Origin of the sequence: Nonomuraea sp. AD125B (genome assembly GCF_041402765.1) — a bacterium.
Taxonomy (GTDB): domain Bacteria; phylum Actinomycetota; class Actinomycetes; order Streptosporangiales; family Streptosporangiaceae; genus Nonomuraea; species Nonomuraea bangladeshensis.
Window position 1 is genome coordinate 279113 of sequence record NZ_JBGLOU010000003.1, and the last position, 57671, is coordinate 336783.

Sequence of the window (57671 nt, forward strand, 5' to 3'; positions counted from 1 at the left end):
CGTAGGCGGTGACGTCGATCTGTTCGGGGGTGGCGCGCGAGGCGGCGGTCTCCAGCGCCCGCTCGGCGGTACGGGTGAGCAGGAGGGCGCAGGTGCCCAGCAGCGTGGGGCCGACCACGGCGACGGCCAGGAGCGCCGCCAGCAACGGCCATTGGGCACGGGCCCGCCGGGCGACCAGCCTCAGCACGGACGACCCTCACCGATCACGAATCGCCCCGGCTCGCGGAGTGCTCGGCGAGATGCCCGTCATTGATGCGGATCACCCGATCCGCCAGCGCGAGCATCGTCGGATCATGCGTGGAGACCAACGCCGTCACCCCCTCGGACTCCACCACCCCGCGCAGCAGCGCCATCACCGACAGCCCGGTCTCGGCGTCCAGCTGCCCGGTCGGCTCGTCCGCGATCAGCAGCCGGGGCGAGGCGGCCAGCGCCCGGGCGATCGCCACCCGCTGCTGCTGCCCGCCGGACAGCTCGGCGGGCAGCTGCTCGGCGTGGGCGGCCAGCCCGACCAGTTCCAGCAGCAGCGCGACCCGCCGCTCACGCTCCACCGGGGGTACGCGGGCCAGCCGCAGCGGGGCGCCCACGTTCTCCGCGGCCGACAGCACGGGGATCAGGCCGAAGGTCTGGAAGACGTACGAGACCTTCTCCCGCCGCAGCAGGGACAGGCCGTCCTCGTCGAGGGCGGTGACGTCCGTCCCGTCGACGAGGACCGTGCCGGAGTCCGGGCGGTCCAGACCGCCGATGATGTTGAGCAGCGTGGTCTTGCCGGAGCCGGACCGCCCGACGAGGGCGGTCATGGTGCCGGCCGCGAGCTCGAACGTCACTTCCCGCAACGCGTGCACGGCGGTCGCCCCGCTGCCGTACCGGCGATGGACGCCGCGCACGCTCACCAGGGGGCCGTCGTTCACGCGGGCCCGCCGCCGTCGGGACGGATCGCGACGTGATCGGCCTCCAGCACCAGCCGGACCCGTCGCGTCAGCGCCAGCGCCTCCCGGTAGTCGCGCGGCACCTGAACCCGCCCGGCCCTGTCCATCACCGCGTACTCCTCGGCGATCACCTGCTGGGCGCCGTCGTCCCCGGTGGCGGTACGCCGCAGCACCTCGCTGCTCGTACGCCCGTCGCGGATTGCCACCGTCCGCTCCACCTGCCCGCTGACCGAGGGATCGTGGGTCACGACGACGACGGTGACGCCCAGCCGCTGGTTGACGTCCCGCAGCAGCCCGAACACCGCGGCCGACGTGGCGCTGTCCAGCTCCCCGGTCGGCTCGTCGGCCAGCAGCACCCTGGGCTCGTTGGCGAGGGCCACCGCGATGGCCACCCGCATCTGCTGCCCGCCGGACAGCTGCGCAGGCCGCCGCTCGGCGCACTCGGCGACGCCGAGCAGGTCCAGCAGCTCGGCGGCGCGCTTGCGGCGTACCCGGCCGGGAGCGCGGGCCGCGGTCATCGGCAGGTCGACCATCTGCCGCGCGGTCAGGTACGGGATGAGGTTGGCGGCGGTCTGCTGGCGTACGAGTCCGACGGTGTGCCGCCGGTACCGGACCCGATCGGCCCGCGACATGTCCAGCAGGTTCCACCGATCGACCCGCACCCGCCCGGCGGTGGGGGCGTCGACCCCGGCCAGGATGGACAGCAGCGTCGACTTTCCCGACCCGGACGCTCCGACGACGGCCACCATCTCCCCGCCGTCCACGACCAGGTCAAGCCCTTGCAGCGCCTGCACCTCGACCGACCCGGACTGGTAGATCCGCACCAGGCTCTCGCACACGATCAGCGCGTCCCGCCCGAACTCCGGCGCCTTCGCGGGAGGCTGCGGCAGGGGTAAGGGCGTGATGGACATCCCCCTCCTCGACCCCGGCACGGCTGCGCTCCGGGGCCGACTCTATCGCCCGCGCAAATCGAGCCCAAGACTCTTTCCTGAACGTAGGCGAACACATCATGACAACTACTTTGCGTGACCGGCGGATGACGATCGAGCATGAGGGTGATCAAGAAGGAGCCAGGAAGACCCAGATTCGGCCCGCACGATCCCCTGTGCGCGGTCAGACGTTTCCGCAGTTCAGAGCCACAATCAGCCCCTCTCGTCGCGGGTTGATCACTGGGTGTGATTGAATCGCGAGGAATATGACCGATTAATGCCCTTTACTCATGCTTTAGGCTGCTTTTCGGGGCTTTCCTGATGGTTTGACTATCTAGACGTCCTCGGAATACTGGGTGATCGAACGGCGCCGATTCGCTCTTTCCCCCTAGCTCAGGACTGTCATGCCGCCAGATTTTGCCAGCGTCGCGATAGTGGCAGGCGTCGTCGCCGTCGCCCTCGCAAGCGTGCTGATCTACCGCCACCGCGTACGCCGTGAGCTCGTCCGAACCCGTGCGCAGCTGACCGAGACCCGGGACGCGTACGAACACCTGTCCCGCGAGAACGCGCAGCGGGAACAGCGGATGCGGCAGGCCGAGCATCAGGCCAGAGAGGCCGCCGAGGAGGCCCGCGAGCTGCGCGCCCAGCAGGACCTGACGCGCGTCGAGACCGAGCACCTGCTGTCCACCCGCATCCCGGCACTGGTCTCCCACCTGCGCGCCTCGCACGTGACCGTCCCGGGGCTGCAGAATCCGGCGCTGGCCGGCACCGACGTCGACCGCCAGCACCACGCCCTGCTCGACGCGATCTCCAACGCCGTACGCGAGGAGGCGGTCCGCATCGACGAGGCGGCCCAGGCGGTCGTCCGGGGCGCGATGGCCCGCGTGCAGACCCAGGCGCTGCGCGCCCAGGACCTGCTGGCCGCCGTGCAGCGGCGCTACAGCGGCGACGAGCACACCCAGCTGCTGCGCGAGGTGCTGGGGCTCGACATGTTCAACGAGCTCATCGTGCGCCGCGCCCAGGCCACCGGCATCGCCTGCGGCGCCACGACGGGCCTGTCCCGCGATGACACCTACCTCGTGGACCTCGTGGTGGGAGCCATCGCGCGGGTCGAGAACTTCGATCAGCGCATCGAGGGGCCGGCCAACCACCTGCGCCGCCGCGTCGGCGTGGCCGCCAGGGCCGCGGAGCCGATCCTGTTCGTCACCTCTGAGCTGCTGGCCAACGCCGTCCATCACTCCCACGGCACGCTCAAGGTGACCATCGCCGTGCACGAGACCAACACGGGCGCGGCCATCGTCATCGACGACGCCGGGGTGGGGCTCAACGAGGAGCAGTACGCGCGGGCCAGCCGGCTGCTGAGCGGCCGGCACGCCGTGCGGCTGGTCGATCTGGGCAGCCCGCCCCACACCGGATGGGCGGCCATCGGGCGGCAGGTCGCCCAGTACGGCATGCAGGTGACGGTGAAGAAGAGCGCCTACGGCGGCGTCCAGGCCGTGGTGAGCGTACCCGCGGCCCTGCTGGTGGAGATGCCCGAGGGCACCCGCCCCTCCGTGCTCGCGCCCGAGCCGGTCAGGGCCGTCGTGGCGGCGGCGCCGCCGTACCAGCGCCGCGCGCCGGAGCCCGAGACGGCGCCGCAACCGGCGCACGCGTCGGTTGCGGCGATGTCCGCGCGCGCGACCGCACTGGCCGATGTCCCGGCCGGCCCGGCTGCCGGCCCTGCCGGGGCCGAAGGTCTTCCCGGGTTGCCGCAGCGCCGCCGTCAGTCGCCGCGGCGCGCTCCGTCCAGCGCCGCCGCCGGCCCGCTCACCACCCCGGAGGAGGCCCAGAAGCGGTGGGGTGACTTCCAGACGGGCGCCGAAGCGGGCCGCCGCGAAGCAATGCCGTCTCACCAGGACGACGCGACCGAAGGGAACTGACCGCTCCATGGACCACACCCCCGCCGCCACTCCCCGCCCGAGCCGCCGGCCGCTGACGCTCGACGTGTCCTGGGTTCTGTCGCCGCTCCTGGCGCTGCCCGGTGTCGCCAGCGGCGTGGTGCTGAGCCGCGACGGGCTCATCCTCGGCGGTTCCGCCGACGTGAGCGTCGAGGCGGGAGAGCGAACGGCCGCGATGACGAGCTCGGTGCTGGGAGCGGCCCGCGCCCTGTGCGAGGGGCTCAGCAACGGCGCCGACGGCGAGGTGGTGGACATCGTCATCTCCGCGGGCAACGGCTACTACTACATCGCCCCGGCAGGAGACCGCGCCGCCATCGTCGTGGCCGCCACCGGTGCCGTCAACGTCGGGTCTCTCGCCTACGAGGTGCAGCTCCAGGTGCAGAAGCTCATCAAGGCGCTCAACGACGCCAGCGCGGCCAGGACACCGGAAATCCCCGCATGACCTCCGGACGACAGCGCCGGCGTGTCGTCCCCGACTTCATGGCCGCCGCCAAGCTGGCCGTGCCCGAACAGATCAACGTCGAGCGGACGACACTCGTCCACGTCGCTCCCGAGGTGGCCGCCGACGCGCTGGACCCTCCGGGCGTCCACCTGGTGAACCTCCTGAGGGAGGGTCCGCTGTCCGTCTACGAGTGCGCGGCGCACCTGGACCTGCCGTACTGCGTGGTGCGGCTGCTGGTGGCGGGGCTGGCGGCCTCCGGCACGCTGCTCACCCGGGATCCGCCCCGCGCGGACGGTCCTGACCTAGAAATCTTGGAGTTGGTTCTGAGTGGCCTCCGCGCTCTCTGAAAGCCGGATCAGCGTCGACCACATCCCGGTCAAACTGATCATCGCCGGGCCGTTCGGCGTGGGCAAGACGACCATGGTCGGCGCCCTGTCGGAGATCAAGCCCCTCAACACCGAGGAGGTCCTGACCCAGGCGGGCACGCTGGTCGACGACCTCACCGGCGTCAACGAGAAGACCACGACCACGACCGCCATCGACTTCGGCCGGCTCACGCTGCCCGGCGTGGTGCTGTACCTGTTCGGGGCTCCTGGCCAGACGCGCTTCCAGGTCCTGTGGGAGGAGCTGGCGCGCGGCGCGCTGGGCGTGCTCGTGCTGGCCGACACGCGGCGCATCGACGACAGCTTCGCCGTGCTGGATCTGGTGGAGAACGCCGGCATCCGGTACGCAGTCGCGGTCAACCACTTCCCCGACTCGCCCGAATACCCGGCCGAGGCGTTGCGGCAGGCGCTGGACCTGGACCCGCGCACCCCGCTGCTGGTGTGCGACGCCCGCGACCCCGCCTCCGCCCGCGCCTCGCTGATCGCTCTGGTGGAGCACATCAAGGAACTGATGGTGTCATGACCCTGCGTTATCTGCCCGACGCGGGCAAGCTGTACGGCCCCGAGTGGACCCGGGACCCGCAGGCGGTCTACGCGAGACTGCGCGAGCGCCACGGCCCCGTCGCGCCCGTGGAGATCGCCCCCGGCGTCCAGGCCCACCTGGTGATCGGATACCAGGCCGCGGTGGACGTGCTCACCAACGCCGGCGGCGTCTGGAGCAAGGACTCGCGCCCGTGGCAGGTCAGGCTGCCGGACACGCCCGGGGCCGCGGCCGCGCTCGGCATGCTCGCCCACCGGACCAACGTCCTGTACTCGGACGGCGCCGATCACGCCCGCTACCGTAAGGTGATGACCGACTGCTACGGCATGATCCAGCCGCACAAGCTGCGCGACATGGTGATCGAGGTCTCCGACTCGCTCATCCGCCGCTTCGCCGCGACCGGGTCGGCCGACCTGGCCACCGAGTTCGCCAGGCCGATCCCGCTGCGGGTCTTCAACCTGCTCCTGGGGCGCCCGGACGCCGACAGCGCCGCCCTGATCTCGGCCCTGTACGACATGATGGAGGCCGACGGCGAGGCCGGGGCGCGCGGCACCGAAGCCTACTACCGCTACATCACCGAGCTCATCGAGGCCAAGTACGCCGACCGGGGCGACGACCTCACCTCGTGGTTCATCGACCATCCCGTCGGGCTGAGCCGGCAGGAGGTGCTGGAGGCGCTCGTGGTCACCCTGGCCGCCGGCTTCGACCCGATGGCCAGCCTCATCTCGAACACGATCTCGCGGATGGTCAGCGACGACCGCTACTACAACTCGCTGTCCAACGGCGCGCTGAGCACGTACGACGCGCTGCTGGAGGCGCTGCGCGCCGAGCCGCCGATGGCCAACTACGGCCCGTACTTCACGACGCGGGCGGTGGACTTCCACGGCACCTGGATCCAGCCCGCCGAGCTGGTCCTGGTCTCCTACGCGGCGGCCAACACCGAGCCCACGCACGTCCCGGACGAGCTGCGCTCCGACGGCGGCGCCTACCTGGGCTTCGGCGCGGGCGCGCACCGCTGCCCGGCGGCGGACCCGGCGACGCTCATCGCGATGACCGCCATCGAGCGGCTGACCTCCCACCTGAGCGACCTCGAACTGACCGTGCCGCGTGAGGAGCTGGAATGGCGGCCGGGGCCCTTCATCCGGTCGCTGGCCGGCCTGCCCGTCCGCTTCACCCCCATCCGTCCAGACCAGCCAGGAGAATCCCCTTGGTCAGCGCACCACCCGTCGTCCTCGACCCCTTCGGAGCAGACCTCCCAGGCGAGACCCGCCGACTACGCGACCTCGGCCCCCTGGTCCTCGTAGAGCTTCCCGGAGGCATCCCGGCCTGGGCGGTCAACGGGCACGAGCTGCTCAAGGAGCTCATACTCAACCCGCTGGTCAGCAAGGACAAGCGGCACTGGCGGCTGTGGGAGGAGGTCGGCTCCCGGCCCGAATGGATGTGGATCGCCACGTGGCTCGGCGTGCGGAACATGCTGAGCACGTACGGCGCGGACCACCGGCGGCTGCGCAAACTCATCGCGCCGAGCTTCACCGCGCGCCGCAGCAAGGCCCTGCAGCCGACCATCGAGCGCGTCATCGGCGAACTGCTCGACGACATGGCGGCGGCGCCGGCCGGGGAGCCGGTCGATCTGCGCGCGGCGTACGCGCATCCGCTGCCGATGCGGGTGATCTGCGAGCTGTTCGGCGTGCCCGACCACATGCGGGCCGAGATGGCGCAAATTATGGAAGCGGTCATGGACACCACGGCCACGCCGGAGGCGGCGGCGGCCAACTTCCAGCGGATCATGACCGTGCTGCCCGCGCTGGTCGCGTACAAGCGCGAACATCCCGGCGACGACCTGACCACGGAGCTCATCCAGGCCCGCGACCAGGGCGACCGGCTCACCGACGACGAGCTGCGTGACACGCTGCTGCTGCTCATCGCCGCCGGGCACGAGACCACGGTCAACCTGATCGGCAACGCGGTGCACGCCCTGCTCACCCATCCCGAGCAGCTCCGGCGGGTGCTGGCCGGAGAGATCTCGTGGGAGGCGGTGGTGGAGGAGACCCTGCGCTGGGCGCCCTCCATCGCGAACCTGCCCCTGCGCTTCGCCATCGAGGACATCGAGATCGGCGGCGCGCGGATCGCGGCGGGCGACGCCATCCTCACCACCTATCTGTCGGCGAACCACGACCCCGCTCAGCACGGCCAGGACGCCGGCAGCTTCGACGCCACGCGGCCCCAGGACGAGCACCTCGCCTTCGGCATCGGCGTGCACCGCTGCATCGGCGCCCCGCTGGCCAGGCAGGAGGCGCTCACCGCGCTGCCCGCCCTGTTCGACCGCTTCCCCGATCTGTCCCTGGCCGTGGGCGAGGGCGAGCTGAGGCATGTCCCGTCGTTCATCGCCCACGGGTGGAGCACGCTGCCGCTCCTGCTCCGGGACGGCCCGCGCGGCTGACACGGTCGTCCGGACCCTGGAGCCGCCGCAGAAGGGCGGCTCCAGGGTCCGGACGTCACAGGGCGTTCAGACGCGAGTCCACTTCTGGTTGTTCTGGCCGTTGCACGGCCAGATCTGCACCCTGGTGCCGTTGGCGGTGGCGGCGCCGGACACGTCCAGGCACTTGTTCGCTCCCACCGCCGTGATCGTGCCGTCGGCGTTGAGCCGCCACTTCTGGTTGTTCTGCCCGTTGCAGTCCCAGATGATCACGGCGGTGCCGTCCGCCGTCCCGCCCCCGTTCACGTCGAGGCACTTGGTGCCGTACACCCGCAGCTCGCCCGCGGCGGTCGCCGTCCACTGCTGGCCGGGCTGCCCGTTGCAGTCCCAGATCTGCACCTGTGTGCCGTTCGTCTGCGAAGCGCCGTTGAGGCACCGGTTCGATGCCACACCCCGCAGCGCGCTGCCCGAGGACGAGCCGTCACCCTGCCCGACGCCCTTGCCGTTGAGGGTGAACGAGTCCACGTCGAACGCGTTCGCGGACGGCGCCTTGAACACGACGTAGACGGTGTGGGTGCCTCCGGGGTCGGTGACCCGCACCGCGGGCTGGGACACGTAGGTGTTCCACCCTCCGGTCGCCGCGACGGGACTGGAGGCGATCAGGGTCCCCGTCGGCGAGTCGGCGCGCAGTTCGATGGACGCCCCGGTGCTGGACGGCGCCGAGACGCGGAAGGACACCGTGTCGATCCCGGAGAGGTTGACCGGGCTGAAGGAGATCCAGTCGTTGTTGGAGATGTCGCCGATGCGCCTGCCGCCCTCGGCTCCCGTCTCGTCGACGATCCGGATCCCGGACGAGCCGGTGAAGTGCTCGGCCTGCTTGTGCTTGGGCTGCAGGGTGACGCCGGCGCTGCCCTTCAGGCCGCCCTTGTCGGTGTAGTCGGCGGACAGGGCGTAGTAGACGTTGGCGGCCTCGTCGTGGCCGGACGCGGTGGTCGTGACCGTGCCGGTGCAACCGGTGTACTGGCCGGTGTCGTGGGCGTGCTGGTCATGGCCGAGCGCCGTGATCACGTTGACCTTGGTGCAGTCGACGGCGCCGTCCTCGGGGTCGGTGACGCTCACCGTGTACGCCACCTGGTCCCCGAAGTCGATGAACCCGCCGTCGGGCGGAGCCGAGAAGACGACCTTGGGACGGGTGTTGCCGACGGCGATGGACAACGTGACGCTGCCCGTCTTCCCGCCGGAGTCCCGTACGGTCAGCTTGGCGGTGTAGGTCCCGTTGGCGCTGTAGGTGTGGGACGGGTTGGCGCTGGTGGAGGTCCCGCCGTCGCCGAAGTCCCACGCGTAGGTGATCGCGTCGCCGTCGGGGTCGGACGAGCCGGCCGAGGAGAACGCCACCGTCAGCGGCGCCGCGCCCGAGTCGGGGTTGGCGCTCGCCTTGGCCAGGGGCGCGCGGTTTCCCGCCACGTAGTCGATCCGGTAGATGCTGTCATCGGTGTTCGCGTGGCCGAAGCCGTTGCCCCAGTCGGCCATGTACAGCGCGCCGTCCGGACCGAACTTCATGTCGATCGGCGCGTGCGGGGCGAGCTGCGCCGCGAAGGGGTTGATCTTCAGGAGGTTGCCCGAGGAGTCCAGCCGGAGCTCCTTGACGAAGTTGCGGCTCCACTCGTAGAGGAACGGCGTGCCGTCGAAATACTCGGGGAACCTGCGGTCGGAGCCGCCGGCGGCGTCGTAGCGGTAGAAGGGGCCGCCCATCGGGGCGGCGCCGCCGCAGCAGTTGATCTCGGGGAACTCGGCCGAGGCGTGGTAGTTGTACCAGATGGTCGCGGGCTTGGCCGCGGGCAGATTGGTCAGGCCGGTGTTGTTGGGCGAGTCGTTGACGGGCGCCGAGCAGTTGAACTTCGCGCCGGAGGTGTTGGTGGCGAAGTTGTAGTCGTTGAACGGGATGTTGTTGCCGACGCAGTACGGCCAGCCGTAGAAGCCCGGCTGCTTGATCAGGTTCCACTCGACGGTGCCCTCGGGACCGCGGTTGGGGTTCGCGGCGCCGGCGTCGGGGCCGTAGTCGCCCACGGAGATCCAGCCCGTCACCTTGTCGACCGAGAAGCGGAACGCGTTGCGGAAGCCCATCGCGTAGATCTCCGGCCGCGTCTTGGCGGTGCCGGGCGCGAACAGGTTGCCGGACGGGATGGTGTAGGTGCCGTCGGCCTCGGGGTGGATGCGCAGGATCTTGCCGCGCAGGTCGTTGGTGTTGGCCGCGGACCGCTGGGCGTCGTAGTGCTCCCGGCCCGGCCGCTCGTCGATGGGGGCGTAGCCGCTGGACCCGTTGGGGTTGGTGTCGTCACCCGGGCCGATGTACAGGTTCCCGCCCGGCCCGAACGCGAGGTAGCCGCCGGTGTGGCCGGGCTCGTCGACGTTGCGGTAGGCCGGGACCTCGATGATCTTCTTCTCGCTCGCCAGGTCGAGGCTGGTGCCGTTGAAGGTGAACCTCGACACCCGGTTCACCTCACCGCCGTTGGACGGCGAATAGTTGACGTAGATCCAGCCGTTGGTGGCGAAGTTCGGGTCCAGCGCCAGCCCGACGCCGCCGTCCTCGCCGCCGTCGTACACCGACAGGGTGGCGATGACGCGCGTGCCCCCGCCGCCCGCGGGGATCAGGTTCACCTTGCCCGAGCGCGAGATGTAGAAGACCCTGCCGTCACCGGCCACGTCCAGCTCCATCGGCTGGTCCGGCGCGGCGTCGAGGGTGACCTTCTGGAACCGGCCCGCGACGGTGCCGCCGCAGTCGCCCGGGGCCGCGCCCGCCGCCCACTGCACCCCGCCCAGCAGGTGCTGCTTGAACGACGACTCCGAGTAGGAGGACGCCTGGTGGCCCATCGCGGTGGCCCACAACCGGCCGCCCTCCGGGTTGTGGCACCAGGAGATCGGGTGGTCGGCTCCCATCTTGTTCGGCCCCGCGTCATAGGTGGTCTCGTCCGCGGTCACTAGCACGTGCACCGAGCCGCGCATGTTCTTGTCGAAGTTGTACCACTCCTCGGTGCGCACCCAGCGATCCGGCAGCCCCTTCGTGGAGGGGTGAACCTTGTCGGCCACCTTGGCGGTGCCCTGGAGGATCGACGAGTGCGCGGTCATGTGCGCGCCGGCCAGGGCTACCTGGTCCCACCAGGGGAACTGCGTCTCGATGTTCATGTCGGTGGCGTTGTGGATCGCGACGACGCCGTGGCCGCTGCGCACGTACGCCTGGAAGGCCTGACGCTGGGCGTCGTTGTCCCAGACCATGCCGCTGGTCTGCAACATGATCACCGCGTCGTAGGTGTTCAGGGTCGCGGTCGTGAAGACGGCGGAGTCCTCGCTCTGGTCGAGCTGGAAGTTGTTGTCGGCCGCCAGCTGCTGGAACATCGCGATGCCGGCGGGGATGGAGTCGTGCCGGTAGGCGCCGCTCGCGGTCTTGGTGAACAGCAGCACCTTGAACTGCGGAGCGGCCGCGTGCGCCACCAGCGGCACCGCGGACAGCCACAGCCCTAACAGGACCGCGGCGAGGGCGGGGAGCAGGCGTGATGTTCGCATGAAGGATCTCCTGGGAGTGGCCCACCCAAATCGAGTCGCCACGAAAATAGGTCGGACTAAACACGGGCGTCAAGCATGCTTATCGAGCGAATTGACGACCGTCTTTCCGCTTCCACTGAGACGAGAACTCGCTTCGTTTACCAGAAATCTCCAGGTGAAGGCGACATTGCCGAATCCACGCCGCCCCCACCGGTAGCCAGCGAGACAAGAAGAAGCATGGAGATAAGTATGAAACTTTCAAGCCTCGATCAGAGGGTGCGCAGGTAGGCGAGGCCGTCCACGGCGAGCCCGTCCTGGCTTCGCGCGAGGGGCCGCCAGACGGAGGCCGCCGTGGCGATGGTCTGGTTGTGGGCGGTGAACGACTCGATGACGAGCGGCCCTTGGTAGCCGACGTCGCGCAGCGCCCCGGTGAAGCCGGGCCAGTCGAAGCGGTCGGCCCCCGGCGTGCCGCGATCGGTGCCGCACACCTGCACGTGCGCGATCCGGTCCGCCGCGACCCGCACCGCCTCGGCGGGGTCCTTCTCCTCGATGTTCATGTGGTAGGTGTCGAGCGCCAGGTGGCAGTCCTCGGGCAGCGCGTCGAGGGCCTGCTCGACCGTGTTGACGAGGCTGGTCTCATACCGGTTGAGCGGCTCGACCGCGAGCTTCACCCCGCGCTCGCCCGCGTGGTCCAGGACGGGCCGCAGGTTCTCCCGCAGCTCCGCGTAGACGCTGCGGCGCTCGTCCGGCGACAGCCGCCAGGTGCGGCCGACCGAGGCGTACGCCGGCCCCCCGATCACCGGCGAGCCGACGGTCACCGCCACGTCGACGCAGTGCCGCAGATAGTCCTGGGTGTCGCGGACGGTCCGCGGGGAGGCTGTCACGAGCTCGCGCCCCGGCGGCATGACCAGCACCACGGACGCGGCCAGCCCGTGCTCGGCCAGCACCGCCGCGGCCCTGCCGGGATCCCAGTCGCCGGGCCGCTCGACGGGCAGCTCGACGACGTCGAAGCCCCACCCGGCGATGCGGGGGGCGAGCCGCGTCAGCTCGGCGTCGGTCAGCGGGGAGACCCAGACCCAGGTGTTCACTCCGATGGAGAACATGGCGTCCCTCTTCGTCGCCGGTGCAGGATCTGGTCAGCTCTTCTTCCCGCCCCAGGTCTCCGGGAATCCGGGCAGGTCCTCACAACCGCACAGCGCGTAGTGCAGCGGCGGCATGTTGGGCTTGATGTAGGTCGACAGGTTCTCGCCGGTGACCTTGGGCTGCGGCAGGTTCCAGAGCTTGGGCACCTCCTCGCCCTTGAGGATCTTCAGCGCGGCGATGATCGGGGTGCGCCACTGGTAGGTCGGGTACGTGGGGGCCACGGCGGTGAGGCCCGCGTCCTTCCACTTCTGCAGGAAGTCCTGCTGGTCCTCGCCGTTGATCGGCGGCACCGGCACGCCCGCGTCCTCGAACGCCTCGATCGCCGCCACCGCCGTGGCGCCCGAGTCCATCCAGACGCCGTCGATCTTGCCGTACCGCTGGAGGTAGTCACTGACGATGCTCTTGGTCTTGGCGGCGTCGCCGTCGGTGAACTCCACCCCCACCACCTGGAGCCGGCTCCTGTCGAAGACCACCTTTGCCGCCGACCAGCGGGTCTCCAGCACGTCCACGCCGGGCAGGATGCGCAGCGCCAGCACCTTCCCGCCCGCCGGCACCTTCTCGACCAGGAACTCGGCGGCGTCGGCGCCGAAGGCGTAGCCGCCGATCGGCTTGATGAACGTCACCGGGCAGTCCGTCTCCACCCCCCGGTCGAACACGATGACGGGCACCTTCCCGCAGGCGGCCGTCACGGCGGGAGTGAGCGTGGCCGTGGTGTTCGGCGAGACGATCAGCGCGTCGCACCCCTTGGCCTGCAGCTCGGCGATGTCGGAGATCTGCTTGTCGTCCTTGCCCTCGGCGTCGAGCGCCGTGAACTTCCCGATCTCCTTGTGCAGGCCGACCTCTGCCTGCATCGTCTTCCACCCGACCTGCCGCCAGGGGTTGTTGACCGCGGCGTTGGAGAAGCACAGGTGGTACGGCCCGTCCTTCTTGTACTTGGCGGTGTCGGTCATCTGCGGGGCGATGGCCTGCTCCCACGGCTTGCCGGAGGGGCCCTGCGGGGTCTCGGAGCGCATGGCCAGCTGGGCGTCGAAGTCCGCCTGCACGAAGAACTTGGACTGCTCGCCCGTGCCCGAGCCCTGAGCGCTCGTGGCGGGCGCCGCGGACTGGGTCGTGGACGCCGGTTTGTCGGTGGTGCAGCCGGCGAGAACGAGCGCGGACAACACCGCGATCGCGGCCTTATGACGCGGCATGTGCGTCTCCTCTTCGGGGGGTGAACTTCCAGGGAAGCCGGACGGCTCCCGCCGCGACCGCGGCGATGATGATGACGCCCTGCACGGTGAACTCCAGCGCCCCCGAAATTCCGTACAGGTTGAGCAGGGTGAACAGCGCCTCCAGCGTGAAGGCGCCGGCCAGGGCGGCCGGCACCGAGCCGCGCCCGCCGCCGAGCGCCACGCCGCCGAGGACGACCGCGGTGATGGCCGAGAACTCGAGTCCCTGGCCCGCCTGTGCCGACACCCCGGCGAAACCGCCGAGCAGGACGGCCGCGACGGCGGCGGCCAGGCCGGAGAGCATGAAGGCGAAGATCTTGGCCCGGTCGACCCGGACCCCGGACAGCGCCGCGGCCCGCTCGTTGTCGCCGACGGCGATGAGGGTCCTGCCGAAATCCGTACGCATGAGCCAGATCGCCGCCGCGCCCACGGCCAGCAGGATCAGCACCGACCACGGCAGCGGCCCGAGGCCGCCGCGGCCGAACACCCGGAAGCCCTCCGACAGCGCGCCACGCGGCGCGCCGCCGGTCCAGAGGAAGACCGCCCCGCTGAGAACGAGCAGCATGCCGAGCGTCACGATGAACGACGGCACCCGCAGCTTGGTGGTGACCACGCCGTTGACCAGCCCGGCGAGCAGCCCGACGACGATCAGCAGGGCGAGGACCGGCCACGTGGCGGACTCGTCGCCGTCGATGAGCCGCGCGGCGATCACCACTTCGGCCGTCACCAGCGAGCCGACCGACAGGTCGAACTCGCCGGAGACGATGACGAAATACTGTCCCGCGGCGAGGATCACCAGCGGCGCGGCCCGTTTGAGAAACCCCAGGAACCCGGCGGGCTCCAGGAAGAAGGGGTTGGCGACCGCGATCGCGGCCAGCAGCGCCACGAGGACCACGACGATGGGGAGTGCCCGTTTCATGCCGGCCGCCTTGTTCCACGCCGCGCGTAGACGGCCACCGCGATGACGATGACCACGCCGCGGACCACGTCCTTGACGAAGGAGTTGACCTCGAGCTGGTTGAAGATGGTGTCCAGGACGGCCAGCAGCAGGACCCCGCCCACGGTTCCCGCGACGCCGCCCTTGCCTCCGGCCAGCGCGGTCCCGCCGAGCACGACCGCGGCGATGGACTCCAGGTCGTAGCCGCCGTCGGTGCCCACCGTGGGCGCCCCCGCCCCGAGCCTGGCGGCCAGCAGCAGGCCCGCGATGCCGGCGCAGACGGAGCAGAGCACGTGGGTGATCACGACGACCCGGCCCGTGCGGATCCCGGACAGCCGGGCGACCTCCTCGCTCCCGCCCACCGCGTAGATCCGGTAGCCCAGCCGGGTCCTGCTCAGCAGGAACCAGGCCGCGACGGCCACGCCCGCCCAGAGCATGGCGGAGACGGGGATCGGCCCGATCCGGGAGTAGCCGAGGAGCTGGAACGACTCGGGCACCTTGCCCGCAGGGCCGTCGTACAGGTGGTCCACGACGCCTTTGACGATGAGGGCGACGCCGAGCGTGGCGATGAAGGCGTGGACCCGGAGCCTGGTGATGATCAGCCCGTTGGCCAGCCCCACCAGCGTGCTGACGGCCAGCACCGCGGCGACCGCCGGCAGGATGTTCCCGTCCCGGCCCGCCATGGTCTCCGCCGCGACCAGTGAGGCCAGGCTGATCAGGTACGCCACCGACAGGTCGAGCGACCCGGCCAGGATCACCAGGGTCTGCCCGATCGCCACGATGCCGAGGGCCGCCGAACGCTGCTGGATGCCGACGACGCTCTCCAAGGTGAGGAACTGACCGCCGTCGAGCGCGACGAGGACGCAGCCGACCGCGACCAGGCCGAGCAGCGCGAGGAACACCACCTGCGTGGGTTCGCGCAGCCGCGCCGCCAGGCCGCCGCGCGCCGCGCCCGAGCGGGCGGGACGGCGGGCGCGCACGGGCACGTTCATCTCAGGCCACCTCTCCGGCGGCCAGGCGCATGACGGCCTCCTCGGAGGCCCCGGCCGGCAGCGTGCCCGCGACGCGGCCGTCGCGCAGGACGACGACGCGATCGCTCATGCCGATGAGCTCGGGCAGCTCGGAGGAGATCATCATGATGGCCATGCCGTCGTTCGCGAGTTCGCGCATCAGGTCGTGGATGGCGGCCTTGGCCCCGACGTCGACGCCCCGGGTCGGTTCGTCGAACAGCAGAACGCGCGGCGCCATGGTCATCCATTTGGCGAGCACGACCTTCTGCTGGTTGCCTCCGGACAGGTAGCGGACCTCCTGTTCCTGACGCGGAGGCGAGAGGCGTACCCGTTCGAGCAGGGCGCGGAGGCCGTCGCGGCCCTCGCGGACGCCCGCCGCGCGGGCGGCGAGCAGGGCGTTGTCGCGTACGGACTGGCGCAGGGCGAGCCCTTCGGCCTTGCGGTCCTCGGTCACCAGTCCGATGCCCATGGCCACGCCTTCGCGGACCGAGCGGGGGCGCGAGGGGGTCATCTCTCCCGTGGTGAAGGGTTCCGCGCCGAAGATGGCTTTGGCGAGCTCTGTTCTGCCGGACCCCTGCAGGCCCGCGATGCCGACGATCTCCCCTGCCCGCAGCTCCAGATCGATGTCGCGGAGCTTGTGGTTGCCCGCTCCGCGCAGGCTGAGCCGTACCTCGCCGGCGCCGTTCGAGCGGGGCGGGAAGTAGGTGCCGAGGTCGCGGCCCACCATCAGGCGGATCAGCTCGTCGGGGGTCACCTCGCCGATCGGGAGTGTGGCGACGCGCGAGCCGTCCTTGAGCACCGTGACCCGGTCGGCGAGGTCGAACACCTCGCGTAATCGGTGGGAGATGTACACGACGGCGACGCCGCGTTCCCTCAGCCGCCCGATCAGCCGGTGGAGCAGCTCGACCTCGTGCTCGGCGAGCGCCGCGCTGGGCTCGTCCATGACCACGAGCCGGGCGCTCACCGACAACGCCTTGACGATCTCGACGATCTGCTGCTGGGCCACCGACAGGCGCTTGACGGCGTCACGGGGGCCGAAGGGGTCCTCGCCGAGCTCGTCGAGGAGCCGCGCGGTCGCCTGCTCCATCGCCGCCCGGTCGACCAGGCCGCGTCTGACGGGCTCGCGCCCGAGGAAGACGTTCTCGGCGACGGAGCGCTCGGGCAGCAGGTTGAACTCCTGGTAGATGATCGCGATGCCGGAGCGCTGCGCGTCGAGCGGATGGCCGAAGGAGACGCGCCGGCCGTCGATCTCGATCGTGCCCTCGTCCGGCGCGTGCACCCCGCAGATGATCTTCATGAGGGTGGACTTGCCGGCGCCGTTCTCGCCGACGACGGCGTGGACCTCGCCGGCCGCCACGTCCAGGTCCACTCCGGACAGCACCCGCACGCCCAGGAAGCCCTTGCCGATGCCGCGCATGCTCAGCACCCGCCCACCTCCCCGCCTGTCGCGCCGTGAGGGCGGCCTGAGGGCCGCACACTGCGGGATGCTAAGCGGGCTTATATCGATGGTCAAGCAAAAGCCGTGACCAATACGACATAAGTGGACCAGGGATCGATGCCTCATAAGCGGCGGAACGACGGAAAATGGGCCTACTTATAGTTGACCATCGGCGAAAATAGCTCTTACCATCACGGAGACTTACCTGCCGGATGCCTACCGCATGCGGAGGTGGTCCCGACACGATGGAGCTTTCATGAACAAGCTCGGTGTGTGGCTGATCGGGGCACGAGGATCCGTGGCGACCACTGCCATCGTGGGCGCCTCGGCCGTCAGGGCGGGGGCCGCGACCTCGCAAGGATGCGTGAGCGAAGCCCCCGGCTTTCCCGGTGACCTGGCTCCGCCGGCCGGCCTGGTCTTCGGCGGCCATGACATCACCGAGACCTCCTTACGCAAGCGCGCCGAGCAACTGGGCAGAGCGGGGGTCGCCCCGGCGGAACTCGCCGCCCGGCCGCGTGTGCCGTACGCCCGTCTGCGCGCCTTCGCCGAGGAGCTGTCATGAGGGCGCTGCTCGAACTGGTCCGCGCACCGGCCGCGCTGTCGGTGCCGGGGGACACCATGGCGGGGGCCGCCGCCGCGGGGCGGCGTCCGGCGCCCGGCCTGGCCCTGGCGTCGGTGCTCATGTACTGGTCGGGGATGGCGCTCAACGACTGGGCCGACCGTGAGACGGACGCCGCCGAACGTCCCGAGCGCCCGATCCCGTCGGGCCGGGTCCGCCCCGGCGCCGCGCTCGGGCTCGCGGCCGCCCTGACCGGCGCGGGCCTCGCCAGCGCCGCCCTCGCCGGCGGCCGGCGCGGTCTCACCGTCGCCGGACTGCTGGCCGGCGCGGTGTGGGCCTACGACCTGGGTCTCAAACGCACGGCGGCGGGACCGGCGTCGATGGCGGCCTGCCGCGTGCTCGACGTGCTTCTCGGCGCGGGCGAGCAGGCCGGGGCCGCCGTGCCCGCGGCCCTGGCGATAGGCGCGCACACCTACGGGATCAGCGTCCTGGGCCGGGCCGAGGTCACGGGGGCGGCACGCGGCACCGCCGAGCGCGCGCTCGTGGCGAGCGCCGCGGCGGCCGGGCTCGCGGCCGCCGCCTGCGCGCGCGACCGGGCCGCTTCCTGCGCGCATGACCGGACGGCCGCCTGCGTGCGCGACCGGGCCGCCGCCTGCGCGCATGACCGGAACGCCGCCCGGACCGGAGCGGGCGTCCTCATCGCCGGCTATCTCGCCTTCACCCTCCCGGTCCAGGCCGGGTTGCGGACCCGTCCCGAGCCCGAGCACGTACGGCAGGCCGTCCGCCTCGGCATCCTCGGCCTGATCCCGCTCCAGGCGGCGGCGGTCGCCGGCGGCGGGCGGTTCGCGACGGCGGGCGCGCTGCTGTGCTCGCTGCCCTTGGGAAAGTGGCTCTCAAACCGGATGGCGACCTCATGAAGTGGGCCTACTGCACCAACGGCTTCGCCGACCACCGGCTTCCCGAGGCGCTCACGGTTCTGGCCGACCTGGGGTACGCCGGTGCGGCGATCACGCTCGACCACGGCCATCTCGACCCCCACTCCCCCGGCCTGGCCGCGGAGGTGTCACGGATCGCCGGGCTCCTCGCACGCCTCGGCCTCGACGTCGTCGTGGAGACGGGCGGGCGTTACACCCTCGATCCCCTGCGCGAACACCATCCGACCCTGATCAGCGACGACGCCGGACGCAGAGTGGAGTTCCTGACCACCGCGATGCGGGTCGCCGCCGATCTGGGCGCTCCCGTGGTGCACCTGTGGAGCGGGGTCCGGCCCGACGGCATCACGGAGGCGGAGGCGTACACGCGGCTGGCCCGCCAGTGCGCACGGCTGCTCGACGAGGCCGACCGGGTCGGCGTCACGCTGGGATTCGAACCCGAACCCGAGATGCTCGTCGCCGGCCTGGACGGCTTCGAGCGGCTGCGGGCGATGCTCGGCGCCCATGCCCGGTTCGGTCTCACCCTCGACATCGGCCACTCCCACTGCGTGGAGCCGGACGACCTCGTCACCTGCGTGCGCCGGGCGCTGCCGTACACCGTGCACGTGCAGATCGAGGACATGCGCCGGGGAGTCCACGAGCACCTGGAGTTCGGCGAGGGCGAGATCGACTTCCCGCCGGTGCTCGCCGCGCTGCGCGGCTACTCGGGCCTGGTGGCCGTGGAGCTGGCCCGGCACAGCCACGCGGCCCCGCAGGTCGCCCGCCGCTCGATCGAGTTCCTGAGGAGGGCACATGAAGGAGCCGGCACAGGAGTGGCTGGCACAGGCCGTCCGGCAGGTCGAGGCTGACCCCCACGCGATCCACCGGCTCTTCCCGCAGGCCGGACGGCGGGGCGGCCCAGGCGCGCGGCGCGCGCTGCTCGGCGCGCTGCACGGCGACCACGCGACGATCCGCAGCCTGTACGAGGCCGGCGACAGCGGCGAGCGGCTGGCGATCCTGACCGTCCTGCACGAGCTCGACGCGGAAGGGACGGCGGTCGGGCTGGTGGAGGACGCGCTGCGCACCAATGACGCGCGGCTGGTCGCCGCGGCCCTCGGGCCATACGGCGCGGCGTGGCTCGACGACCACTCCTTCCGTCATGGGGTGCTCAAGTGCGTCTTCATGTCGATCCCCCTGGCGGCGGTCGCCGAGCTGGATCGCCGCTTCGACGCCGAGCTGGCCCGGATGCTGTCGGACTACGCGGCGGAGCTGCGGGCGGCCGGCCGGCCCGTCCCGGACGACGTCCTGGAGAGGATCTGAATGCGCATCTTCGACCCCCACATCCACATGACCTCCCGGACCACCGACGACTATCAGCGCATGCACGCCGCGGGGGTCCGGGCCGTCGTCGAACCCGCCTTCTGGCTGGGGCAGCCCCGTACCAACGTGGGCAGCTTCCTCGACTACTTCGACGCGCTGCTCGGCTGGGAGCCGTACCGCGCCGCGCAGTACGGCATCCACCACCACTGCGCGCTCGCGCTCAACCCGAAGGAGGCGAACGATCCGCGGTGCGCGGGGGTGCTGGCCGAGTTGCCGCGATACCTGCTGAAGGACTCCGTCGTCGCGGTCGGCGAGGTCGGCTACGACTCGATGACGGCGGAGGAGGAACGGGCCTTCGAGGCGCAGCTCGCCCTCGCGCGGGAGGCCGATCTCCCGGTGCTCGTGCACACTCCGCACCGGGACAAGGCGGCGGGCGTCCGCCGCACCCTCCACGTGGTCCGGGACTCCGGGACACCCCCCGAACGGGTGCTCATCGACCACCTCAACGAGGTGACCGTCGGCATGGTGGCGGACTCGGGCTGCTGGATGGGGTTCTCGATCTACCCCGACACCAAGATGGACCCGGACCGGATGGTGGCCCTGCTCAAGGAGTACGGCACGGACAGGGTGCTGGTGAACTCGGCCGCCGACTGGGGCCGGAGCGACCCGCTCAAGACGCGCGAGGTGGCCGACGTCATGCTCGCGACCGGCTTCGGCGAGGACGAGGTGGATCGGGTGCTGTGGCGCAATCCGGTCGCCTTCTACGGGCAGAGCGGGCGCCTCGACCTCGATCCGGACCCGCACGTCGGGCCCGACCACGCCGGCAACACGATCAAGCGAGGCTGACCGTGCGGTTACGCCATCCGGACGGCTCGACGGTGCACCTGTCCTACTGCACCAACGTCCACGCCGCCGAGGACGTCCCCGGCATCCACCGTCAGCTGTCCGGCGTCGCCGCGCGGGTCAGGCGGCTGCTCGGCGTCGAGCGGCTCGGGCTCGGGCTGTGGCTGTCCCGGCACGCCGCCGCGGACCTCCTCGCCCGGCCCGGGGAGATCGCCGGGCTGCGCGAGCGGCTGACCGCGCTCGGGCTGGAGGTCGTGACCCTCAACGGGTTCCCCTACCGCGGCTTCCAGGACGAGATCGTGAAGTACCGGGTCTACACCCCTGACTGGGCCGACGCGGAGCGGCTGCGCCACACGCTCGGGCTCGCCGAGATCCTCGCCGTGCTGCTGCCTGACGACGTCACCGAGGGCACGATCTCGACCCTGCCTCTCGCCTGGCGCACCGGGTGGACGGGAGACAAGGCGGCCGCGGTCATGGCCAATGTCGACGCGGTCGCCCAGGGGCTGCGCGCGCTGGCCGGCCGTACCGGCAAGGTGATCCGGCTGGGCTTCGAGCCGGAGCCCGGCTGCGTCCTCGAGACGACGCCCCAGGCCGCCGCCCTGCTGGGCGACGTGGATCACGACCACCTCGGCCTCTGCCTGGACGCCTGCCACATGGCCGTGGGTTTCGAGGAGCCCGGCGCCGGCGCCCGCACCGGGCTGCCCGTCGTGAAGCTCCAGGCGTCGTGCGCCCTGGTGGCCCCGCCGGGGGCGCAGCGGGCGCTGGCCGCGTTCGACGAGGCCCGTTTCCTCCACCAGACGCGCTCCGCCACCGGATACGCCGACGACCTGGGCGAGGCCCTGGCGGGCGGCCTGCCCGCGGACGAGAGCTGGCGCGTGCACTTCCACGTCCCGCTGCACGACGCGCCGCCCCCTCCTCTCGCCACCAGCGCCCCCTACCTGCGGGACCTGCTGAACGTGATCCTCGGCGGGGAACGGCCGCTGACCCGCCACGTCGAGGTGGAGACCTACACCTGGAACGTGCTTCCCGGCGCCCCTGCCGACCTCGCCGAAGGCATCGCGGCCGAGCTCGACTGGATGCGGGGGCAGCTCGCCGCCCTCGGGCTGAAGGAGACGTGATGGCGCCGCTGATCGTGATCAATGTCGTCGGGCTCACCCCGCGCCTGCTCGCGCACATGCCGAACGTGGCGAACGCGGGCGCGGCGGCCACGCTGCGGCCCGTGCTCCCGGCCGTCACCTGTTCGATGCAGGCCACCCTGCTGACCGGCAGGATGCCCCGCGACCACGGCATCGTCGGCAACGGGTGGTACTTCCGCGACCTCGGCGAGGTGCTGCTGTGGCGTCAGCACAACGCGCTCATCCAGGGCGACCAGCTGTGGAGCGCCGTGCCCGGCCTGCGCACCGCCAACGTCTGCTGGTGGTACGCGATGGGCGCCGCGACCGACCTGCTCGTCACCCCGCGTCCGATCTACCACGCCGACGGCCGCAAGTCGCCCGACTGCTACACCCGCCCGCCCTCGCTCCACGACGACCTCGAGGCCGCGCTGGGGCCGTTCCCCCTGTTCAGTTACTGGGGGCCCAACGCGGGGATCGCCTCCTCCGAATGGATCGTCGCCGCCGCCCGCCGCATCCTGGCCCGCGAGCGGCCGGATCTGCTGCTGGTCTACGTGCCTCACCTCGACTACGACCTCCAGCGGTACGGCCCCGCCGGTCCCGAGGCGGTCGCGGCGGCCCGCGCCGTCGACGCCGCTCTGGCCCCGCTCCTGGCCGAGGAGGCCGAGGTGGTCGTGCTCTCGGAGTACGGCATCACTCCGGCGTCCCGCCCGGTGGACATCAACCGGGCGCTGCGCGCCGCGGGTCTCCTGGAGGTCTACACCCAGGCCGGGATGGAGTACCTCGATCCGTGGACGTCCCGGGCCTTCGCGGTGGCCGACCACCAGGTGGCCCACGTGTACGTGCGCGACCCCGCCGACCTCGACCGCGCCCGCGCCGTCGTCGCCGAGCTCGCCGGCGTGGACGAGGTGCTGGACCAGGCGGGGAAGGCGAAGTACGGGCTCGACCACGAACGCGCGGGCGAGCTCGTCGCGGTGGCGGAGCCCGACGCCTGGTTCACCTATTACTACTGGCTCTCCGACGACCGCGCCCCGGACTTCGCCAGGCTCGTGGACATCCACCGCAAACCCGGCTACGACCCGGCCGAGCTGTTCATGGACCCGGGCGATCCGTTCGTCAAGCTCCGTGCGGCGGCGGCGCTGGCGAGGAAGAAGCTGGGCTTCCGCTACGCGATGCGGGTGGTGCCGCTCGACCCGGCACCGGTGCGGGGCAGTCACGGCCGGCTGCCCGACCTCCCCGACGACGGGCCGCTGATCATCGGCCCCTTCGACCGTGACTCCTACGAGGCGAGCGAGGTCAGGGATCTCCTGGCCGGCCTGGCCCGGCGGAGCCGCTGACCGTGGCTCGCGCGGCCCCCGGCCGGGGACCGCGCGAAGGCCGCGGGCTCAGACCCGGGTCCAGCGCTGGTTGCTCCCTCCGGTGCAGGTCCAGATGCGGGCCCTGGTGCCGTTGGCGGTGCCGTTGACGTCCAGGCACTTGTTGGCCCCCACCGCCGTGATGGTGCCGTCGGCGTTGAGCCGCCACTTCTGGTTGTTCTGCCCGTTGCAGTCCCAGATGATCACCGCGGTGCCGTCCGCAGTCCCGGCCCCGTTCACGTCGAGGCACTTGTTGCCGTAGACCCGCAGCTCAGTCGCGGCGGTCGACGTCCACCGCTGGTTGTTCTGCCCGTTGCAGTCCCAGATCTGCGCCTGCGCGCCGTTGGCCTGGGAAGCTCCGCTGACGTCCAGGCATCGGCCCGACCCCACGCCCTTGAGCGCGCTTGTACCGTTCGGCGTGCCGGTCAGCTCCTTGACGCGGATGTTGCGGAACGACACCACGTCGCCGGACCCGTGGTTCTGGATGCCGAGGTAGCCCTGCTGGAGCGAGCGGACCGGATCGGTGTTGGTGAAGTCGTTGATCCTGGTGCCGTTCAGGAACACCTGCAGCCGCTCACCCTCCACCAGCAGCTCATAGGTGTTCCACTGCCCCGGCGGGTTGAGCGCGGCGTCGCGGGCGGCGGTGTCGGCCGCCTTGAACCCGTAGATCGCCCCGGTCGTCTTGTCCGGGGTGTCGGTCGCGTCGATCTGCACCTCATATCCGGTGTCGAGCGCCGCCTGGGGGTCACTGGTGGCCGGGAACCCGACGATGACGCCGGAGTTGGAGTCGCCGGTCAGCTTCCAGTCGAGCTTGACGGAGTAGGAGCGGAACTCCTTGGCGTTGTACCACAGCATGCCCATGCCGCCCTGGGAGGTCAGCGTGGCGTCGCTGTTGGCGAACGATCCCGGCCCGGCCTGCGACCAGCCCGTCGTCGAGCCGTTGTACAAGGTCGTGTACCCGGTCTCCGGGCGGCAGTCGGCGTTGGTGGCCTTGGCCGTGTACCTGATCCCGCCGAGCAGCAGCGCGCGGAAGTTCGGATCGGCGTACGACTCCTGGGTGTGCCCCAGGCCGGTGTAGAACGCCCGGCCGGAGGACTGCGGGTGGCACCAGGTGATCGGGTGGTCGCCCATGCCGCCGCCGCTGTAGCTGCCCTCGTCCAGGCTCTGCAGCACCCGGACGTTGGGGCGGGGGTTGGTGCGGTAGTTGTACCACTCGTCGGTGCGTGACCAGGTCGCCCCCAGGTGAGCGGTCGCGGCGTGCGCCCGGTCCTCGGTGCGTACGGTGGCCTGCTGGATCGCCGGGTGGCTGTTGAACCAGGCCCCCATCAGCTGCCCGTAGTAGGGCCAGTTGTACTCGGTGTCGGCGGCCGCGTGCACCCCGACGTAGCCGCCCCCGCCGTCCACGTACGACTGGAAGGCGGCCTGCTGGTTGTCGTTCAGCACGTCACCGGTGGTGCTGAGGAACACCACCGCCTTGTACTGGGCCAGGTTGGCCGTGGTGAAGGCGCCCGAGTCCTCGGTGGCGTCGACGGCGAAGTCGTTGGCGGTCCCCAGCTCGCGGATGGCCTGGATCCCGCTGGGGATCGAGTCGTGCCGGAACCCGGCCGTCTTCGAGAACACCAGCACCTTGAAGGCGGCGGCCTGGGCGGGCACGGCCGGGATCACCGTCGCGGCGACGGTGATCGCCGCCACCGTCACTGCGAGACGTCGCAGCACGGATGTCTTTCTGTCGCTCGGCATGGAAGTCCTTTCAGACGCGGGTCCAGCGCTGGTTGGTTCCTCCGGTGCAGGTCCAGATGCGCATCTTGGTGCCGTTGGCGGTGCCGTTGACGTCCAGGCACTTGTTCGCACCCACCGCCGTGATCGTGCCGTCGGCGTTGAGGCGCCACTTCTGGTTGTTCTGCCCGTTGCAGTCCCAGATGATCACGGCGGTGCCGTCGGCCGTGCCGGCGCCGTTCACGTCGAGGCACTTGTTGCCGTAGACCCGCAGCTCGGTCGCGGCGGTCGACGTCCACTGCTGGTTGGACTGCCCGTTGCAGTCCCAGATCTGCGCCTGCGCGCCGTTGGCCTGCGAGGCTCCGTTGACGTCCAGGCACCGCCCCGACGCCACCCCCTTGAACGCGGTCGTGCTCCCCGACGGGGTGCCGGTGTCGAGAGTGAAGGCGTCCACGTCGAACAGGTAGCCCTGTCCGGTCGGGCCGCGGAAGACCAGATAGAGCGTCGTCGTGCCGGCCGGGGCGCCGCTGAGGTTCGCCGAGACGTCGGCGAAGGTGTCCCAGCTGCCGGTGCTCGCCACGTTCACCGTTCCCAGCAGCGTGCCCGTCGCCGAGCCGGCCCGCACCTCGATCCGGCCGCCCGCGCCGGCCGAGGACACCCGGGCGGTGATCCTCGTCGCGTTGCCCAGGTGGTACGGCTGGAAGGAGATCCAGTCGCCGTCGTCGGTGAAGCCCACCGTCTTGCCGCCTTCCGCGGTGGCGTGGTCGGCCGTCTGGACGCCCTGCTGGGCGCCGAAGTGCTCGGCCTGCCGGTGCCGCGGCTGGAGCGTACGGTCGCTGGTGGAGGTCAGGCCGCCCCTGTCGGTGTAGGAGGCCTCGAAGACGCCGTAGATGTTGGCCGCGGCGTCATGCTCGCCGTCCAAGGGCACCGCGATGGAGCCCGAGCAGCCGGTCGCCGAGGTGATCTTGTGGCGGTGGCTGTCGTGGCCGAGGAGGTAGGAGACGGTGACCCCGGCGCAGTCGATCGTGCCGTCCTCCGGGTCGCTGACGGTGACCTGGAAGGGCACGGTGTCGCCGAAGGAGAACAGCTGACCGTCGGCAGGGGCGGTGAGGGTGACCGTCGGAGCGGTGTTGCCGACGTTCACGATCACGCTCGCCGTGCCGGTGAGACCCTGCGGGTCCCGGACCGTGAGCGTCGCCGTGTAGGCGCCGTTGGTGGTGTAGGTCTTGCTCGGGTTCGCCGCCGTGGAGGTGGTGCCGTCCCCGAAGTTCCACGAGTACGTCAGCGCGCCGCCCTCCGGGTCGGAGCTGCCCGCCGAGGAGAAGGCCACCGTCAGCGGGGCGGGCCCCGACGTCCTGTCGGCGGACGCCCTGGCGATCGGATTGCGGTTGGCGCTGCCGATGTACTCGATCCGGTACAGCGCCTGGTTGTTGCTCCCGGTGCCGTAGTCGAGGACGTACAGGGCCCCGTCAGGGCCGAAGGCCATGTCCATCACCTGCGTCCCCGACCAGGGGAACGCCGAGATCTCCCCGTAGCCGCCGTCCGACTTGACCTCGATCGCCTTGATCCAGCGGCGGCCGTACTCGCCGGCGAAGAAGCGCCCGTCGAGCACCTGGGGGAACTTGACGGCCGAGTTCAGGCCGGCGTCGTAACGGTAGACCGGGCCGCCCATCGGCGACTCCGACCCGGAGCCGAACTCCGGCGGGCTGCCGGCGTCGCCCGCGTACCGGATCCACGCCGGCTTCGCCGCGGGCAGCGTGGTCAGGCCGGTGTTACGGAAGGAGTTGTTGGTCGGGCCGCCCGCGCAGTTGTACTTCGGACCGGTGCTGTTGGTGGCGAAGTTCCATTCGTTGTAGGTCTCGCTGGTGGTGTTCGTGCCCGTGCAGTACGGCCATCCGTAGTTGCCGGGACCGGTGATGCGGTTGAACTCCACCTGCCCGCTCGGCCCTCTGCTCGAGTTGGTCACCCCGGCGTCCGGCCCGTAGTCGCCGAGGTAGACGATGCCGGTCGCCTTGTCCACGCTCATCCGGAACGGGTTGCGGAAGCCCATCGCGTAGATCTCCGGCCGGGTCTTCGCCGTCCCCGGCGGGAACAGGTTGCCGCTGGGGATCGTGTAGGTGCCGTCGGGCTGCGGCTTGATGCGCAGGAGCTTGCCGCGCAGGTCGTTGGTGTTGCCGGCCGAGCGCTGGGCGTCGAACTGCGGGTTGCGGTCGGTCCGCTCGTCCAGCGGGGAGTAGCCGCTCGACTCGAAGGGATTGGTGTCGTCGCCGGTGGTCAGGTAGAGGTTGCCGGCGGCGTCGAAGTCGATGTCCCCGCCCACGTGGCAGCACTGGCCGCGGTCGTTCTGGACCCGCAGGACCACCTTCTCGCTGGCCAGGTCGAGGGTGTCGTCCGACTTGAGGGTGAACCGCGACAGGTGCAGCTCGCCCTTCCACTGGTCGAACTGCGCCTGCGTGCCGGTGCTCGGCGCGTCACCGTTCGGGGTGCTCAGGCGCGGCGAGTAGTAGAGCCATAAGTACCGGTTGGACGCGAAGCCGGGGTCCACCGCCACACCCTGCAGGCCCTCCTCGTCGTGACTGTAGACGTCGAGCTTGCCGGCCACCTTCGTGGTGCCGTTGACATCGGTGACGCGCACCGTGCCGTCGCGCGCGGTGTGCACCACCGAACGGTTCGGCATCACGGCCAGCGACATGGCCTCGCCCAGCTCGGCGCCCCCCGACGCGAGAGACACCTGCTGATAGTCGGAGGCCGGGATGACGAGGGCGTTGGCAGGAGGGGCGTCGAGCGCGAGTGTTCCGGAAGTGACCAGCGCCACCGTGGTCAACAAAGTGAGCCATGGACGTCGGGACATGACTGTTCCTCCACTGTCGGATCTAGGCACGGGCCCACTTCTGGTTGGTGCCGCCGGTGCAGGTCCAGATCTGCACCCTGGTGCCGTTGGCGGTGCCGTTCCCTGACACGTCCAGGCACTTGTTCGCGCCGACCGCGGTGATGGTGCCGTCGGTGTTGAGGCGCCATTTCTGGTTGTTCTGGCCGTTGCAGTCCCAGATGATCACGCTGGTGCCGTCGGCCGTGCCGGCCCCGTTCACGTCGAGGCACTTGTTGCCGTAGACCCGCAGCTCAGTCGCGGCGGTCGACGTCCACCGCTGGTTGGACTGCCCGTTGCAGTCCCAGATCAGCACCTGCGCGCCGTTGGCCTGCGAGGCTCCGTTGACGTCCAGGCACCGGCCCGACCCCGCGCCCTTGAGCGCCCCCGTGTTCCCCGACGGCTGGCCCCCGGGGCCGGCGGACGCCATCACGGCCTGGGCTCCCGCGGGCCAGGCGCCGTTGGCGACGGTGACGTTGTTGTTCACCACGTTGCCGCGGTCGCCGTTGGTCACGTTGGTGCTGCCGTTGGTGGACCAGTTGCCGGTGACGGTGAAGTTCCCCATGTTCTCGCCGCCCCAGTAGTTGGCGGTGGCCCAGGTCCCGGTGTTCGAGAGCACGTTGCCGGTGACGGTGTAGTACTTGGAGCCCTCGTCGAAGTAGATCCCGAACCAGCCGTTGGTGCGCAGGCAGTGGTTGCCGCTGATCACCGCGTTCGGGTTCCACGACAGCGTGTAGATGCAGCCGCCGTCGGTCATCTGCTGCATGACGTCGTGCACGTAGTTGCCGACGAGCTTGTTGCCGGACGCGGTGGTGGGGGTGGTGTAGCGCGGCTGGTAGTTGTACAGGCCGCGGTTGGCGTACTGGTTGCTGCCGCCCGGCTCGTTGGCGCCCCAGCCGTACCCGATCGACATGCCGGTGTAGGGCAGGTTGTAGACCTCGTTGTGCGACACGTCGGTGTTGGTGACGTAGGTGGTCAGGACCGAGACGATGCCCCGGTAGTCCAGGCCGAGGTCATGGATGCGGTTGTTGCTGATGGTGATGTTCCGGTTGACCATCCGCTGGTCGCCGGGGTGGTGCGCGTCGGCGCGCACGCCGCCGACCACGACGCCGCCGGCCGAGCTCTGGGCGATCTCGGATCGGGTGACCGTGATGTCGACGGCGCCCAGGCCGACGCCGCTGGCGTGCGCGTTGGCGTCGTTGCCGATGCCCACGGCGGTCTGGCCGAGGTTGACGAACCGGGAGTCGGTGAAGGTGACGTTGTTGGCCGCGGACACCTGCACGGCCGCCGGCATCTGCTGCCAGTGCGGCCGGGCGGCCTCGAACTGCTGGCAGCCCTCCTGGCAGGAGGTCAGCCTGTCGGCGGGCCAGTTCCAGGTGCCCGCGATGTAGGCGCCGGTCTGCTGGTCCGCGTAGCCCTGGTTGCCGCTGGGTCCGAGCCAGGTCGTGCCGGTGAACGTGATCCCGCTGAAGGTGATGTGGTGTGCGGGCGCGTCGTAGGTGCCTCCGACGTTCACCAGGGACTGGAGAAGCGGCAGCTCGACGTTGACGTTGCTCATGTTCTGCCCGGCGGCCGGGATGTAGTAAAGGACGCCGGTGCGGGGGTTGATGTACCACTCCCCCGGCGCGTCCAGGAACTCGTAGGCGTTCTCGAGGTACAACGGGCCCGCCCGGTGCGGCTGGGTGAAGGTGTCGTACCCGAAGGTGTTGTTGTTCCAGCCGGGCTGCTGCATCGTGATGAAGTTCCCGCTGATGCTCTGCACCGTCACGTAGCGGTCCGTGAACGAGCCGACGCTCTCCATCTCGACCCGGTTCTGGTCGGCGAGGTTGTTCAGGTAGCTGAGGGCGCTGTTGCCGAACCTCAGCCCGGTGGTGGTGGCGGTGAAGTCGGACCGGTTCACGGTCGTGCGCGCCCGCGTGGCGAGGGCGCCGTTGACGTACAGCTGCCGGGTGTCGATCCCGGTGCCGACATCGGCACGCCAGATGTTCTTCCCCGAGTCGGCCACGGTCCATCCGGTGACCGCCCTGGCTCCGCTGATGACGGGGTGGGCACCCGCCGCGGCCTGCCATTTGACGGTGTAGCCGTTGTTCCCCGAATCGGCGGCGGTCAGCCGGAGCGGCGCGGAGAGCCGGTACACCCCGTCGGCCAGTTCGACGACGATGTCCCCGGACATGGCGCCGTTCAGCGAACGCACCGCCGTCTGCGCCGCGGAGACCGAGCACGGCTGGGCGGACGTGCAGGCGGTGCCGGCGCCGGTGGGTGACGCGTAGAGGGTCGTGGTGGCCGCGAGGGCCGGGGTGGCGGGGGCGACGAGGGTGAACGCCGCGGCCAGCGCCGCGACGATGCCGATCAGGAACGGTCTCAGCGCCGTGACGGGCGAAGATGACTGCACAGTGTGGTTCCTTCGGGGGGTGCGGGTGTGGCCGGGTCACGCCCTGCTCAGGCAGGTGACGCCCTTCCGAGGGCCTTCGCCTCCCATTACGTTGTGAGTCTTGAGACCCGTCAAGACCTTAAGCCCGCTTATTTCACCCTTTGCACATTGAGCAGTCGGCCGTGGTTAGCCGATTTGGGCTATCCACCAGCGAGAACTCTCGCACTGCGCACGTCGGCGCCGATCGCCCTCGCATGAACCGTTCAGATGAGTCCTACTCATCGGTCCCGCCTCCGAGCCTGGGAGGGCGACCTCATCAGCCATACTTTGTAGGTACGGCGAGGAGGAAGCACAGTGACCGACACCCCCCACGAGAGCGCATACCGGCCGGGTTACGAGGTGGCGGCCGAGCAGGTACTCGAACTGATCGTCCGGCTCGGCCTGCGTCCGGGCGACCGCATGCCGACCGAGAACGAGCTGGCCAGGCAACTGGGCACCAGCCGCACGGTGGTGCGCGAGGCGGTGAAGATCCTCTCCGCGCTCGGCCGGGTACGCGCCCAGAAGGGCCGCGGCCTGTACGTCGCCGACGGCGAGGGGATGTTCGGCACCGGGCGCTGGGCCTCCTTCTTCCTCCCGACCGACCTCGACCACGTCTACATGCTCTTCGAGTTCCGCCGGGCGCAGGAGATGGAGACCAGCAGGCTGGCCGCCCGCCGCGCCACGCCCGCGGAGCTGAGGGCCATCGAGGAGGCGGCCGGTGTGTGCCGCCACGGCTTCGAGACCGGGCAGGAAGACCTGTTCAACAAGGGCGACAACAGCTTCCACAACGCCATCGCCACGGCCTCGCACAACATGTTCCTCCAGGTGGCGGTGCGGGAGGCCCGCAGGCTGCAGGCGCAGTCCAACCTCATCGGGCTGAGCGGCTCGGTGGGCGGGCACGCCGCCAAGGCCGTCGAGGAGCACGACGCCATCTACCAGGCCATCCACGCCGGCGACCCGGAAGCGGCCGCCCAGGCCGCGGCCACGCACATCGACAACACCCTCGACGACTACCGCAGAGAGATCCAGCAGCGCCTCTTCTCCTCCCACGAATGAACGTTTCATGGAGCCCGGCCACCGGCGTCACCGATGAGCGTGCTTCCGGCAGGCCGCCGGACAGGAGGGAGTCTTGACAGCCGGTCCGCCCGTCATATGTGCTTCGCCGGACACCGCGGCTGTCTCCGTCTCGCCCTGTCTCCAAGGAGTACGACATGCGGCCTTCAACCGTTCCCTTATCGGGCTCCCGGGCGGCCGTCCTCGCGGCTGTGGTGGCGGCGCTGGCGACCCTCCTGGCCACGACCCTGACCTGGTCGGCGCCGGCCTCGGCGGCGACCACGCCGCTGGTGGGCGCGGGGTCGGGCCGGTGCCTGGACGTCAACGGAGCCTCGCAGACGAACGGCGCGCAGGTGCTGATCTGGGACTGCAACGGGCAGTCCAACCAGCAGTGGACGTCGACCGCCGCGACTGAGCTGCGGGTCTACGGCAACAAGTGCCTCGACGTGAACGGCGCCGGCACGGCCGACGGCACCGCCGTGATCATCTGGGACTGCAACGGCCAGAACAACCAGAAATGGCGCCTCAACACCGACGGCACCATCACCGCGATCGGCGCGAACAAGTGCCTGGACGTGTCAGGGAACGGCACCGCCAACGGCACCAAGGTGCAGATCTGGGCCTGCCACGGCGGCGCCAACCAGAAGTGGACCACCGGAGCCGGGCCCACCCCGCCGCCGCCCGGCGGGCGCCCGTGCGACATCTACGCCTCCGGCGGCACGCCGTGCGTGGCCGCGCACAGCACGACCCGGGCGCTCTACGGCTCGTACAACGGCAACCTCTACCAGGTCAGGCGCTCCTCCGACAGCACGACCAGGAACATCGGCGTGCTGACCGCGGGCGGCGTCGCCGACGCCGCGGCCCAGGACTCGTTCTGCGCCGGCACCACGTGCGTCGTGACCGTCGTGTACGACCAGTCCGGGCGGGGCAACGACCTGTGGTACCAGGGCTCCAGCGTGGTCCCCGGCTCCCCGCAGAGCAGGCCCGCGATCGCGACCACCGAGTCACTCACCGTCGGCGGCGGCAAGGCGTACTCGCTCTACATCAATCCCGGCAACAGCTACTGGCGGGACGGCCACCTGACCGGCGTGCCCACCGGCAGCGCGCCCGAGGGCATGTACATGGTCACCAGCGGCACCCACGTCAACGGCGGCTGCTGCTTCGACTACGGCAACAGCGAGACGACCAGGAAGGCCGACGCCGCCGGCGCCATGGACGCCATCAACTTCAGCGTCCAGTGCTGGTTCGGCGGCTGCCAGGGAGGCGGCCCCTGGGTCCAGGCCGACCTCGAATGGGGGCTCTACCCCGGCGGCAGCCAGTCCTGGAACCCCAACCAGCGGACCTTCCCGCACAAGTTCGTCACCGCCACGCTGAAGAACAACGGCACCAGCCGGTTCGCCATCAAGGGCAGCAACGCGCAGTCCGGCAGCCTCTACACCCTGTACGACGGGCCGCTCCCCAACGGATACAGCCCGATGAAGAAGCAAGGGGCCATCATCCTGGGCAGCGGCGGCGACTGCTGCAAGCCCGACGGCGGCGCCAACCTCAGCGCCGGAACCTTCTACGAAGGAGCCATGGTGGCCGGCTATCCCACCGACGCCACCGAGAACGCCGTCCAGGCCGACATCGTCGCCGCCGGCTACCGCTGAGTCGCCTGACGCCAGGTCTGATCGACGCCGTCCGCGACCGCCAGCAGCCGTCGCCCGGCGTGCTCCGGCCGGATGTGGGGGCCCTGCTCGGCCCTCGCGTCCGGCCGGCGGGCGGAGGCGTTGATCGCGTACTCGTCGATCGTGATGCCGAGGCCCGGCGCGTCCCCGAGGATGAACGCGCCGTCCTCGACGTGCAGGTCGAGCGACAGCCCGAGCGGGGGGCTCAGGTCCTGCAACTCGCTGGCCAGGTGGTTCGGCACCGACGTCGCGGCGTGCAGCAGCGCGACCGGCATGTTCCCGATCGGGCTGACCGGCAGGTCATGGGCGTGCGCCAGCGCGGACACCCGGAGGAAGTGGGTCACCCCCCAGACCACGGCCGTCTGGACGACGTCGACGGCCCCCGCGGCCAGCAGCGGGCGGAACTGCTCCAGTCCGGTGAGGTTCTCCCCCGTGGCGACGGAGGCGCGGATCCCGCGACCGACCACGGCCAGGCCCTCGGCGTCCCACCGCCGGACCGGCTCTTCGATCCACGTGAGATCGAGGCTGCGTTCGAGCTCGCAGACGTGCCGGACCGCCTGCTTGCGGGTCCATGCCTCGTTCACGTCGAGCATCAGGCCCGGCCGCGATCCGTGCCCGGCCTCGGTCAGGACGTCCCGTACCAGGGTCAGGCGGTGCCGGTCGCGTTCGATGTCGAGGCCGCCCTTGAGCTTGGCCGCGCGCAGACCGTGCTGGGCGTAGACCTGGTAGACCGAGACGAGCTCGTCGTCGGTCAGGCCGATGTCGATGCCCGAGGCGTAGGCGGGCACCCGCCGGTCGCGTCCGCCCAGCAGCCGCCAGAGCGGCTCGCCGGCCGCCTGGGCCTTGATGTCCCACAGGGCGGTGTCGAGCGCGCCGATCGTGCCGAACACCGCGCCGGCGTGGCCGGCCTTGAAGGTCTGCCGCAGCATGCGGTCGTAGAGCGCCGTCACACCGCGCGGGTCCTCGCCCTCGATCGCGGCGAACACGGCGTCGATCTCCACGTGCGGCCCGAGGCCGATGCCGGTGATCCCCTCGTCGGTCTCCACCATGACGAGCGGCACCGGGACGACGCCGTCGGCGAAGACACCGTTGGCGTCGCCGACGGGACGGCCCCATTCCTGGACCGTCGTCGTGGTCCGATACCCCGTGATCCGCATGTCAGCCCTTCGTGGAACCGGCCGTGACGCCGTCGGCGATCTGGCGCTGGAGGAACAGATAGATCATCAGTACGGGTACGGCGGCGATCAGGACTCCCGAGGCGAAGGCGGGGACGTCGTCGGAATACTGTCCGCGCAGCGCGTTGACCCCGATCATGAGAGTGCGATGCTCGGGCGACGGCATCATGAGCAGGGAGATCAGCACGTCGTTCCAGCAGAACAAGGCGTCGAGAATGCCGACCGACAGCAGGGCGGGAACGCCCAGCGGAAGCATGATCCGCCGGTACACCCCGTACACCGTGTTCCCGTCGATCCTGGCCGCGTCGACGATCTCCGCGGGAATGGTCCTGTAGTGGCTGGTCATCAGGAAGACGGTGAAGGGCAGGAACTGCGCGACGTAGGCCAGGATCAGTCCCGGATAGGTGTCGATGAGCCCGCCGTCGGCCATGATCCTGGTGAGCGGCACCATGATCACCTGGAACGGGACGAACAGTCCCGCGAGACAGCCCAGGAAGATCACCGAAGAGCCGCGGAACCGGAGCCGGCTCAGCGCGAAACCCGCCATCGACCCGAACAGCAGCAGCAGGGCCACGGCGAACGCCACGACGATGAACGAGTTGACGAAGTAGCGCGCCATTCCGGCGCCGGCCCACGCCGCGGCGAGATTGTCCCAGCTCAGGGAGCTCGCCGGGGAGAACCGGTCGAGGATGTAGTCGCGGCGGGTCTTCATCGCGACGTTGGCGGTGAACACGAGTGGATAGATCGTCGCCAGCGCGAGGAGGGCCATGGGGACGACGGCCACCCACCTGGCCAGACGCCTGCCGGCCATCAGTCCTGCCTCCCCGCGCGGCGGAGCAGCGTGATCTGCAGGAGCCCCACCACGAGCATGACGACGAAGAGAACCGTCGAGGCGGCCGAGGCGAGCGCCGGCTGGTTCATCTGTCCCTGCTGGTGCCAGATGTAGAACTCCGGCAGGTAGGTCGATCCCTCCGGACCTCCGCTGGTCATGACGAAGAGCAGGCCGAACATGGACGTCAGCATCCCGATCATCGTGGTCACGAAGACGAACTGAATGGTGCGGGTCAGGCTCGGGATGATCACGTGCCAGATCGTCTGGCGGAGCGACGCGCCGTCCACGCGGGCGGCGTCCAGCAGCGAGGCGTCCAGGGTGCTGAATCCGGCGAGGAACACCACCAGGGCCATCCCGAACGTCGCCCATATGTGCACGCCGACGACCGTGAACATGGCGAGGCCCGGATCGCCGAGCCAGTCGACGGGGCCGACGCCGACCGTCCCGAGCAAGGCGTTCAGCGGGCCGTCGTACCCGAGCATGAGGTTGAAGATCGCCCCGACGATCACCGGCGAGAGCACGGCCGGGAAGAAATAGACGCTGCGGTAGACCCGGTGACCCGGCACGCGCAGATAGATGAAGGTCGCGAGCAGACCCGGGATCGCCACCGCCACGGGAAGCAGCAGCACCAGCAGCCCGACGTTGCGCAGCGAGGTGCGGAACAACGGGTCGGCGGCCAGCTCCAGGTAGTTGCTCAGGCCGACAGGCGTTCCGTTGAGCTCGCCGTCGCCGGTGAAGGAGAAGTTGACCCCGAGGACCAGCGGCCACAGCCGCAGCACCACGATGATCAGTACGGCCGGGGCCACCAGGACGTAGGGGGCGAGGCGCTCCGCGCGCCACCGACGGGCGTCCCGGCGGCGTCCCTGGTGCGTGACGGCCGCCGCGCCGGCCCGCCCGGAGCCGGCCGGGCGGACCAACGGCGACGGGCTTCCGATCGGCACGCTCAGCCCGCCCGGTCGGAGGCGGCCAGCTGCTCCACGACCTTGTCCACGGTGGTCGAACCGCTCAGGAGCTGCTGGGAGAGTCGTCCCATCAGATCCAGGGTCTTGGAGGACAGCGCCACGTGCAGTGCGGGCCTGCCGGTCTTGATCTCGGAGGCGATCGCGGCGACGGCCGGGCCGGCCTGCGCGAAGTCGATCGTCGTGTCGGACGCGATCGCGCCGGCCTTCGAATAGAACGCCGTCAGGGCGTCGGTCGAGGTCAGGGAGCGCACCAGATCGGCGGCCAGCGCGGGGTCCTTCGTCCACTTGGCGACCGCGTAGCCGATGCCGCCGTCGTACGGAAGGCTCGGGGTGGCTCCGCTGGTGACGACGGGGGCCGGCATGACGCCGATCTTGTCGGGGGGCAGGAACTCGCCGAAATCCTTCCAGTGCCCGACGTCCGACATCAGCCCGATGATGTGCGCGGCCTTGCCGGTCTCGAAGACCCTGAAGATGTCGGTGAACATCGCGGTGGAGTTGGCGCCTTCGTTGTTCAGCCCCTTGTCGCCGGCCTCCTTCCACAGCTCGAAGATCCGCCGCACGTTCGGAGAGGTCCAGTCGCGCTTCCCGGCGATCCAGTCGTCGTACTCCTGAGGCGTCAGGACGCCGGACCCGAGGCCCGACAGGAAGAACTGGATCCCGGCGCCTTCCTTGTTGCCGAGCGCGAAGCAGGTGGCCCCGGTCGCCTTCTTGACGGCGGCGCAGCCGTTGACGAACGCGTCCCAGGTCTTGGGCGGGTTAGCCGGGTCGAGGCCGGCCTTCTCGTAGAGGGTCTTGTTGTAGTAGATCGGGTGCCCCTGCAGGGTCACCGGCGCGGCGTAGATCTTGCCGTCCTTGCTGAAGGCGTCCCAGCCCGCCAGCCGGCTCTTGTCCTCGGTCACGTACAAGTCCAGCGGAAGGAGCGCGTCGACCCGGTCGCGGATCTGTCCTCCCCCGTTGAACAGCATGACGTCGGGCCCCTTGCCGGCCTGGATCGCCGTGCCGAGCAGGGTGTAGTACTGGTCGAACGGCTGGGCGACGAACTCGACGGTGACCCCTGGATGCCGCTTGGCGAAGTCGGCCTTGGCCTTCTCGATGTAGCCGGCCGCGGCCGGTTCACCGGACTTCCAGTCCCAGACCAAGAGCTTCTGCTGCTTCTGCGTCGAGTCCCCGGAGGGTGACGGGGTCCGGGCCGCGCTCCCGCAACCGGCTGAGACCACCGCCATGACCAATAAGGCCGACCACAATGCTCGCTGCTTCATCGCTGCCCGCTTCCCGAGAGGACCGCTGGACCAGGCGCAAACATAATTCGTATGACGTATAACGTCAATAGGGACTGACGTATACTGGCGCGGTGGCGTCGCCACATGCCAGGCCACCGGAGGGATCAATGACGGCATCGCAGGAAGCGCCTGGCGGCGTCCCGGCGTCACCGGCCTGGGTACGACGTCCTGCCAGCCTCGCCAGAGCGGTGACCGCCGAGCTGGTGGAGCGCATCGTCCGCGGGGTGCACCCGCCGGGGACCTCACTGCCCCCCGAACCCGCGCTCTGCGAAGCCTTCTCCGTGAGCCGCACGGTCGTGCGGGAAGCCGTGAAGATCCTCCAGGAGAAGGGGCTGGTGCAGGTCCGCCAGGGCGCCGGCACCATGGTGACCCCGCCGGCGATGTGGGACATGCTCGACGAGCTCGTGCTCGCCGCGACCATCGCCGCGGAAGACAGCCTGGCGATTCTCGACGACCTCGTCGTCACCCGGCGCGTGCTGGAGTCCGACATGGCCAACGTCGCCGCCCGCGTGGCCGGGCCGGACACCGTGGAGCAGCTGCGGGCGCTGGTGGATCGGATGGACGAGCTCGTGGACGACCCGATGACCTACGCCGACAGCGACCGCGCCTTCCACGACACGATCATGCAGGCGTCGGGGAACCGCATCGCCCGTGGCGTCGTACGCGCGCTGGAAAGCCAGGTCGTCAGCACCGCCCGCTACCTGGGCCGGACCGAGCGGGCGCTCTGCGTGGCGTCGAACCTCGGCCACCGCCGCATCTACGAACGCATCGCCGCCCACGATCCCGCGGGCGCCGCCGAGGCGATGTTCAACCACATCACCGAGGCCTGGATCGTGCGCCGCAGCGGCCCGGCCGATCCCGTACGGCTGCGGCGTTAGCGCCCGTCCGCGCCCTCGGAACCGATTCGATCGCCGGCTGTGAAAGTTTCACCGCGACGCCTCAGCGTTGGCCGCGGCCGCTTCTCCTGGTCAGGCGCCGGAGGGACGGGGTCGCCTCACGCGCGGGCTCTCGACGTCGAGAAGGCCGAGTCTTGACAGGTCTTGTCACGGTCATATTTGCTCCGCTGCACCATCGCCTCCAGCCACAGGAAAGGAAGGAGAGCCCTTTACGGCGGCGTTGAGTTAGCGCTAACAAAGGCGGTGGGAACGGCTTCCCCTTTTGCGTTTTTCACCCCCCGAGAACGGCAAAGGAATTCGCGCCATGTCGAGGCTCAGGCACCTCTTCACCGCTGTTGCATCCGCCGTCCTGCTCGTCGCCCTGGCCACGGTGCACGCGGCCCTGGGCGACAGCGCGTCCCAGCGCCCCGCACAAGAGAGCGCCCTCGCGGGCACCGCGGGATGCGGCAGGACCCCGACGCTGAGAAGCGGTTCGCAGTCGATAACGACCAGCGGGAAAAACCGTAACTTCATCCTGAGAATTCCGGACAACTACAATAACAACACGCCCTACAGGCTTATTTTCGGATTCCACTGGAATGGCGGCACCGCCAACGACGTCGACGGCGGCGGAACCAGCGGATACCCCTGGTCCTATTACGGGCTCAGGGCGTTGTCGAACAACACCGCCATCTTCGTCGCGCCTCAGGGCTTCAACAACGGCTGGGCCAACTCGGGCGGCGAGGATGTCACCTTCGTCGACGACATGATCCGGCGCATCGAGGCGGACCTCTGTGTGGACACCTCCCAGCGCTTCGCCATGGGCTTCAGCTACGGCGGCGGCATGAGCTACGCGCTCGCGTGCGCCAGGGCGACGGTCTTCCGCGCCGTGGCGGTCTACTCCGGCGGCCAGCTCAGCGGGTGCAGCGGCGGCAACGAGCCCATCGCGTACATCGGGCTGCACGGTCTCAGGGATCCGGTGCTCAACATCTCCGCGGGCCGGTCGCTGCGTGACAGGTTCGTCAGGAACAACGGCTGCACCGCACAGAACCCGCCGGAGCCGGCGCAGGGCAGCCTGACGCATGTCGTCACCTCCTACTCGGGATGCCGGGCGGGATATCCGGTCGCCTGGGCGGCGTTCGACGCCGGCCACACCCCCGGTCCCGTGGACGGGAAGCCCGGCGACTTCGAGCCCGGCGAGAACTCCTGGACCCGGCCGGTGGTGTGGAACTTCTTCACGCAGTTCGGAGGCAGCGACCCGAACCCGACACCGACCGTCACGGTCACTCCGCCGACGTCGGGCGCGCTCAAGGGCGCGGGGTCGGGCCGGTGCCTGGACGTCAACGGAGCCTCGCAGGCCAACGGCGCGCAGACGCAGATCTGGGACTGCAACGGCCAGTCCAACCAGCAGTGGGCCTCCACCGGCTCGGGTGAGCTGCGGGTCTACGGCGGCAAGTGCCTCGACGTGAACGGCGCCGGCACCGCCGACGGCACCAGCGTGATCATCTGGGACTGCAACGGCCAGAACAACCAGAAATGGCGCCTCAACGCCGACGGCACCATCACCGCGGTCGGCGCGAACAAGTGCCTGGACGTGTCCGCGTCCGGCACCGCCAACGGCACCAAGGTGCAGATCTGGACCTGCCACGGCGGCACCAACCAGAAGTGGGCCCGCACCTGAGAGGCCGGGACCGCTGACCACGAGCACGCAGGCACGTCCACCCCCACGGGCTTGGAGAACCGAAATGGCCGATGTATCGCGAAGACAAGTGCTGAGATTCGGCGCGGCGGGAGCCGGTGCCGCGCTGTTGCCCCTGCAGTGGACGGCCGTGGCCCGGGCCGCGTCGGTGGCGCCCGCGGAGGTGCGGGCCGCGAACGATCTGGCCCTGTGGTACGACGAGAGCGCCGGAACGGAGTGGCTGCGCGCGCTTCCGATCGGGAACGGCCGCCTCGGCGCCATGGTGTTCGGCAACGTCGACACCGAGCGGCTGCAGCTCAACGAGGACACCATCTGGGCCGGCGGGCCGTACGACCAGAGCAACACGAGGGGCGCGGCGGCGCTGGGGCAGATCCGGCAGCTGGTCTTCCAGAACCAGTGGAGCCAGGCCCAGACCCTCGTCGACCAGAACATGCTGGGCAACCCTTCGGCTCAGCTGGCCTACCAGCCCGTGGGCGATCTGCGACTGACCTTCGGCAGCGCCTCCGGGGTCTCGGAGTACAACCGTGTGCTGGACCTGAGCACGGCCACCACGACGGTGACGTACCTGCAGAACGGCGTACGGTACCGGCGCGAGGTGCTGGCGAGCGCGCCGGATCAGGTGATCGCACTCCGCCTGACCGCCGACAAGCCCGGCTCGATCACGTTCTCCGCGACGTTCGGCAGCCCGCAGCGGACGACGCGGTCCAGCCCGGACGGCACGACGGTGGCGCTCGACGGCGTCTCCGGCGACCAGAGGGGCCTGGCCGGCAAGGTCAGGTTCCTGGCGCTGGCCCGGGCCGTCGCCGAAGGCGGCAGTGTCAGCAGCTCGGGCGGCACCCTGCAGGTGAGGTCCGCCAACAGCGTGACGGTGCTGATCTCCATCGGCTCCGGCTACGTGAATTACAAGGATGTCGGCGGCGACTATCAGGGCATCGCCCGGCGCCATCTCGACGCCGCCGTCACCCGGACCTACGACGACCTGCGCGGCCGGCACGTCGCCGACTACCAGCGGCTGTTCGGGCGCACGACGCTCGACCTCGGCCGTACCGCGGCGGCCGACCAGCCGACCGACGTGCGGATCGCGCAGCACGCCGGCGGCAACGACCCGCAGTTCTCGGCGTTGCTGTTCCAGTACGGCCGCTACCTGCTGATCTCTTCCTCGCGGCCGGGCACCCAGCCCGCCAACCTGCAGGGCATCTGGAACGACTCGCTGACCCCGTCCTGGGACTCGAAGTACACCCTCAACGCCAACCTGCCCATGAACTACTGGCCGGCCGACACGACCAACCTGTCGGAGTGCTACGAGCCGGTGTTCAGGATGGTCAACGATCTCACGGTCAGCGGCGCCCGCACGGCGCGGGTGCAGTACAACGCCGGTGGCTGGGTGACCCACCACAACACCGACGGCTGGCGGGGCAGCTCGGTCGTCGACGGCGCGACCTGGGGCATGTGGCAGACCGGCGGCGCGTGGCTGGCCACCATGATCTGGGACCACTATCTCTTCACCGGCGACCTCGACTTCCTCCGGCAGTACTACCCGGCCATGAAGGGGGCCGCGCAGTTCTTCCTGGAGACCCTCGTGGAGGAACCGACCCTCAAATACCTGGTCACGAACCCGTCGAACTCCCCCGAGCTGCCCCACCATGCGGGCGTCAGCATCTGCGCCGGACCCACGATGGACAACCAGATCCTGCGGGACCTGTTCAACGGCTGCGCCAGGGCGAGCGAACTCCTGGGCACCGACGCCGGCTTCCGTACGCAGGTCCTGGCCGCCCGCGACCGCCTCCCGCCGATGCGGGTGGGCTCACGCGGCAACATCCAGGAGTGGCTGTACGACTGGGTCGAGACCGAGCAGAACCACCGGCACATCTCCCACCTCTACGGCCTGCACCCCAGCAACCAGATCACCAAGCGCGGCACACCCGCGCTGTACACGGCCGCGCGGCGGACCCTCGAACTGCGCGGCGACGACGGCACGGGCTGGTCGCTGGCGTGGAAGATCAACTACTGGGCGCGGATGGAGGAGGGCACGCGGGCGCACGACCTGATCCGCGCCCTCGTGACGACGGCCCGGCTCGCGCCCAACATGTTCGACCTGCACCCGCCGTTCCAGATCGACGGCAACTTCGGCGCGACGTCCGGCATCGCCGAGATGCTGCTGCAGAGCCACAACGGCGAGCTGCACGTGCTGCCGGCGCTCCCGGCGGCCTGGCCGAGCGGGAAGGTGCAGGGTCTTCGCGGACGCGGCGGCTACACCGTGGACGCGACGTGGAGCTCGGGCGGGCCCACCGAGATCCTCGTCAGGTTCGACCGCGACGGCACGGTCAACGTGCGCGGCCGGATCTTCACCGGGACCTACCAGGTGGTCGACGCCACGACCGGCGAAGCCGTCAGCGTCACCAAACCCGAGAACGACGTCGTCAGACTGAGCGGCCAGGCCGGTCGTACGTACCGCATGACCGGATCCGCCGGCCCCCCGCCGGCGACGTACGTGCGGATCACGAACGCGACCACCGGCCTGGCGCTGGACAGCGGCGGCAACGTCGCCTCGGGGGCGAACCTCAAGCAGTGGAACTGGGACGGCAGCACCAACCTGCAGTGGCAGCTCGTGGCCCTGGGCGGCGGGTGGTACCGCATCGTCAACCGTACCAACGGCATGGTCGCCGACAGCTGGGGCAACACCGCCAACGGAGCCAACGCCAGGCAGGCCGCGTGGGACGGCGGCAACAACCAGCAGTGGCGCCTCAACAGCACGGGCAACGACCGCTACCAGATCATCAACCGCGGCACCGGCACGGCCCTCGACGGCATGGGCAACGCCACGTCCGGCTCCACCGTGGCCATGTGGACGCCGAACAACAGCACCAACAACCAATGGACCATCACGGGCGTGTGAACCCGGCGACGCTCGCGGGACCAGAACGAAGAGAGGACGGCGTGGGCGCGGTGCGCGATCCGCCGATGCCCTGCCTGCGGCCGGGCGTCGGGCGGATCGTCACCTCCCATGTCGGACAATCTACGGGCATGGATTCCGCAAGACGCGCTGTCACCCCGGAAGTCCTGACCATGCCGATCTACGCTGCCCGCATGGCTTTCGTTATCCCAGAGATCAAGGTCGGCCTCGCCGAACTCGGCGGCGGGCCTGACGCCTGGTGCGCAAAATGCGGCAAGCGTGCGAGCCTGTACTTCGTCGAGCCGGCGACCGGACGATTCACGTACGTCTGCGCGGCCGACGCCGGCCCTGAGCTGGAGGCGATGCTCCTGCGCTCCGCCGACTAGGCGAATCACCACCGCCGCCCCGACACCGTAGAACCGCGTACTGATGTCGTGCTGGACCGGCTGGAACGCCGCGGTCACATCACCCGGGTCTCCCAGAACGGCGCCTACGGCCTGGTCAACGCCAACAGCGGCAAGTGCGTGGATGTACCGAACCACTCCTCCGACAGCGGCGTCCAACTGCCGAGGGCAAGACCGGCGGCTCGGCCTTCAACCCGACGAGCTTCTACTCCTACCACCTCGACCCGGCCGCCGACGTGCCGAGCCTGCCGCGCACCTACGCCGGTCCCCAGGCGTCGATCGGGCTCTGAACTCCCGCTGACGGGCGGCGGCACAGGCACCGGATCATGTGTGCCCGACATGCCAAGACTGCAGGAAGACAGGTCGGCACTCAACCGTCGCGGGCGCCTCTGTCACCGTTGCCCGCCCGGGCCGAACCGCATCGTGGGACGCGGGTCCCGAGGGCGGGCAGGTGGGACGTGGTGGCGACGTGCCGGGCCTGCTCCCGTACCGGTCTGGGGACGCCGTCCGGTGACGGCTCGATCGCGCGACGTTAGGCGACGCAGGGCGCCGCCATCGTCCGAGACATCCGACATGAAGTGGCCTTTTGGCCGGGATGACCAGGCGATACCGCGTCAGCACCCCAAGACATCGGATGTTAACCCTTGCTAGTCGGGCATTTCACTGATATTTCCTTGGATCAATTCCTGTGATCGGAGGAATCCGTGCCTCACCCCCCACGACGACGGTTCGGCCCGGCCTTGATGGCCGTGCTGACGCTCGTCGGCGCTCTGTCCGCCCCCACAGTGGCCGGTGCCGCAGCCGCCCAGACACCCGATGACTTGACCCTCTGGTACGACAAGCCCGCGACCGACTGGGAGACTCAGGCGCTCCCCATCGGCAACGGGCCCCTGGGCGCCAAGGTGTTCGGCGGCGTCGCGACCGAGCAACTCCAGTTCAACGAGAAAAGCCTGTGGACCGGCGGCCCCGGCGTCTCCGGCTACGACTTCGGCAACTGGAGAACGCCGCGGCCGGGCGCCATCGCCGAGGTCCAGCAGCAGATCGACCGTGACGGCAAGATGGCGCCCAACGCCGTGGCTGCCAAGCTGGGCCAGTCCAAAACCGGCTTCGGCGCGTACCAGACGTTCGGCGACCTGTTCCTCGACTTCGCCGGCGCCCCTGCGGACCCCGCCGAGTACCGCCGCGAGCTGAGTCTGCGCGAGGCCGTGGCCCGCGTCGGCTACACCGCCGGCGGCGTGCGCCACGAGCGCGAGTACTTCGCCAGCAACCCCGGCAACGTCATCGTCGGCCGGATCTCGGCCGACCAGGGCGGCAAGGTGTCCTTCACGTTGCGGCACACCTCGCCGCGCCAGGACAAGACCGTCGCGGCCTCCGGCGGCAGGCTCACCATCCGGGGCCGGCTCGCCGACAACAAGATGACGTTCGAGGCCCAGATCCAGGTGATCGCGCAGGGCGGCACCCGTACCGACGCCGGGGACAAGATCACCGTCACCGGTGCCGACAGCGCCGTCTTCGTGCTGTCGGCCGGAACCGACTACGCCGACACCTACCCGGCTTACCGGGGCGATGACCCGCACACCAAGGTCACCGCCGCGGTGGACGCCGCCGCCGCCAAGAGCTACGACCAGCTCAAGGCCGCGCACGTCGCCGACTACCGCAAACTGTTCGACCGGGTGAAACTGGACCTCGGCGGCTCGACCCCCGCGATCCCCACCGACCGGCTGCGCAGGAACTACACCGGCGGCGCCTCGGCCGACGACCGGGCGTTGGAGACGCTGTTCTTCGCCTACGGCCGCTACCTGCTGATCTCCTCCTCCCGGGAGAACGACGTGCTCCCGGCCAACCTGCAGGGCGTGTGGAACAACTCCACCAGCCCGCCCTGGTCGGCCGACTACCACGTCAACATCAACCTCCAGATGAACTACTGGCTCGCTGAGCAGACCAATCTCCACGAGACGACCAAGCCGTACGACCGCTACATCTCGGCCATGGTGGCGCCCGGCAGGGTGACGGCGCGGGACATGTACGGCGCGCGCGGCTGGGTGGTCAACAACGAGACCAACCCGTTCGGTTTCACCGGCGTGCACGACTACGCCAGTTCCTTCTGGTTCCCCGAGGCCGCGGCCTGGACCACCCAGCACCTGTACGACAGCTACCGATTCACCGGCGACACGGCGTACCTGCGCGACACCGCCTACCCCGTGATCAAGGGGGCCGCCGAGTTCTGGCTCGACTTCCTGCACACCGACCCCCGTGACGGCAAGCTCGTGGTCTCCCCTAGCTACTCGCCCGAGCACGGTGACTTCTCGGCCGGCGCGTCGATGTCGCAGCAGATCGTCCGGGAAGTGTTCACCAACGCCCTCGCCGCGGCCAGGAAGCTTGGCGTGGACGAGGACTTCCAGGCGGAGGTGAGCGGCGCACTGGCCAAGCTGGACCCCGGACTGCGCGTCGGCTCCTGGGGACAGCTCCAGGAGTGGAAGACCGACTGGGACTCCGCGACCGACACCCACCGGCACGTCTCTCACCTGTACGCCCTGCACCCCGGCAACCAGATCACCACCGGCAGCCCCGAGGCCGAGGCGGCGAAGGTCTCGCTGACCGCGCGCGGCGACGGCGGGACCGGCTGGTCCAAGGCATGGAAGATCAACTTCTGGGCTCGGCTGCTGGACGGCGACCACGCCCACAAGATGCTCAGCGAGCAGTTGAAGGCGTCCACGCTGGACAACCTGTGGGACACCCACCCGCCGTTCCAGATCGACGGCAACTTCGGCGCCACCTCCGGCATGGCTGAGATGCTGGTGCAGAGCCAGCACGACGTGGTGCACGTGCTGCCCGCCCTGCCCTCGGCCTGGAAGAACGGTTCGGTGAGCGGCCTGCGCGCCCGCGGCGGCGTCACCGTGGACGCCGCCTGGAAGGACGGCGCGCCCGACACCGTCACCCTGCACCCGGGCAACTCCGGCCCGATCAAGGTCAAGTCGCCGTTCATCGCCGGGCGCTACCGCGTCTACGACGAGCGGGGCCACGAGATCGGCGCCCACCGCGACGGCGACACCCTGAGCTGGAACGCCGGCGCGGGCAGGACGTACACGATCCAGAACGAAGCCGCCGTCGCCCTACGCGTACCCGGCACCGCCACGCCGGGCACGCCGTTCGAGGCGAAGGTCACGATCACCGCGACCCGCCGCCGTGCGGTGCCGGCCGCCGACGTGACGCTCACCGTCCCGCGGGGCTGGACCGTCGTACCGGCCACCCGCCACCTGCCCGGCACGGCGCCGGGAAAGACCCGCACCGCGACCTTCACCATCACTCCGGGACCGGCCGAAGGCGCCCGGCAGGCCGTGCTGGCCGCCACTGTCACCGGCGACTCCTGGTCGGGCGCGGCCAGTGCCGTGCTAGCCCTGGAACCCTGTGCCCCGCCCCCGGCCGGCTCGGTCCTGGTCGCCTGGGATCCGAAGGAGGGCGGCACGGTCAACGATTCCTCCGGCAACCGCCGCGACGCCGTCGTCACCGGCGGCACCCCGGCCTATGACACGACCGCGCCCAGCGGCAGCGGGCTGGTGCTGGACGGCAACACGTACCTGACGACCGGCGCGACCTCGCTCGGGCTGGTCCGGGAGGCGACGTTCGCGGCGGAGGTCAAGATCGGCGGCAGCGGCTACCGCCGGCTGTTCGACTCCCAGCCATCCGGCGACCCCGGCACCGACGGCGTCCTCATCGATGTCACCCCAGGCAACACGATGCGCTTCATCGGCGCGGGCGCGAACGTCGGCCTGAACACGACCCTGCCTACCGGCCGCTGGATCGACCTGGTGGTCACCCTGGAGTCCACCGGCGCGATCACCGTGTACGTGGACGGCGAGCGCAAGGCGACCGGCCAGGCCACCTCCGACGGCATCACCGGCTGCACCGCCCGTCCGCTCCGCTTCGGCGCCGACCAGGGCGGCGGGCAGCGGCTGACCGGCGGCGTCGACCGGGCCGCCGTACTCGCCCGCGCGCTGGCTCCCGAGGAGGTGAAGGCCTGGCGGGACCTGACCGCCGCGTAGGTTCGCGCCATCGGAGGCGCTGCCAAGGGGCAGCGCCTCCGATGCCGTGAAGTGCGAGCCCACCAGCCCCGGCAGCAGCAGCTCCACCTGTGGCTCGGCGGCGGCGTTGCCGAGCACCACCAGCATGCGGCGCCCGGCCAGCACGCTGCGGTACATCGCCGCCCCCTCGCGGCACCCGGCCTGTGACGCTCGAAATCAGGTCGGGGGTCCTTGACCTGGGAGTTCGCCAGTCAGCTCGCGGATCGTGTTCGCCCTGGGCCACGCAGCGTGGGTCAGGATGACCCGCACGTCCTCGGCGGGGAAAAACGGCATCGAACGCCGGCGGCACCGGCGGCGACAGCGAGCCTGCGTCCGGTGCCGGTGGGTGATGATTTAAGACGTCGTTTCCGGGGCGGCGGCGGGTGCTCCGTACCAGCCAGATCGCCGTGGCGGTGGCGACGCCGAGCACGGCCGTGGACAGGGCCAGAAGCAGCGGCAGCGCTCTCGGACCGGCGCCGGTCCGGCGAGCCCAGGCCGGTCGTGTCGGCGTACGTCGGCGCACCCGCGGGCTCCCCTTGCACGTCCACGGTGCCTGCGCCAACGCCGGCATCTCGATCCGATACGTCAGCCGCTGCCCGGAGGTGAGCGGCACCCGGAAGTACGCCTCCTTACCGGGGATCACGGTGTCGGTGTAGCGGCCGTCGGTGAGCACGGGGCCGTCGCCGTAGGAGCCGCTGCCCACCACGGCAGGTGGTTCGATGATGAGAGTGAGTTCGAGCGGTGCGGTGGAGGTGCGGATCTGGTCGCCGCGGTTGTCCGCCTCGACCGTGTACCGGCCGGGTTTCTCGCAGGTGCCGGCGCCGCTGGGTTCGGCCGCCGCGGCCGTGGCGACGGGGGCAGGAGCGAAGACGCCGGCCAGGGAGAGCGCCAGCAGGATGGCTGTCAGAAGCCGCGACATGGACGACGTTAATGACAGGGACGCAAGGAGGCGCGGGAGCAGGTGTCACAGCCGGCGTTGATCGAGCGTGAGGTTCCGGATGGCCGGCTGCCCGCTCAGACCACGGTCAGGGCGATGCCGCCCCGCCGGATCGAAGCCAGCCGGTACTCCGCCAGGAGCGACACCCATGCCATGACGAGCGCGATGGCGAGGGCGAAGGCGACATTGGCCACCCTGGAGCCCTGCACGACGAAGATCGAGACCCAGGCCGTCACGAAGAGCGCACCGGTCACCATGCTGAGAGCGGCCCAGCCGCGACGGCCGGCCGCCGCGAACCGCCGGCCGAACGCGAGACACGCGGCGATCAGCGCGAGAAAGGCGACCCCGGAGACGAGGAGGTGCAGCATCCCCTGCGTGCTCATGCTCGTGGGCGGGCCGACGGGCGTCCCCGGCGGGAAGCCGTCGGCAGGGTCGGCGGAGAAGCAGGCAGCGGCGATCATCCCGGCGCCGAAGACGCCGACCAGTCGCGGCCCCCAAGTGCTGTCCCAGCCCACCGGACCACGAGCCCGGTGCAGGCCGGCCGCTCCGGCCACGAACAGCAGGCCGCTGACCGCGAAGTTGGCGATCTGAATCCACCCTTGGTCGCCGTTGCTCAGCATGCTGGCCGGGTAGCGGCTGATGTCGAACCCGTCCCTGGTGAGTATCTGCAGCAGGACCGCGATGATGTAGAGGGGGCCGGCGACGACGCCGCATGTCAGCAGCCTCCGTGTCGTGCCGCCGGCCGCTGTGGCGGTGAGGTTCTTCCTCATCGGTCTACTCCTTACGTGCCCGTTGGGGGGCGGTGATTCGGTCGACGATGTCGATCACTCTTCTTCTTCCTCTTCGTTCGAGCCGGGGCGTCCCTCCGGGGACGGCGTCTCGTCAAGCGGGTGGCGGCGCTCGCGCCGCGCGCGTGCGAGTTCGGTGCCCAGCGCGTCCAGGCGCTGGCTCCAGAACTGGCGGAAACGATCCAGCCAGATGCCGACCTCCCTGAGGTGCCTAGAGCGCCGTCGAACACGTCGAACGCGTGCGCGGCCCAATAATTTCAGTCTCGGCTTATATAAGTCAATCCTGAAAGAGTGGCGGATGGTCGGGGATGACCTCGTGGAGTGGTTCAAGCAGGCGGTCGACTGCCGCGGTCGTGCTGGGCGCTGCGCCTGCCGATGACTACATCCGCCCAGGTCATTGCTCTGCGAGGCGTCGCCTCGACGTACGCGAACTCCAGTCACCCGGGAGACGGAAACGGGTACGGCAAGAAGATTCCGCGGCGCCTGTCACCGAGCATGCTCGGTCACCCGGTCGATGTTCGGGCCGGCGTCGGACAAGGATCCCGACCTGAGAAAACGCGCCGGAGGGCTGTCCACTTGGAAAGCAGGAACGCCGCCCCCTGCCACTTCCAAGCTATAGCGCCCCCCGGGGCTTGCGGCAAGGCCCGGGTCATGCCCCAGACTTCCGGACCGGAAGTCGTACAACGCAGGGGGGCGGCATATGTTCGACGTGATCATCGCCGGTGGCGGGCCCACCGGCCTGATGCTGGCGGCCGAGTTGCGGCTGCACGGCGCGCAGGTGCTCGTGCTGGAGAAGGACGCCGAGCCGGCCCCGTACGCCAAGGCTCAGGGCCTGCACGTGCGCAGCATCGAGGTGATGGACCAGCGCGGCCTGCTGGAGCGCTTCCTCGCGCACGGCCGGAGGCACCCGCTGCGCGCTTCCCTCGCCGGGGCCGACCGGCCCGCGCCCGCCGGGCTGGACACCGCGCACGGCTACCTCCTCGCCATCCCGCAGACCGTCACCGAGCGCCTGCTGGCCGAGCACGCCGCCGGGCTGGGCGCGGAGATCAGGCGCGGCGCCGAGCTGACCGGCCTCAGCCAGGACGAGCACGGCGTGACCGCCGAACTGGGCGACGGCACGCGGCTGCGCTCGCGCTACCTCGCGGGCTGCGACGGCGGGCGCAGCACGGTGCGCAAGCTGCTCGGCGTCGGCTTTCCCGGCGAGCCGAGCAGACTGGACACCCTGCTCGGCGAGATGGAGGCGGACGAGGATCCCGGGACGATCGCCGCCACTGTCGCGCGGATCCGCGAGACCCAGCCGCGCTTCGGCCTGCTGCCGCTGAGCGACGGGATGTACCGGGTGATCGTGCCCGCCCTGAGCGTCGCCGAGGACCGTGCCGTGCCGCCGACGCTGGAGGAGTTCCGGCAGGGGCTCAGGGCGGTCGCGGGCACGGACTTCGGCGTGCGGGCGCCGCGCTGGCTGTCCCGTTTCGGCGACGCCACCCGGCTGGCCGAACGCTACCGCGACGGCCGGGTGCTCCTGGCGGGCGACGCGGCCCACATCCATCCGCCGGCCGGCGGGCAAGGGCTCAACCTCGGCATCCAGGACGCGTTCAACCTCGGGTGGAAACTCGCCGCCGAGGTCGCGGGCTGGGCGCCTGGCGGGCTGCTGGACACCTACGAAGCCGAACGCCGCCCGGTGGCCGCCGCCGTGCTGGACGACACGCGGGTGCGCATGCACCTGATGTCCGCCGAGCCGGGACCCCGGTCGGTGGGGCGGCTGCTGGCACGGCTGATGGAGTTCGACGAGGTGACCGCGTACCTCATCGAGCAGGTCACCGCCATCGGTGTCCGCTACGACCTCGGCGGTGGCTCCGAGCTGGTGGGGCGGCGGTTGCGGGACGTCCGGCTGAAGCGCGGCCGCCTCTACGAGCTGACGCGCTCCGGCCGCGGCCTTCTGCTCGACCGGACCGGCCGGCTCTCGGCCGAGGGCTGGGCGGAGCGCGTGGACCACGTCGTCGACCCCGGCGCCGAGCTGGACGTCCCCGCCGTACTGCTCCGCCCCGACGGCCACGTGGCGTGGGCCGGCGAGGACCAGGCGGAGCTGGCCGGCGTGCTGCCGCGCTGGTTCGGCGCTCCCTCCAGATAACCGGGATTATCCGCTGAAAGCCCATATGATCGGATTGGACGCAGCGAAGGTCGTGCACCTCTGGGCGATCGAGTGGATGCGCCCCTCTACTACTGAGGATCTTCATGCTGCACGGCCGTCAGACGGAACTGGCCCGGATCGATCAGCTGCTCGACGGGCCAGGCGGTGCTCTGGTGGTGCGCGGCGAGGCAGGCATCGGCAAGACGGCCCATCTGGAGTACGCCGCCCGGCGGACGTCCGGGCGCGTCCTACGCGTCACCGGGGTCGAGTCGGAGGCCGAGTTACCCTTCGCCGCCCTGCACCTGCTGTTGCGCCCCGTGCTCGACGGCGTCACCGCGCTGCCCCCGCAGCAGGCGGACGCCTTGCTGGGCGCGCTCGGCCTCGGCGAGGCGACCCAGGGCGACCGCTTCCTCGTCGGGCTGGCGACGCTCAGCCTCCTCGTGGAGCTGTCGAAGGAGGAGCCGCTGGTATGCCTGGTCGACGACGCGCAGTGGCTGGACAGCGAGTCGGCCGACGCGCTGGTGTTCGCCGCGCGCCGCCTGCACGCCGAGCCCGTCGTCGTTCTGTTCGCGGCGCGGGAGGACGGCGGCACGTTCCCCGGCGGCGGCCTGCCCGAGCTGTGGCTGGGCAAGCTCGACGCGGACGCGGCGGCCCAACTGCTGGCCGAGCAGGCGGCCGACCTGCCGCTGGCCGCCCGCGACCAGCTCGTCACCGAGGCGCAAGGCAACCCGCTCGCCCTGATCGAGCTGCCCCGCATGCTCGGCCCCGAACAACGGGCGGGCGCCTTCACCCCGCTGGCCTTCTCCCTCGCTCCGGTGACGGTGACGGACAAGGTGCTCGCGGGCTTCCGCAACCGGATCGCCGAGCTCCCCGCCGCCACCCGCTTCTGCCTGCTCGCCGCGGCCCTGGACGATCGCGGCGAGCTCAAGGCCCTCACCGGCGCGCTCGACCGGCTCGGCGCCTCGGTGACCGACTTCGCCGAGGCCGAGCGCGCGGGGCTGGTCCAGGTGAGCACGTCCTGTGTCGTCTTCCGTCATCCGCTGGTACGTACGGCGGTGCTGCTGGCCTGCGACATCGCCGCCCGGATGGCCGCGCACCGGGCGCTGGCCGAAGCCGTCGACGACGACCGGCGCGCCTGGCACCTGGCCGCGGTGACCCTGCAACCGGACGAGGGGGTGGCCGGAGAGCTGGAGAGCCTGGCGCTGCGCGCCCTGCAGCGCGGCGGCCAGGCCACGGTGTCGGCGGCGTACGCGCGGGCAGCCGAGCTGTCCGCCGACCCGGCCGACGCCGTACGCCGGTGGACGGCCGCCGCCGGGGCGGCCGCCGAGGCGGGGTTGAGCCGGCGCGCCGCCGAGCTGGTCGCCGCGGCGCAGCGGCAGGCGGGCTCGTCCGCTCTGGACAAGTCGGTCCTGGCAGAGCTCACCCGGGTGCGAGCACAGCTCGCGTTCGAGGCCGACCGGCCGCTTGAGGCCGTCCGGCTGCTGCAGGAAGGCGCCGAGAGGGCGGATCCCGCCACGATGCTCTCGCTGCTCGGCCTGGCCGGCTTCTACGCCTGGACCAGCGCGCCCCACCCCGATCAGCTCGCCCTGGCCCGCCGCACCGAGGAGCTGACACCGGACGGCGACGGGCTCGCGGGCGCGGTGCACGCGATCAACCGCGGCTTCCGCACGATGCTGGAAGGGGACACCACACCCGTCCCAGCCTTCCCCATCGGCTTGGGCGAGCTGGTGGCCGTTCCGTTCGAGGTCCGCATGGTCATCACCTTCCACGCGTTCGTCCGCGCGGAACGCGAAGAGATGCTCGCCGGCGCGGCCGCTCTGGTCGAGGAGTGCCGGGCGCAAGGTCGTCTGGGCCGCCTTCCTCAAGCCATGACGCTCCTCACCATCGCCCAGCTGACCGACGGGCGTCACCGGTCCGCGCGCGCCACGGTGGCCGAGGGCCTGAGCCTGGCCGCCGACGCCGGCCAGCCGTTCTGGCGGGGCTATCTGGAAGGCGTCCAAGCCTGGCTGTACGGGGTCGCGGGCATGGAAGAGGAGTGGGCGGCGTGCACCGCCGAAGCCCTGCGCCACGCCGACAACAGGTCCTGGCTGCCGGCCGGCACGTGGGCCGAGTACGGGCGCGTGATCCTCGACCTCGGCCTCGGCCGCCACAACGCGGTGCTCGACCGGCTGGACAGGGCGACGGAAGGCACCTCGCGGCATGCGTTCATCTGGGGGTATGCCTGGCCGGACTACGTCGAGGCGGCCGTCAGGGCGGGCACGCCGCGACGCGCCGACGAGGTCCTGCGCCGCTACGCGGCATGGGCCGAGGGTGTCGGGCAACCCGGTCCGCTCGCCGTACTGCATCGGGCCCGCGCGCTGCTGGCGTCCGACGAGCGGGCCGAGGGCCTCTACGAGCGCGCGCTCGCCGTGCACGGGCAGCACGAGCAGCCTTTCGACCAGGCCAGGACCCGCCTGGTGTACGGCGAGTGGTTGCGCCGCCACCGGCGGCGCACCGAGGCCCGCATCCAGCTTGAGGCCGCGATGGAGGCGTTCGACCGGTTGGACGCCGCCCCGTGGTCCGCCCGCGCGGCCGCCGAACTGCGCGCCACCGGCGCCTCGCCGGCCCGCCGCGCGAAGGCCGGCGACCTGCTGGCCGCGCTCACCCCGCAGGAGCTCCAAGTGGTACGGCTGGCCGTCACCGGGGCGTCGAACCGGGAGATCGGCGCGCAGTTGTTCCTGAGCCCGCGCACGGTCGCCTACCACCTGTACAAGGCCTTTCCCAAGCTGGGCGTCTCCTCGCGCGGTGAACTGGCCGCACTGGGCCTGATGACCTAAGCGAGCCCCGGCGGCTCCAGCAGGATGACGGAAGCGGCGGCAGGGCGGCCGTCCCTAGCGTTTCCCGCATGAACGTTCCCACCTACTCCCTTGCCGAGCGCGACCGCCGCTGGGCACTCGCACGGGAGATCATGGAAGCCGAGGGCGTACAGGCACTCATCGCCTACGGCGAGCACGAGTGCGCGGACCTCGCCCCCTTCGCGCCGGATGTCTACTTCACCAACGACCGCCCCGGCGCGATCGTCATCTTCTGCCGCGACGCCGACCCGATCGAGCTGACCTGGTCGACCCTGCCCATCGCCGACCACATCCAGGCGCTGCGTCGCGGTGAGGAGTTGTGGATGCCGCCCGAGCGCATCCGCGTGGCCAAGCACGCCGCCGGGGTGGTGGAGGTCCTGCGCGAGCACCGCCTGGAGAGCGCGGCCGTCGGTGTGCTCGGCCTGGATCCCTACCCGCCCTTCCACATCAACCCGATCATGCCGCACGGGCTGTGGAACCAGGTGCTCGCCGAGCTGCCGGACGTGGAGTTCAAGCCGGTCGGGCTCAGCTACCTGTTCGCCACCATCTGCCAGTCGGAGGAGGAGCTGGCCGTCGTCCGCCACTCCGCCGCCACCGGCGACGCCATGGCCGAGGCGATGGTCGAGGCGGCCCGGCCCGGCGCCAGTGAGGCCGACGTGTACGCGGCGGGCATGGCGGCCGCGTTCCGCCGCGGGCTGGCGGCTCCTGACATGCTGCTCTCCTCCGGGCCCGGCTTCGTCTCCTGGGGGCCGCCGGCGTGGTCCTACCGGCCGCAGGCCCCGCGCGTCATCGAGGACGGCGACGTGGTCATGGCGGAGGTGTTCTGCCGGTTCGGCATGAAGGAGACCCAGCACCAGGTGGCCATCGCCGTCGGCGAGGTCCACCCCGACATCGAGCTGGGCGCCAAGGTCGCCCGCGCCGCGTACGAGGCCGGGCTGGCCGCCGCCCGCCCTGGCAACACCTTCGGCGACCTGGTCGAGGCGATGCGCGCGCCGCTGGAGGAAGCCGGCGCCTGGAACGTGCACCCGCTGGTGCACACGCTCAACCCCATGGGCCCGGTGTGCGGGTTCGGCGCCGGGCTGCGCCGCCTCCCCGAGGCCGCCCGCTACGGGCGGCTGTTCGAGGTGCCCACGATGGGCGGTGAGCTGCCCCTCGCCCCGGGCATGACCTTCGCCTTCGAACCCAACGCCGTCATCGGCGACCGCCTGACCAACCTGGGCGGCACCGTCGTCATCGGCGAGGACGAACCCGTCGAGCTGAACCCGCTGACCGCCCAGCTGCTGAGGAGCCGAGTGTGATCACCGTCGACCACACCGCGTCGTACGCGCGTCCCGCCGACGCCGTCTTCGCCGTCCTGTCCGACCCCGCGCGCTTCCCCGAATGGCAGGCCGACGTCCTGGAGTCGCGGATGAACGGTCCGCTGCGTGAGGGCGCCCACGTCGAGCAGGTCCGCAAGGTGATGGGCCGCCGGACCGAGATCGGTCTGACAGTCGCCGACTACGTGCCGGGCGAATCGCTCACGCTGCGCACCCCGCCGCAGGCCAAGCCGGGGGTGAGCCAGACGTACCGCGTCCGCGAGACCGAGGGCGGCTGCCGGGTGGAGTTCCGGCTGGAGCTGAACGGGGTGCCGAAAATGGCCGAGCATCTGGTGCGCACCCAGCTCGGCAAGCAGGTGCCGCAACTCTTCGAACGACTGGGGACGCTGCTGTGACGACGCACCACATCCCGGAGCGAGAGATCGCCGAGCGGCCCGCCGCCTACAACGGGCCCAACCTGTCGCCGGTCGGCCTGAAGCTCGTCCCGCGGCAGCTCGCCGACGGCGTCCACGCGCTGATGGCCGTCCCGGCCCCGAAGGACAACAACGGGCTCATCGCCGGACGGGACGCCGCGCTGGTGGTCGACGCCGGCATCACCCCTGACGTCTCGCGCACCATTCAGTCGCTGGCCGCCGAGCTGACCGACCGGCCGCTGCGCTACCTGGTCAACACGACCTACCACGGCGACCACACCTTCGGGAACCTGGCCTTCCCCGCCGAGACCGTCATCATCTCCTCGCGCGCCAACCGGGACAACATGACCGACCTCGGCTACGAGAAGCAGGTCAGGTCGGGAAACATGTACGGCGACGAGGCCCTCTTCGACGCGGTGACCACCTGGCGGCTCCCCGACCTGGTCTTCGACTCCTTCGCCGAGGTCGACCTGGGCGGCCGGACGGTTCAGCTGTGGCACTTCGGGCCCGGCAACGGCCCGGGCGACACCGTGGTCCACGTGCCCGACATCGGGACGGCGTGGACCGGCAACCTCCTGTGTCACGCCGGCATCGCCCACATGCTGCTGCAGGGCGGCCCCGCGCCGTACGCCGCCACCCTGCGTGCCATGAAGGCGGCGCTGCCCGACCTCCGGACCATCGTGCCCGGCCACGGCCCCTGCGGGGACGGCCACGCGGCGATCGACACGCTGATCTCCTACCTTGAGCGGCTCCACGAGGAGGTCCACGCCGCGACGCAGCAGGGCCGCACCTTGGAGGAGACCACCGCGGCCTGCACGGATCCGTGGGCCGACCGCCTTGACCCGGCGCTCGCCTCCGTCCTCGGACCACCCCAGGCCCAGGACGCGATGCTCCACCTGTGCCGCAACCTGCACAGACTCAACATCCTCACCACCTACCGCCTCTACACGACGGAGGCATCCGCCGGCTGAGCGGCGAGGGCGTGGCGGTGGTCGCGGATGACCTCCGCGTAGCGGCGGCCACTGCTCTTGACCGTACGGCGCTGGGTGGCGTAGTCGACGTGGACGAGGCCGAAGCGCTTGTCGTAGCCGTAGGCCCATTCGAAGTTGTCCAGCAGCGACCAGACGTAGTAACCGGCGAGCGGGGCGCCCCGGCGGGCGGCGCGGGCGCAGGCGGCCAGGTGCTCCTCCAGGTAGCGGACGCGTTCCGGGTCGGCGACGCCGGTGGGGCCGACGGTGTCGGGGTAGGCGGAGCCGTTCTCGGTGACGAGGATCCGGCGCGCCCCGTACTCGGTGGTCAGGCGCATGATCAGACTCTCCAGGCCACCGGCGTCGATCTCCCAGTCCATGCCGGTGCGGGGCGCGTCCGGCCTCGGGACCTGGCGGGCGAAGGGGGGCGGGCCGTCGGGGTCGTCGGCGATCGTCATGGGGAAGTAGTAGTTCAGGCCCAGCCAGTCCAGCGGCTGCGCGATCGTGGCCAGGTCGCCCGGACGTTCGGGGAGGTCGACGCCGTACGTCTCGCGCAGGTCGGCGGGAAAGCCGCGGCCGTGTACGGGGTCGAGCCACCAGCGGTTGGTGTGGCCGTCCATGCGGCGGGCGGCGGCGAGGTCGGCGTCGGAGCCGGTGGCGGCTTCGACGGTGGAGAGGTTGTTGACGATGCCGATCTCCGCGCCGGGCGCGGCGGCGCGCACCGCCTGGGTGGCGAGGCCGTGGCCCAGCAGCAGGTGGTAGGAGGCGCGGACGGCGGCGGTGATGTCGGTGACGCCGGGAGCCATCCTGCCTTCGAGGTGGCCGATCCAGGCCGAGCAGAGCGGCTCGTTGAGCGTGGCCCACTGCCGCACCCGGTCGCCGAGCGCGTCCGCGACGACCGCCGCGTAGGCGGCGAAGTGCTCGGCGGTCTCGCGGGCGGGCCAGCCGCCGCGGTCCTGGAGGGTCTGCGGCAGGTCCCAGTGGTAGAGGGTGGCGTTCGGGGTGATGCCGGCGTCCAGCAGGGCGTCGACGAGGCGGGAGTAGAAGTCGAGGCCCCGCCGGTTGACGGCGCCGTCGCCGCCGGGGACGATCCGCGGCCAGGCGAGCGAGAACCGGTAGGAGGTGACGCCGAGCTCCTTCATCAGGGCGAGGTCCTCGGGCCAGCGGTGATAGTGGTCGCAGGCGACGTCGCCGGTGTCGCCGTTGTCGATCGTGCCGGGGGTGTGGGAGAAGGTGTCCCAGATCGACGGAGATCGGCCGTCCTCCGCCACGGCTCCCTCGATCTGGTAGGCCGAGGTGGCCACGCCCCAGGCGAAGTCCCGGGGCAGGGCGGCGAGGTCGATGGGGTGGGTCACAGAGGTCCTTTCGAGAGGCGGCGCGGGCGTCACTTGACGGCTCCGGCGGTGAGGCCGGCGACGAGGTAGCGCTGCAGGAGCAGGAACCC

General features: G+C 70.7%; 45 protein-coding genes (2 of these 45 running past the window's edge). 26 read left to right on the plus strand and 19 right to left on the minus strand.

What is annotated here, in order from left to right; genetic code table 11:
* The 3 genes in view from ACBR40_RS10385 to ACBR40_RS10395 are tightly spaced (at most 16 nt apart) and all read right to left on the minus strand, a layout consistent with a single transcriptional unit that may run on beyond the window.
* Positions 1 to 187, minus strand: the start of a protein-coding gene (locus ACBR40_RS10385; protein WP_371248510.1) for an FtsX-like permease family protein. Its footprint begins 2984 nt before the window's first position; 187 of the gene's 3171 nt are visible here — the first part of the coding sequence; it begins with the start codon at positions 185 to 187; its stop codon lies off the left edge, out of view.
* Positions 188 to 203: 16 nt separating this feature from the next.
* Positions 204 to 908: an ABC transporter ATP-binding protein gene (locus ACBR40_RS10390; RefSeq protein WP_371248511.1), complete on the minus strand. Its 705-nt coding sequence runs from the start codon at positions 906 to 908 to the stop codon at positions 204 to 206.
* Complete coding sequence (locus ACBR40_RS10395) at positions 905 to 1837, minus strand: ABC transporter ATP-binding protein (protein ID WP_344206816.1); 933 nt, start codon at positions 1835 to 1837, stop codon at positions 905 to 907. Before ACBR40_RS10395 ends, ACBR40_RS10390 begins: the two co-directional genes overlap by 4 nt.
* A 452-nt stretch (positions 1838 to 2289) precedes the next feature.
* Between ACBR40_RS10395 and ACBR40_RS10400 the strand changes: the two genes are divergently transcribed.
* Genes ACBR40_RS10400 through ACBR40_RS10425 form a run of 6 tightly spaced genes read left to right on the plus strand, consistent with a single transcriptional unit; the run spans position 2290 to position 7598 of the window.
* The gene (locus ACBR40_RS10400; RefSeq protein WP_371248512.1) at positions 2290 to 3774 is read left to right on the plus strand and encodes an ATP-binding protein; all 1485 of its coding nucleotides are present in this window, start codon (positions 2290 to 2292) and stop codon (positions 3772 to 3774) included.
* A gap of 7 nt (positions 3775 to 3781) precedes the next feature.
* A complete protein-coding gene (locus ACBR40_RS10405; protein ID WP_329591430.1) occupies positions 3782 to 4234 on the plus strand; it encodes a roadblock/LC7 domain-containing protein in 453 nt (150 codons plus the stop codon).
* On the plus strand, positions 4231 to 4581 hold the full coding sequence (locus ACBR40_RS10410; RefSeq protein ID WP_344206814.1) for a DUF742 domain-containing protein: 351 nt from the start codon (positions 4231 to 4233) through the stop codon (positions 4579 to 4581). Before ACBR40_RS10405 ends, ACBR40_RS10410 begins: the two co-directional genes overlap by 4 nt.
* Positions 4562 to 5140, plus strand: a complete 579-nt coding sequence (locus ACBR40_RS10415; protein WP_344206813.1) for an ATP/GTP-binding protein — start codon at positions 4562 to 4564, stop codon at positions 5138 to 5140. Before ACBR40_RS10410 ends, ACBR40_RS10415 begins: the two co-directional genes overlap by 20 nt.
* Positions 5137 to 6462 carry a cytochrome P450 gene (locus ACBR40_RS10420; RefSeq protein ID WP_344206812.1) on the plus strand — a complete coding sequence of 442 codons (1326 nt, stop codon included), beginning with the start codon at positions 5137 to 5139 and terminating at the stop codon, positions 6460 to 6462. The genes ACBR40_RS10415 and ACBR40_RS10420 overlap by 4 nt, the downstream gene beginning before the upstream one ends.
* On the plus strand, positions 6366 to 7598 hold the full coding sequence (locus ACBR40_RS10425; RefSeq protein WP_371248513.1) for a cytochrome P450: 1233 nt from the start codon (positions 6366 to 6368) through the stop codon (positions 7596 to 7598). Before ACBR40_RS10420 ends, ACBR40_RS10425 begins: the two co-directional genes overlap by 97 nt.
* A gap of 66 nt (positions 7599 to 7664) precedes the next feature.
* On the opposite strand, the gene ACBR40_RS10430 is transcribed toward ACBR40_RS10425, so the two are convergent.
* The 6 genes from ACBR40_RS10430 to ACBR40_RS10455 all read right to left on the minus strand — a co-directional run bounded on the left by ACBR40_RS10430 (position 7665) and on the right by ACBR40_RS10455 (position 16829).
* Positions 7665 to 11135, minus strand: a complete 3471-nt coding sequence (locus ACBR40_RS10430; RefSeq protein ID WP_371248514.1) for a ThuA domain-containing protein — start codon at positions 11133 to 11135, stop codon at positions 7665 to 7667.
* Positions 11136 to 11383: 248 nt separating this feature from the next.
* Positions 11384 to 12217, minus strand: a complete 834-nt coding sequence (locus ACBR40_RS10435; protein ID WP_344206809.1) for a sugar phosphate isomerase/epimerase family protein — start codon at positions 12215 to 12217, stop codon at positions 11384 to 11386.
* A 33-nt stretch (positions 12218 to 12250) separates the two neighbouring features.
* Positions 12251 to 13447 carry an ABC transporter substrate-binding protein gene (locus ACBR40_RS10440; protein ID WP_344206808.1) on the minus strand — a complete coding sequence of 399 codons (1197 nt, stop codon included), beginning with the start codon at positions 13445 to 13447 and terminating at the stop codon, positions 12251 to 12253.
* Complete coding sequence (locus tag ACBR40_RS10445) at positions 13434 to 14384, minus strand: ABC transporter permease (protein WP_344206807.1); 951 nt, start codon at positions 14382 to 14384, stop codon at positions 13434 to 13436. The genes ACBR40_RS10440 and ACBR40_RS10445 overlap by 14 nt, the downstream gene beginning before the upstream one ends.
* On the minus strand, positions 14381 to 15394 hold the full coding sequence (locus ACBR40_RS10450; protein WP_371248515.1) for an ABC transporter permease: 1014 nt from the start codon (positions 15392 to 15394) through the stop codon (positions 14381 to 14383). Before ACBR40_RS10450 ends, ACBR40_RS10445 begins: the two co-directional genes overlap by 4 nt.
* Before the next feature lies 1 nt (position 15395).
* Positions 15396 to 16829, minus strand: coding sequence for a sugar ABC transporter ATP-binding protein (locus ACBR40_RS10455; protein ID WP_371248680.1), 1434 nt, complete (start codon positions 16827 to 16829; stop codon positions 15396 to 15398).
* 277 nt (positions 16830 to 17106) lie between these two features.
* Here ACBR40_RS10455 and ACBR40_RS10460 point away from each other — a divergent pair, with 277 nt between their 5' ends.
* Genes ACBR40_RS10460 through ACBR40_RS10490 form a run of 7 tightly spaced genes read left to right on the plus strand, consistent with a single transcriptional unit; the run spans position 17107 to position 22932 of the window.
* Positions 17107 to 17412 (plus strand): hypothetical protein, encoded by a 306-nt coding sequence (locus ACBR40_RS10460; protein WP_371248516.1) that lies wholly within the window; start codon positions 17107 to 17109, stop codon positions 17410 to 17412.
* Positions 17409 to 18326, plus strand: coding sequence for an SCO3242 family prenyltransferase (locus ACBR40_RS10465; RefSeq protein ID WP_371248517.1), 918 nt, complete (start codon positions 17409 to 17411; stop codon positions 18324 to 18326). The genes ACBR40_RS10460 and ACBR40_RS10465 overlap by 4 nt, the downstream gene beginning before the upstream one ends.
* Positions 18323 to 19189 (plus strand): sugar phosphate isomerase/epimerase family protein, encoded by an 867-nt coding sequence (locus ACBR40_RS10470; RefSeq protein ID WP_344206802.1) that lies wholly within the window; start codon positions 18323 to 18325, stop codon positions 19187 to 19189. The genes ACBR40_RS10465 and ACBR40_RS10470 overlap by 4 nt, the downstream gene beginning before the upstream one ends.
* On the plus strand, positions 19134 to 19640 hold the full coding sequence (locus ACBR40_RS10475) for an EboA domain-containing protein (protein ID WP_364464208.1): 507 nt from the start codon (positions 19134 to 19136) through the stop codon (positions 19638 to 19640). The genes ACBR40_RS10470 and ACBR40_RS10475 overlap by 56 nt, the downstream gene beginning before the upstream one ends.
* Positions 19641 to 20486: a TatD family hydrolase gene (locus tag ACBR40_RS10480; protein ID WP_344206799.1), complete on the plus strand. Its 846-nt coding sequence runs from the start codon at positions 19641 to 19643 to the stop codon at positions 20484 to 20486.
* A gap of 2 nt (positions 20487 to 20488) precedes the next feature.
* Positions 20489 to 21601 carry a metabolite traffic protein EboE gene (eboE, locus tag ACBR40_RS10485; protein WP_371248518.1) on the plus strand — a complete coding sequence of 371 codons (1113 nt, stop codon included), beginning with the start codon at positions 20489 to 20491 and terminating at the stop codon, positions 21599 to 21601.
* Positions 21601 to 22932, plus strand: coding sequence for an alkaline phosphatase family protein (locus tag ACBR40_RS10490; RefSeq protein ID WP_371248519.1), 1332 nt, complete (start codon positions 21601 to 21603; stop codon positions 22930 to 22932). The genes eboE and ACBR40_RS10490 overlap by 1 nt, the downstream gene beginning before the upstream one ends.
* A gap of 48 nt (positions 22933 to 22980) precedes the next feature.
* Here the strand turns inward: ACBR40_RS10490 and ACBR40_RS10495 are convergent, their stop codons facing one another.
* Genes ACBR40_RS10495 through ACBR40_RS10505 form a run of 3 tightly spaced genes read right to left on the minus strand, consistent with a single transcriptional unit; the run spans position 22981 to position 29924 of the window.
* Positions 22981 to 24666: a ThuA domain-containing protein gene (locus tag ACBR40_RS10495; protein WP_371248520.1), complete on the minus strand. Its 1686-nt coding sequence runs from the start codon at positions 24664 to 24666 to the stop codon at positions 22981 to 22983.
* 34 nt (positions 24667 to 24700) lie between these two features.
* A complete protein-coding gene (locus ACBR40_RS10500; RefSeq protein ID WP_371248521.1) occupies positions 24701 to 27517 on the minus strand; it encodes a carbohydrate-binding protein in 2817 nt (938 codons plus the stop codon).
* A 22-nt stretch (positions 27518 to 27539) separates the two neighbouring features.
* Complete coding sequence (locus ACBR40_RS10505) at positions 27540 to 29924, minus strand: RICIN domain-containing protein (protein WP_371248522.1); 2385 nt, start codon at positions 29922 to 29924, stop codon at positions 27540 to 27542.
* Positions 29925 to 30257: 333 nt separating this feature from the next.
* Here ACBR40_RS10505 and ACBR40_RS10510 point away from each other — a divergent pair, with 333 nt between their 5' ends.
* On the plus strand, positions 30258 to 30998 hold the full coding sequence (locus tag ACBR40_RS10510; protein WP_344206792.1) for a FadR/GntR family transcriptional regulator: 741 nt from the start codon (positions 30258 to 30260) through the stop codon (positions 30996 to 30998).
* 155 nt (positions 30999 to 31153) lie between these two features.
* Positions 31154 to 32644: an arabinofuranosidase catalytic domain-containing protein gene (locus ACBR40_RS10515; protein ID WP_371248523.1), complete on the plus strand. Its 1491-nt coding sequence runs from the start codon at positions 31154 to 31156 to the stop codon at positions 32642 to 32644.
* Here ACBR40_RS10515 and ACBR40_RS10520 read toward each other — a convergent pair.
* From ACBR40_RS10520 to ACBR40_RS10535, 4 genes are read right to left on the minus strand one after another with little or no spacing between them, the layout of a single operon-like run.
* On the minus strand, positions 32635 to 33819 hold the full coding sequence (locus ACBR40_RS10520) for a mandelate racemase/muconate lactonizing enzyme family protein (RefSeq protein ID WP_371248524.1): 1185 nt from the start codon (positions 33817 to 33819) through the stop codon (positions 32635 to 32637). The two genes, ACBR40_RS10515 and ACBR40_RS10520, sit on opposite strands and share 10 nt — an antisense overlap.
* Position 33820: 1 nt before the next feature.
* Positions 33821 to 34648 (minus strand): carbohydrate ABC transporter permease, encoded by an 828-nt coding sequence (locus ACBR40_RS10525; RefSeq protein WP_371248525.1) that lies wholly within the window; start codon positions 34646 to 34648, stop codon positions 33821 to 33823.
* Complete coding sequence (locus tag ACBR40_RS10530; protein ID WP_344206787.1) at positions 34648 to 35610, minus strand: sugar ABC transporter permease; 963 nt, start codon at positions 35608 to 35610, stop codon at positions 34648 to 34650. The genes ACBR40_RS10525 and ACBR40_RS10530 overlap by 1 nt, the downstream gene beginning before the upstream one ends.
* 2 nt (positions 35611 to 35612) lie before the next feature.
* The gene (locus ACBR40_RS10535; protein WP_371248526.1) at positions 35613 to 36770 is read right to left on the minus strand and encodes an ABC transporter substrate-binding protein; all 1158 of its coding nucleotides are present in this window, start codon (positions 36768 to 36770) and stop codon (positions 35613 to 35615) included.
* A 329-nt stretch (positions 36771 to 37099) separates the two neighbouring features.
* Here ACBR40_RS10535 and ACBR40_RS10540 point away from each other — a divergent pair, with 329 nt between their 5' ends.
* The 6 genes from ACBR40_RS10540 to ACBR40_RS10565 all read left to right on the plus strand — a co-directional run bounded on the left by ACBR40_RS10540 (position 37100) and on the right by ACBR40_RS10565 (position 46825).
* Positions 37100 to 37789 carry a FadR/GntR family transcriptional regulator gene (locus tag ACBR40_RS10540; protein WP_344206785.1) on the plus strand — a complete coding sequence of 230 codons (690 nt, stop codon included), beginning with the start codon at positions 37100 to 37102 and terminating at the stop codon, positions 37787 to 37789.
* 322 nt (positions 37790 to 38111) lie between these two features.
* Positions 38112 to 39467: an RICIN domain-containing protein gene (locus ACBR40_RS10545; RefSeq protein WP_371248527.1), complete on the plus strand. Its 1356-nt coding sequence runs from the start codon at positions 38112 to 38114 to the stop codon at positions 39465 to 39467.
* 88 nt (positions 39468 to 39555) lie between these two features.
* Positions 39556 to 42381: a glycoside hydrolase N-terminal domain-containing protein gene (locus tag ACBR40_RS10550; protein ID WP_371248528.1), complete on the plus strand. Its 2826-nt coding sequence runs from the start codon at positions 39556 to 39558 to the stop codon at positions 42379 to 42381.
* 41 nt (positions 42382 to 42422) lie between these two features.
* Positions 42423 to 42764 carry a hypothetical protein gene (locus ACBR40_RS10555; RefSeq protein ID WP_371248529.1) on the plus strand — a complete coding sequence of 114 codons (342 nt, stop codon included), beginning with the start codon at positions 42423 to 42425 and terminating at the stop codon, positions 42762 to 42764.
* 134 nt (positions 42765 to 42898) lie between these two features.
* On the plus strand, positions 42899 to 43072 hold the full coding sequence (locus ACBR40_RS10560) for a hypothetical protein (protein ID WP_371248530.1): 174 nt from the start codon (positions 42899 to 42901) through the stop codon (positions 43070 to 43072).
* A 531-nt stretch (positions 43073 to 43603) separates the two neighbouring features.
* Positions 43604 to 46825, plus strand: coding sequence for a glycoside hydrolase N-terminal domain-containing protein (locus tag ACBR40_RS10565; protein ID WP_371248531.1), 3222 nt, complete (start codon positions 43604 to 43606; stop codon positions 46823 to 46825).
* A 1032-nt stretch (positions 46826 to 47857) separates the two neighbouring features.
* Here the strand turns inward: ACBR40_RS10565 and ACBR40_RS10570 are convergent.
* The gene (locus ACBR40_RS10570) at positions 47858 to 48550 is read right to left on the minus strand and encodes a DUF998 domain-containing protein (RefSeq protein WP_371248532.1); all 693 of its coding nucleotides are present in this window, start codon (positions 48548 to 48550) and stop codon (positions 47858 to 47860) included.
* 718 nt (positions 48551 to 49268) lie between these two features.
* Here ACBR40_RS10570 and rox point away from each other — a divergent pair.
* From rox to ACBR40_RS10595, 5 genes are all read left to right on the plus strand, one after another.
* Entirely contained in the window at positions 49269 to 50696 is a 1428-nt protein-coding gene (gene rox, locus ACBR40_RS10575; RefSeq protein ID WP_371248533.1) for a rifampin monooxygenase, read from the plus strand.
* Positions 50697 to 50800: 104 nt separating this feature from the next.
* Positions 50801 to 53512 carry an AAA family ATPase gene (locus ACBR40_RS10580; protein WP_371248534.1) on the plus strand — a complete coding sequence of 904 codons (2712 nt, stop codon included), beginning with the start codon at positions 50801 to 50803 and terminating at the stop codon, positions 53510 to 53512.
* Positions 53513 to 53580: 68 nt separating this feature from the next.
* A complete protein-coding gene (locus tag ACBR40_RS10585; RefSeq protein ID WP_344206774.1) occupies positions 53581 to 54828 on the plus strand; it encodes a M24 family metallopeptidase in 1248 nt (415 codons plus the stop codon).
* On the plus strand, positions 54825 to 55241 hold the full coding sequence (locus ACBR40_RS10590) for an SRPBCC family protein (protein WP_344206773.1): 417 nt from the start codon (positions 54825 to 54827) through the stop codon (positions 55239 to 55241). The genes ACBR40_RS10585 and ACBR40_RS10590 overlap by 4 nt, the downstream gene beginning before the upstream one ends.
* The gene (locus tag ACBR40_RS10595; RefSeq protein ID WP_371248535.1) at positions 55238 to 56230 is read left to right on the plus strand and encodes an MBL fold metallo-hydrolase; all 993 of its coding nucleotides are present in this window, start codon (positions 55238 to 55240) and stop codon (positions 56228 to 56230) included. Before ACBR40_RS10590 ends, ACBR40_RS10595 begins: the two co-directional genes overlap by 4 nt.
* Here the strand turns inward: ACBR40_RS10595 and ACBR40_RS10600 are convergent.
* Positions 56203 to 57582, minus strand: a complete 1380-nt coding sequence (locus ACBR40_RS10600; RefSeq protein WP_371248536.1) for a GH1 family beta-glucosidase — start codon at positions 57580 to 57582, stop codon at positions 56203 to 56205. The genes ACBR40_RS10595 and ACBR40_RS10600 overlap by 28 nt on opposite strands.
* 29 nt (positions 57583 to 57611) lie before the next feature.
* Positions 57612 to 57671, minus strand: partial view of a carbohydrate ABC transporter permease gene (locus tag ACBR40_RS10605; RefSeq protein WP_371248537.1) — the final stretch only. Its footprint extends 795 nt past the window's final position; 60 of the gene's 855 nt are visible here — the last part of the coding sequence; the start codon falls outside the window, past its right edge; its stop codon occupies positions 57612 to 57614.

Excerpts from the sequence above, each read along its gene's own strand:
- ACBR40_RS10395 (WP_344206816.1), bottom strand. The coding sequence starts at position 1,837 with ATGTCCATCACGCCCTTACCCCTGCCGCAGCCTCCCGCGAAGGCGCCG.
- ACBR40_RS10405 (WP_329591430.1), top strand. The coding sequence starts at position 3,782 with ATGGACCACACCCCCGCCGCCACTCCCCGCCCGAGCCGCCGGCCGCTG.
- ACBR40_RS10410 (WP_344206814.1), top strand. The coding sequence starts at position 4,231 with ATGACCTCCGGACGACAGCGCCGGCGTGTCGTCCCCGACTTCATGGCC.
- ACBR40_RS10420 (WP_344206812.1), top strand. The coding sequence starts at position 5,137 with ATGACCCTGCGTTATCTGCCCGACGCGGGCAAGCTGTACGGCCCCGAG.
- ACBR40_RS10430 (WP_371248514.1), bottom strand. The coding sequence starts at position 11,135 with ATGCGAACATCACGCCTGCTCCCCGCCCTCGCCGCGGTCCTGTTAGGG.
- ACBR40_RS10435 (WP_344206809.1), bottom strand. The coding sequence starts at position 12,217 with ATGTTCTCCATCGGAGTGAACACCTGGGTCTGGGTCTCCCCGCTGACC.
- ACBR40_RS10440 (WP_344206808.1), bottom strand. The coding sequence starts at position 13,447 with ATGCCGCGTCATAAGGCCGCGATCGCGGTGTTGTCCGCGCTCGTTCTC.
- ACBR40_RS10445 (WP_344206807.1), bottom strand. The coding sequence starts at position 14,384 with ATGAAACGGGCACTCCCCATCGTCGTGGTCCTCGTGGCGCTGCTGGCC.
- ACBR40_RS10450 (WP_371248515.1), bottom strand. The coding sequence starts at position 15,394 with ATGAACGTGCCCGTGCGCGCCCGCCGTCCCGCCCGCTCGGGCGCGGCG.
- ACBR40_RS10455 (WP_371248680.1), bottom strand. The coding sequence starts at position 16,829 with ATGCGCGGCATCGGCAAGGGCTTCCTGGGCGTGCGGGTGCTGTCCGGA.
- ACBR40_RS10460 (WP_371248516.1), top strand. The coding sequence starts at position 17,107 with ATGAACAAGCTCGGTGTGTGGCTGATCGGGGCACGAGGATCCGTGGCG.
- ACBR40_RS10465 (WP_371248517.1), top strand. The coding sequence starts at position 17,409 with ATGAGGGCGCTGCTCGAACTGGTCCGCGCACCGGCCGCGCTGTCGGTG.
- ACBR40_RS10470 (WP_344206802.1), top strand. The coding sequence starts at position 18,323 with ATGAAGTGGGCCTACTGCACCAACGGCTTCGCCGACCACCGGCTTCCC.
- ACBR40_RS10475 (WP_364464208.1), top strand. The coding sequence starts at position 19,134 with ATGAAGGAGCCGGCACAGGAGTGGCTGGCACAGGCCGTCCGGCAGGTC.
- ACBR40_RS10480 (WP_344206799.1), top strand. The coding sequence starts at position 19,641 with ATGCGCATCTTCGACCCCCACATCCACATGACCTCCCGGACCACCGAC.
- ACBR40_RS10490 (WP_371248519.1), top strand. The coding sequence starts at position 21,601 with ATGGCGCCGCTGATCGTGATCAATGTCGTCGGGCTCACCCCGCGCCTG.
- ACBR40_RS10500 (WP_371248521.1), bottom strand. The coding sequence starts at position 27,517 with ATGTCCCGACGTCCATGGCTCACTTTGTTGACCACGGTGGCGCTGGTC.
- ACBR40_RS10515 (WP_371248523.1), top strand. The coding sequence starts at position 31,154 with ATGCGGCCTTCAACCGTTCCCTTATCGGGCTCCCGGGCGGCCGTCCTC.
- ACBR40_RS10520 (WP_371248524.1), bottom strand. The coding sequence starts at position 33,819 with ATGCGGATCACGGGGTATCGGACCACGACGACGGTCCAGGAATGGGGC.
- ACBR40_RS10525 (WP_371248525.1), bottom strand. The coding sequence starts at position 34,648 with ATGGCCGGCAGGCGTCTGGCCAGGTGGGTGGCCGTCGTCCCCATGGCC.
- ACBR40_RS10545 (WP_371248527.1), top strand. The coding sequence starts at position 38,112 with ATGTCGAGGCTCAGGCACCTCTTCACCGCTGTTGCATCCGCCGTCCTG.
- ACBR40_RS10570 (WP_371248532.1), bottom strand. The coding sequence starts at position 48,550 with ATGAGGAAGAACCTCACCGCCACAGCGGCCGGCGGCACGACACGGAGG.
- rox (WP_371248533.1), top strand. The coding sequence starts at position 49,269 with ATGTTCGACGTGATCATCGCCGGTGGCGGGCCCACCGGCCTGATGCTG.
- ACBR40_RS10580 (WP_371248534.1), top strand. The coding sequence starts at position 50,801 with ATGCTGCACGGCCGTCAGACGGAACTGGCCCGGATCGATCAGCTGCTC.
- ACBR40_RS10585 (WP_344206774.1), top strand. The coding sequence starts at position 53,581 with ATGAACGTTCCCACCTACTCCCTTGCCGAGCGCGACCGCCGCTGGGCA.